Source organism: Leptospira sanjuanensis (assembly GCF_022267325.1).
GTDB classification, from domain to species: Bacteria; Spirochaetota; Leptospiria; order Leptospirales; family Leptospiraceae; genus Leptospira; species Leptospira sanjuanensis.
Genome location: NZ_JAIZBG010000002.1, coordinates 232,844 through 290,514 on the forward strand (window position 1 = coordinate 232,844; position 57,671 = coordinate 290,514).

At 46.4% G+C, this 57,671-nt stretch carries 51 protein-coding genes (2 of these 51 running past the window's edge); 30 read left to right on the forward strand and 21 right to left on the reverse strand.

The window, feature by feature from the left end; genetic code table 11:
- From LFX25_RS19075 to LFX25_RS19105, 7 genes are all read left to right on the forward strand, one after another.
- Positions 1-789 carry the final stretch of a TonB-dependent receptor plug domain-containing protein gene (locus LFX25_RS19075; protein ID WP_238731840.1) on the forward strand. 1,785 nt of this gene lie to the left of the window's left edge, so the window shows 789 of its 2,574 coding nt (coding positions 1,786-2,574); its start codon lies off the left edge, out of view; the stop codon is at positions 787-789.
- Positions 789-1,307, forward strand: coding sequence for a hypothetical protein (locus tag LFX25_RS19080; protein ID WP_238731841.1), 519 nt, complete (start codon positions 789-791; stop codon positions 1,305-1,307). The genes LFX25_RS19075 and LFX25_RS19080 overlap by 1 nt, the downstream gene beginning before the upstream one ends.
- Before the next feature lie 97 nt (positions 1,308-1,404).
- Positions 1,405-2,019, forward strand: coding sequence for a MotA/TolQ/ExbB proton channel family protein (locus LFX25_RS19085; protein ID WP_238731842.1), 615 nt, complete (start codon positions 1,405-1,407; stop codon positions 2,017-2,019).
- 18 nt (positions 2,020-2,037) lie between these two features.
- A complete protein-coding gene (locus LFX25_RS19090; protein ID WP_135570503.1) occupies positions 2,038-2,442 on the forward strand; it encodes an ExbD/TolR family protein in 405 nt (134 codons plus the stop codon).
- A gap of 19 nt (positions 2,443-2,461) precedes the next feature.
- On the forward strand, positions 2,462-3,100 hold the full coding sequence (locus LFX25_RS19095) for an energy transducer TonB (RefSeq protein WP_135570505.1): 639 nt from the start codon (positions 2,462-2,464) through the stop codon (positions 3,098-3,100).
- A gap of 181 nt (positions 3,101-3,281) precedes the next feature.
- Positions 3,282-3,740, forward strand: coding sequence for an LIC_20196 family exoprotein (locus tag LFX25_RS19100; RefSeq protein WP_238731843.1), 459 nt, complete (start codon positions 3,282-3,284; stop codon positions 3,738-3,740).
- A gap of 12 nt (positions 3,741-3,752) precedes the next feature.
- Complete coding sequence (locus LFX25_RS19105; RefSeq protein WP_238731844.1) at positions 3,753-6,152, forward strand: C1 family peptidase; 2,400 nt, start codon at positions 3,753-3,755, stop codon at positions 6,150-6,152.
- Positions 6,153-6,225: 73 nt separating this feature from the next.
- On the opposite strand, the gene LFX25_RS19110 is transcribed toward LFX25_RS19105, so the two are convergent.
- The 3 genes from LFX25_RS19110 to LFX25_RS19120 form a co-directional block, all read right to left on the reverse strand.
- The gene (locus LFX25_RS19110) at positions 6,226-7,578 is read right to left on the reverse strand and encodes an EAL domain-containing protein (protein ID WP_238731845.1); all 1,353 of its coding nucleotides are present in this window, start codon (positions 7,576-7,578) and stop codon (positions 6,226-6,228) included.
- A gap of 103 nt (positions 7,579-7,681) precedes the next feature.
- The gene (locus tag LFX25_RS19115) at positions 7,682-9,100 is read right to left on the reverse strand and encodes a UTP--glucose-1-phosphate uridylyltransferase (RefSeq protein ID WP_238731846.1); all 1,419 of its coding nucleotides are present in this window, start codon (positions 9,098-9,100) and stop codon (positions 7,682-7,684) included.
- A complete protein-coding gene (locus tag LFX25_RS19120) occupies positions 9,088-9,495 on the reverse strand; it encodes a hypothetical protein (RefSeq protein ID WP_238731847.1) in 408 nt (135 codons plus the stop codon). Before LFX25_RS19120 ends, LFX25_RS19115 begins: the two co-directional genes overlap by 13 nt.
- Before the next feature lie 51 nt (positions 9,496-9,546).
- On the opposite strand from LFX25_RS19120, the gene LFX25_RS19125 reads away from it, so the two are divergent.
- A complete protein-coding gene (locus LFX25_RS19125; protein ID WP_238731848.1) occupies positions 9,547-10,545 on the forward strand; it encodes a lipase family protein in 999 nt (332 codons plus the stop codon).
- A 141-nt stretch (positions 10,546-10,686) separates the two neighbouring features.
- On the opposite strand, the gene LFX25_RS19130 is transcribed toward LFX25_RS19125, so the two are convergent.
- Genes LFX25_RS19130 through LFX25_RS19140 form a run of 3 tightly spaced genes read right to left on the reverse strand, consistent with a single transcriptional unit; the run spans position 10,687 to position 14,602 of the window.
- Positions 10,687-11,253: a CsgG/HfaB family protein gene (locus LFX25_RS19130; protein ID WP_238731849.1), complete on the reverse strand. Its 567-nt coding sequence runs from the start codon at positions 11,251-11,253 to the stop codon at positions 10,687-10,689.
- The gene (locus tag LFX25_RS19135; RefSeq protein WP_406600547.1) at positions 11,253-13,379 is read right to left on the reverse strand and encodes a 7TM diverse intracellular signaling domain-containing protein; all 2,127 of its coding nucleotides are present in this window, start codon (positions 13,377-13,379) and stop codon (positions 11,253-11,255) included. Before LFX25_RS19135 ends, LFX25_RS19130 begins: the two co-directional genes overlap by 1 nt.
- On the reverse strand, positions 13,376-14,602 hold the full coding sequence (locus LFX25_RS19140; protein WP_238731850.1) for a TraB/GumN family protein: 1,227 nt from the start codon (positions 14,600-14,602) through the stop codon (positions 13,376-13,378). The genes LFX25_RS19135 and LFX25_RS19140 overlap by 4 nt, the downstream gene beginning before the upstream one ends.
- Positions 14,603-14,794: 192 nt before the next feature.
- Here LFX25_RS19140 and LFX25_RS19145 point away from each other — a divergent pair, with 192 nt between their 5' ends.
- The 4 genes from LFX25_RS19145 (at position 14,795) to LFX25_RS19160 (ending at position 17,708) form a co-directional block, all read left to right on the forward strand.
- Complete coding sequence (locus LFX25_RS19145) at positions 14,795-15,301, forward strand: chemotaxis protein CheD (RefSeq protein ID WP_135780092.1); 507 nt, start codon at positions 14,795-14,797, stop codon at positions 15,299-15,301.
- A 6-nt stretch (positions 15,302-15,307) separates the two neighbouring features.
- Complete coding sequence (locus LFX25_RS19150) at positions 15,308-16,159, forward strand: HDOD domain-containing protein (protein ID WP_238731851.1); 852 nt, start codon at positions 15,308-15,310, stop codon at positions 16,157-16,159.
- Complete coding sequence (locus tag LFX25_RS19155) at positions 16,156-16,695, forward strand: shikimate kinase (protein ID WP_238731852.1); 540 nt, start codon at positions 16,156-16,158, stop codon at positions 16,693-16,695. Before LFX25_RS19150 ends, LFX25_RS19155 begins: the two co-directional genes overlap by 4 nt.
- Before the next feature lie 116 nt (positions 16,696-16,811).
- The gene (locus LFX25_RS19160) at positions 16,812-17,708 is read left to right on the forward strand and encodes a tyrosine-type recombinase/integrase (RefSeq protein WP_238731853.1); all 897 of its coding nucleotides are present in this window, start codon (positions 16,812-16,814) and stop codon (positions 17,706-17,708) included.
- 69 nt (positions 17,709-17,777) lie between these two features.
- On the opposite strand, the gene LFX25_RS19165 is transcribed toward LFX25_RS19160, so the two are convergent.
- From LFX25_RS19165 to LFX25_RS19180, 4 genes are read right to left on the reverse strand one after another with little or no spacing between them, the layout of a single operon-like run.
- Positions 17,778-19,169, reverse strand: a complete 1,392-nt coding sequence (locus LFX25_RS19165; RefSeq protein WP_238731854.1) for an MFS transporter — start codon at positions 19,167-19,169, stop codon at positions 17,778-17,780.
- A gap of 58 nt (positions 19,170-19,227) precedes the next feature.
- Positions 19,228-20,034 carry an SDR family NAD(P)-dependent oxidoreductase gene (locus LFX25_RS19170; RefSeq protein ID WP_238731855.1) on the reverse strand — a complete coding sequence of 269 codons (807 nt, stop codon included), beginning with the start codon at positions 20,032-20,034 and terminating at the stop codon, positions 19,228-19,230.
- 24 nt (positions 20,035-20,058) lie between these two features.
- Positions 20,059-21,162, reverse strand: a complete 1,104-nt coding sequence (locus tag LFX25_RS19175; RefSeq protein WP_238731856.1) for an MBL fold metallo-hydrolase — start codon at positions 21,160-21,162, stop codon at positions 20,059-20,061.
- Positions 21,163-21,222: 60 nt separating this feature from the next.
- Positions 21,223-21,591 carry a hypothetical protein gene (locus LFX25_RS19180; RefSeq protein WP_238731857.1) on the reverse strand — a complete coding sequence of 123 codons (369 nt, stop codon included), beginning with the start codon at positions 21,589-21,591 and terminating at the stop codon, positions 21,223-21,225.
- Between the two features lie 490 nt (positions 21,592-22,081).
- On the opposite strand from LFX25_RS19180, the gene LFX25_RS19185 reads away from it, so the two are divergent.
- A complete protein-coding gene (locus LFX25_RS19185) occupies positions 22,082-23,314 on the forward strand; it encodes a hypothetical protein (RefSeq protein WP_238731858.1) in 1,233 nt (410 codons plus the stop codon).
- Positions 23,315-23,329: 15 nt separating this feature from the next.
- On the opposite strand, the gene LFX25_RS19190 is transcribed toward LFX25_RS19185, so the two are convergent.
- Positions 23,330-25,504, reverse strand: coding sequence for an adenylate/guanylate cyclase domain-containing protein (locus tag LFX25_RS19190; RefSeq protein ID WP_238731859.1), 2,175 nt, complete (start codon positions 25,502-25,504; stop codon positions 23,330-23,332).
- Between the two features lie 180 nt (positions 25,505-25,684).
- Here LFX25_RS19190 and LFX25_RS19195 point away from each other — a divergent pair, with 180 nt between their 5' ends.
- Together LFX25_RS19195 and LFX25_RS19200 are read left to right on the forward strand one after the other, a co-directional pair.
- Positions 25,685-26,164 (forward strand): peroxiredoxin, encoded by a 480-nt coding sequence (locus LFX25_RS19195; protein ID WP_238731860.1) that lies wholly within the window; start codon positions 25,685-25,687, stop codon positions 26,162-26,164.
- Positions 26,165-27,904, forward strand: a complete 1,740-nt coding sequence (locus LFX25_RS19200; protein WP_238731861.1) for a M61 family metallopeptidase — start codon at positions 26,165-26,167, stop codon at positions 27,902-27,904.
- Here LFX25_RS19200 and LFX25_RS19205 read toward each other — a convergent pair.
- Entirely contained in the window at positions 27,880-28,419 is a 540-nt protein-coding gene (locus LFX25_RS19205) for a DUF1564 domain-containing protein (RefSeq protein WP_238731862.1), read from the reverse strand. The genes LFX25_RS19200 and LFX25_RS19205 overlap by 25 nt on opposite strands.
- Before the next feature lie 215 nt (positions 28,420-28,634).
- Positions 28,635-29,390: an SDR family NAD(P)-dependent oxidoreductase gene (locus tag LFX25_RS19210; protein WP_238732080.1), complete on the reverse strand. Its 756-nt coding sequence runs from the start codon at positions 29,388-29,390 to the stop codon at positions 28,635-28,637.
- A 76-nt stretch (positions 29,391-29,466) separates the two neighbouring features.
- Between LFX25_RS19210 and argB the strand changes: the two genes are divergently transcribed.
- Both argB and LFX25_RS19220 read left to right on the forward strand, forming a co-directional pair.
- On the forward strand, positions 29,467-30,339 hold the full coding sequence (gene argB / locus LFX25_RS19215) for an acetylglutamate kinase (RefSeq protein WP_238731863.1): 873 nt from the start codon (positions 29,467-29,469) through the stop codon (positions 30,337-30,339).
- 153 nt (positions 30,340-30,492) lie between these two features.
- The gene (locus tag LFX25_RS19220) at positions 30,493-32,241 is read left to right on the forward strand and encodes a GAF domain-containing SpoIIE family protein phosphatase (RefSeq protein WP_238731864.1); all 1,749 of its coding nucleotides are present in this window, start codon (positions 30,493-30,495) and stop codon (positions 32,239-32,241) included.
- A 196-nt stretch (positions 32,242-32,437) separates the two neighbouring features.
- Here LFX25_RS19220 and LFX25_RS19225 read toward each other — a convergent pair whose 3' ends face one another.
- Positions 32,438-33,733 (reverse strand): ATP-dependent 6-phosphofructokinase, encoded by a 1,296-nt coding sequence (locus LFX25_RS19225; RefSeq protein WP_238731865.1) that lies wholly within the window; start codon positions 33,731-33,733, stop codon positions 32,438-32,440.
- A 107-nt stretch (positions 33,734-33,840) separates the two neighbouring features.
- Between LFX25_RS19225 and LFX25_RS19230 the strand changes: the two genes are divergently transcribed.
- From LFX25_RS19230 to LFX25_RS19240, 3 genes are all read left to right on the forward strand, one after another.
- Complete coding sequence (locus LFX25_RS19230) at positions 33,841-34,785, forward strand: LIC_20087 family outer membrane protein (protein ID WP_238731866.1); 945 nt, start codon at positions 33,841-33,843, stop codon at positions 34,783-34,785.
- Between the two features lie 95 nt (positions 34,786-34,880).
- Positions 34,881-35,069, forward strand: a complete 189-nt coding sequence (locus tag LFX25_RS19235) for a hypothetical protein (RefSeq protein WP_238731867.1) — start codon at positions 34,881-34,883, stop codon at positions 35,067-35,069.
- Positions 35,054-35,341, forward strand: coding sequence for a type II toxin-antitoxin system RelE/ParE family toxin (locus LFX25_RS19240; RefSeq protein WP_238731868.1), 288 nt, complete (start codon positions 35,054-35,056; stop codon positions 35,339-35,341). Before LFX25_RS19235 ends, LFX25_RS19240 begins: the two co-directional genes overlap by 16 nt.
- A 36-nt stretch (positions 35,342-35,377) precedes the next feature.
- Here the strand turns inward: LFX25_RS19240 and LFX25_RS19245 are convergent, their stop codons facing one another.
- The 5 genes from LFX25_RS19245 to LFX25_RS19265 form a co-directional block, all read right to left on the reverse strand.
- The gene (locus LFX25_RS19245; RefSeq protein ID WP_238731869.1) at positions 35,378-35,707 is read right to left on the reverse strand and encodes a hypothetical protein; all 330 of its coding nucleotides are present in this window, start codon (positions 35,705-35,707) and stop codon (positions 35,378-35,380) included.
- 43 nt (positions 35,708-35,750) lie between these two features.
- The gene (gene metH / locus LFX25_RS19250; protein ID WP_238731870.1) at positions 35,751-39,497 is read right to left on the reverse strand and encodes a methionine synthase; all 3,747 of its coding nucleotides are present in this window, start codon (positions 39,495-39,497) and stop codon (positions 35,751-35,753) included.
- Between the two features lie 46 nt (positions 39,498-39,543).
- Complete coding sequence (locus LFX25_RS19255) at positions 39,544-39,843, reverse strand: indolepyruvate ferredoxin oxidoreductase subunit alpha (RefSeq protein ID WP_238731871.1); 300 nt, start codon at positions 39,841-39,843, stop codon at positions 39,544-39,546.
- Between the two features lie 76 nt (positions 39,844-39,919).
- Complete coding sequence (gene ahcY, locus LFX25_RS19260) at positions 39,920-41,230, reverse strand: adenosylhomocysteinase (protein WP_238731872.1); 1,311 nt, start codon at positions 41,228-41,230, stop codon at positions 39,920-39,922.
- A 1-nt stretch (position 41,231) separates the two neighbouring features.
- A complete protein-coding gene (locus LFX25_RS19265) occupies positions 41,232-42,209 on the reverse strand; it encodes an ArsR/SmtB family transcription factor (RefSeq protein WP_238731873.1) in 978 nt (325 codons plus the stop codon).
- Between the two features lie 434 nt (positions 42,210-42,643).
- Between LFX25_RS19265 and LFX25_RS19270 the strand changes: the two genes are divergently transcribed.
- A complete protein-coding gene (locus LFX25_RS19270; RefSeq protein ID WP_238731874.1) occupies positions 42,644-43,240 on the forward strand; it encodes a TetR/AcrR family transcriptional regulator in 597 nt (198 codons plus the stop codon).
- On the forward strand, positions 43,237-43,683 hold the full coding sequence (locus tag LFX25_RS19275) for an acyl-CoA thioesterase (protein WP_238731875.1): 447 nt from the start codon (positions 43,237-43,239) through the stop codon (positions 43,681-43,683). Before LFX25_RS19270 ends, LFX25_RS19275 begins: the two co-directional genes overlap by 4 nt.
- A gap of 108 nt (positions 43,684-43,791) precedes the next feature.
- Here LFX25_RS19275 and LFX25_RS19280 read toward each other — a convergent pair whose 3' ends face one another.
- On the reverse strand, positions 43,792-44,622 hold the full coding sequence (locus LFX25_RS19280) for a TIGR01458 family HAD-type hydrolase (RefSeq protein WP_238731876.1): 831 nt from the start codon (positions 44,620-44,622) through the stop codon (positions 43,792-43,794).
- A 111-nt stretch (positions 44,623-44,733) separates the two neighbouring features.
- Between LFX25_RS19280 and LFX25_RS19285 the strand changes: the two genes are divergently transcribed.
- From LFX25_RS19285 to chrA, 6 genes are all read left to right on the forward strand, one after another.
- Positions 44,734-45,726, forward strand: a complete 993-nt coding sequence (locus LFX25_RS19285) for an LEA type 2 family protein (protein WP_238731877.1) — start codon at positions 44,734-44,736, stop codon at positions 45,724-45,726.
- A gap of 163 nt (positions 45,727-45,889) precedes the next feature.
- Positions 45,890-46,405: an LB099 family protein gene (locus LFX25_RS19290; protein WP_118957181.1), complete on the forward strand. Its 516-nt coding sequence runs from the start codon at positions 45,890-45,892 to the stop codon at positions 46,403-46,405.
- Positions 46,406-46,426: 21 nt separating this feature from the next.
- Positions 46,427-46,993 carry a tetratricopeptide repeat protein gene (locus tag LFX25_RS19295; protein ID WP_238731878.1) on the forward strand — a complete coding sequence of 189 codons (567 nt, stop codon included), beginning with the start codon at positions 46,427-46,429 and terminating at the stop codon, positions 46,991-46,993.
- Positions 46,994-47,067: 74 nt separating this feature from the next.
- Positions 47,068-48,522 carry a polysaccharide deacetylase family protein gene (locus tag LFX25_RS19300; protein ID WP_238731879.1) on the forward strand — a complete coding sequence of 485 codons (1,455 nt, stop codon included), beginning with the start codon at positions 47,068-47,070 and terminating at the stop codon, positions 48,520-48,522.
- A 44-nt stretch (positions 48,523-48,566) separates the two neighbouring features.
- A complete protein-coding gene (locus tag LFX25_RS19305; RefSeq protein WP_238731880.1) occupies positions 48,567-49,313 on the forward strand; it encodes a class I SAM-dependent methyltransferase in 747 nt (248 codons plus the stop codon).
- A complete protein-coding gene (chrA, locus tag LFX25_RS19310) occupies positions 49,310-50,668 on the forward strand; it encodes a chromate efflux transporter (protein WP_238731881.1) in 1,359 nt (452 codons plus the stop codon). The genes LFX25_RS19305 and chrA overlap by 4 nt, the downstream gene beginning before the upstream one ends.
- Here chrA and LFX25_RS19315 read toward each other — a convergent pair.
- Positions 50,659-53,541, reverse strand: a complete 2,883-nt coding sequence (locus LFX25_RS19315) for an adenylate/guanylate cyclase domain-containing protein (protein ID WP_240009195.1) — start codon at positions 53,539-53,541, stop codon at positions 50,659-50,661. The genes chrA and LFX25_RS19315 overlap by 10 nt on opposite strands.
- Before the next feature lie 372 nt (positions 53,542-53,913).
- Between LFX25_RS19315 and LFX25_RS19320 the strand changes: the two genes are divergently transcribed.
- Entirely contained in the window at positions 53,914-55,653 is a 1,740-nt protein-coding gene (locus LFX25_RS19320) for a diguanylate cyclase (RefSeq protein WP_238731883.1), read from the forward strand.
- 128 nt (positions 55,654-55,781) lie between these two features.
- Positions 55,782-57,671, forward strand: the 5' portion of a protein-coding gene (locus tag LFX25_RS19325) for a long-chain fatty acid--CoA ligase (RefSeq protein WP_238731884.1). 48 nt of this gene lie beyond the right edge of the window; only the first 1,890 of its 1,938 coding nucleotides appear in the window; the start codon lies at positions 55,782-55,784; the stop codon falls past the right edge of the window.

Consider the following 57,671-nt stretch of genomic DNA (forward strand, 5'->3'; position numbering starts at 1 on the left):
CTGATCGTGGACGATCCGTACATCACCGATTTTATCGGAAAGAACGCGGATCAGTACGGAAGAGTATTGCAGCCGTACGTCTTGAACAAACCTCTGAATTATTCGAACAACGGAACGGGTCATTCCAGAGGATACGAATTCGTGATCCGTAAAACCGCGGCTCCCGGAACGAGGGATTGGTTCGGATGGATTTCCTACACTTGGTCGCAAACATTCAGAAATTCTAATATTTATAAGCCCGACGGAATCATGGCTCCCGTTGCGACCGGACCTGAACAAAGGCTTCTTGCGCAGACCTATCACAACTCGAAAGAAACCTTATACAACTACGACCGAACTCATATCATCAACATGGTTTTCGGTTGGAGATTCAGTCAGGATTGGCAGTTCGGAGCGAGATGGTCTTATCTGACTTCCATGCCGATCACTCCGATCGTCGGGGACGACGGCGGTAAATTTTCCAATCCGGCCAACAATCAAACGATTTGGATTCCGACCTCCGCGAACAACCCGTATCTCGCGGATTATACGAACACGAAACGTATGGCGGACTATCATCGATTGGACATTCGGATCGACCGATTCTTAAACTACGAATGGGGTTACGTAAATACGTTCTTCGAAGTGATCAACGTGTATATGAGGCAGAACGTCGCCGGACAAGACTTCGACGTTACGCGCCCTTACTCTGCGACCAACCCGAAACCGTCGCAGACGTTCGGAACGCTTACGCTTCCGGGCGGAACGGTCATTCCTTTCTTTAACATCGGGATCGAGGTGAAGTTCTAATGAAACGGAATCCGTTCACTCTTCTTAAAAAAATCGTAAGAAACGTCTTTAACGTTTTTGTAATCGTGTACGTAATCTGGAACTGTAACAACCTTCCGAACGAAGACGACAGTTTCAATCGGGACAATGAGAAGCGAGTGATTCTTCAGTATCTACTTTTACCGCCTACGGACCCGATTCAGTCTTGTATCGCTTCTTTGCAGGCGGCACAGATTTGTCTGAATAAGGCTCCCGACCTTCCTACTCCTCTTTCCGAACTTGCGATCGTGACTTTATTCAGCGGAGGCGACGCGTCCGCCGGAACGTATCAGAATTTTTGCAATAACCTGGTGAATTCCGCGACGTTCGCGAAGTTTACTCCCCGCGCGAAAGCCTGCGTGATGGATTGCAACCGTTCGTATTGGGTGAATAAAAATTCCGCGGGAACCTGCGGAGAAGGCGGGCTTTCTCAGATATCGGGACTTTCCACCGGAACGTTTTCCTGTACAAAGACCTGCGTGAGTATTTCGGGAGAATGAGGAACAAGTTAACAAGTCTCGAAAAAGAACACCGTGAAAATCGAGTGACTTTGATGTCGGTTTTAAAAAATAAAGAATATTTAGAGGATCCAAAATTATGACTATGTATTTAGTTGAATACGGCGAGACGTTCATCTTTATAGTGATGCTCGTAGCAAGTATCGTCGCTCTCGCAGTAGGCACCGAAAGAATTCTTATCTTTCGCAGAAGTCTTAGAAACACGGACGCAATTCTACCCATCTTAACTTCCGAAATCAGAAAGGGAGATTTCAGCGCGGTGAAAACCGTAGCTTCCGAAAATCCGGGAAACATCTACGCGAAGTTTTCCCAGTTTTCCGCGGAACAGTACGAAGTCGGTCACGACGCTCTTTCGGAATTGCAGGAAGGAAGAATCATCGGCGAACGAGTCGAACTCGAAAATCATCTTCCGATTCTGAATACTCTCGGAAACAACGCCCCGTTTATCGGTCTTTTAGGAACGGTTCTCGGTGTGATCAAAGCTTTTTACGGATTGGGAACTCTGGGAAGCACGGGAGCGGAATTTGTGATGAGAAGTATCTCCACCGCACTTCTTGCGACCGCGGCCGGTCTGGGAGTTGCGATTCCCGTGGTAATGGCGAACAACTATTTTACCCGTAAGTTGAAAGTGATTCAGGCAAATTTGGAGATTCTTTCCAGAGAGTTTCTTGCAAGTCTTTCTCGCAAGAAATAGAATAAGGAGAATTCGAATATGGCAGGTTCTGCTCCCTCCGGCGACGGAGAAGAAATAGGCAACATCAATATCACCCCGATGGTGGACGTGATTCTGGTTCTTCTGGTGATCTTTATGGTCACCGCGAACTTTTTGAAAAAAGAATCCATCAACATCAACCTTCCGAAAGTGGAAGCCGCGGACCCGAACGTCGCGCAATCGGTTCAAGTCGCTTTGACCAAGGACGGCAAGATTCTTTTGGAAGGAGCGGATACTTCGATCGAAAAGCTGAAGGCACATCTCGAACGGGATTCCAAGATCAGACCGAACATGCGTCTGACTCTTTCGGCCGATTCTTCCCTTCCGTATGGGAAAATCGCGGAAACGATGGGAGTGATCCGCAAAGCGGGCGTCACAAAAATTGCTCTTTCGGTAAAACGTTAGACGAAACGGGAAAGATAGAATGGTAAGCGTTCCTGAAATCAAACAGAAGATCGTCGAATTCGGATTGTTCCGTTTTTGTCTGATTGCGTCCTTTGCCCTGCATTCTCTAACGATCGGAGCGTATTTCATCGCGACTTACATTCCCGAGGCGGAGATTTCTTCCGATGACTTGGAAGCTCAGGACGTGGAAGTCGATCTGGAAGACATTCCCCCCGAATTGATCGGAGGAACGTCCTCTCCCGCTCCGGTCGAAAAACAGGAATGGGTGGAAGGTTCCAACCAGAACGCGGACGATCCCATCGACGAGGATCTCAATCCGAACGCTCTTTCCGGAAACGGAACCGATAAGGACGGATTCTTATTTTCTTATAACGGGGATAAAACTCCGACTCCGATCATCGATTTTGATCTCAGAGATTTTTTCCCTCCGCAGGCGAAATCGGCCGGGATTGTTTCCAAACAAGTCGTGGTGATCGTACAAATCGACGAACAAGGAAATTTACAGGGCGCCAAGATCGCTTCCGGAAAAGCGGGATTCGGCTTCGACGAAGCGGCTATCAAGATCGTGAAACTGGCTCGTTGGAGTCCGGGATACGTTCAGGGAAGACCGACCAAGATGTCGCATCGGGTTCCGATTTCCTTCAATCTCGAAGATTGAATTTCTCCTTCGATCTTCGAAAGTTCGTTTTATAAAGTTCCCGTTCGCGAAATTTTTTCGATTCTTTGGAAAGAAACGAAATACGCATCCGCTTTTAAAAATTAAAAAATTTCTTGCGGTGTCCATTTGAAGGCCGATACTTCACCCTTGGTCGAAAAGAATCGGCCAGATGGAGACAAAGATGAATCTAAAAGCGTTTGCTTGGATCGGTTTACTTATAATCACATTGCCGCTTTGGTCGGTACCCACTCCTCCCACGCTCGAAACTCAGGTTAAGAATTCTGATTATATCGCGTTGACTCGGATCACGAACGTCCGCGAGAAAAAAATTTCCGAAACTTCGATTTCGGTGACCGCCACCGTTGAAATTTTAAAACCTTGGAAAGGCGCCGAAAAACTTCCGGTTAAATTCGAAATCGGTTTTATGATCTTCCCCGAACTTTTGGGAAAATGGCTGAAGGCCGCTCCTCCGGAAGGAGATTACATCCTATTCTTAAATCAGAAAACCGTAAAAGACAGCAAGGGCATCGAGTCCTCCTTGATCGCTCTCTACGAACCGCATCCTTTCGCGTTTAAGGAATATTCCAGAGAGACCGAGGACAAAATCCGGGAAACGATTCAGGCTCAAAAAGGGGAGTAAGAGGAAACGTATATGAGAATTTTAAAATATACTATTTTATCTTCCGTTCTTTTGTTCACGGCGTATTCTTCCGTTGTCGCTCAACCTTCTGTGCGCGGTCTCGGAATGAAACAGGAATCCGCCGAACTTCTTTCTTCTTTGAAGGAAACGAATCCGTACGGAATCTCTCACAGAGGTCTTGCTTCCAGCGTAGACTTGTCCTCTTCCATGCCTCCGGTCGGAAATCAAGGCGAACAAGGTAGCTGTGTCGCTTGGTCCACGGCTTACGCGACGAAAAGTTTCCAGGAATACATCGAAAGAAAAAGTTCCCAGAATTGGTCTTTGCGGACAAACGGCGGAACTCCGGACTACAGCAAAGTTTTTTCTCCCGCGTTTATCTACAATCAGATCAACGGAGGAAGGGACAACGGATCTCTCATCTCCGACGCGATGCGCGTGATGGTGGAAATGGGCGCGGCTCCTTGGGAAACCATGCCTTACAATCCCGCCGATTATAGGGCCCGTCCCCCGCAAGCCGCCATCGAAGCCGCCGCAAAATACAAGGCGAAAGAATTCTTACGCGTGAAGACGACCGATATGAGCGAGATCAAAGCGCAATTGGCGGAAGGAAAGCCGGTGGTTGCAGGAATTTTGGTATATGAGAATTTCTTCAATATCAAAGGAAATCAAATCTACAAAGACGGACTCGGTAAAACCTACGGAGGTCATGCGATCGCTCTTGTCGGTTACGACGATTCTAAAAACGCGGTGAAGTTCATCAACTCTTGGGGAACGGATTGGGGCGATCAAGGATACGGTTATATCGATTATCGCTGGTTTACTCGAATCTGCCAAGGCGCGTTTGTGATGATCGATCAAGTCGAAGCGGTAAGCGATCAAGGCAAACCCGATTCCAATACGCCGGAACCGACGAGCGTTGCGAGCGATTCCAATCCGGTTGCACCCGCGTCGATCACCGCTTCCCAGGGAAGTTTTACCGATAAGGTTTTGATCAACTGGGAAATCGTTCCCGGCGCGATCGGTTATGAGATTCACAGAAAGGGTCCGGGAGATTCGGGTTTTGCAAAGATCGGTTTGTCCGGAACGAACAGCTTCAATGACGACGGAGTTCAACCGAATCTCGCGTATCGATATAAGATTCTTACGCTGACGGATTCTTCCTCTTCCGATTTGTCTCAAGGAGAAGTGGTAGGTTTCGCGAAAACGGAAGAATTAAAACCTCCTCCGAAAGTTCTCGGAGTGAAAGCGACGCAAGGACAATACGATAATAAGATCGAACTTACCTGGGAACCGGGCGACGCTTCTTCCGAATATCAGATTTTTAAATGGAATAAAACTCAGAAACGGTATAACCCGATCGGAAATTCCAAGATCAACAATTACGTGGATAATTCCGCCGCGCGAAAAGGTGTCGTCGAAATCTACGTCGTTTCCGCAAAACTCGGCGGCAAAACGGGAGAACCTTCGGACGCTGCGAGCGGATTTACCGCGCAACCGAAAACTCCTCCCGCAAAACCTCTGGGGTTGACCGCGAGTCGAGGTTCGTATCAGAATAAGATCGAGTTGAAATGGCGAAAGGTTTCCGGGGCTTCGAAGTATTACATCTTTCGATACGTGAAGTCCGGTTGGATCGGAGGCGGCGCTTGGGAAAAAATTTCCGAAACCGGAGCGGAAGAATTCATCGATGAGAATCTTCCCGCACGGTACGCGTATTACTCCGTAACCGCGGTGAACTTGGAAGGAAAGAACGGCCCGTTCTCCAGTTTCGCATATGGATTCACGGATCCGAACAAACAAAGAGGAGTAAAACTACCTTCTCCGGAAAACCTCAAAGGGGTTCTGGACGCAAAGGCAGGGAAGATCAGCCTCACTTGGGATAAAACCAAGGACGCATCCGAATATTATGTTTTTCGCAAGAAGCGAGGGGATTCCAAATGGACCTTTTTGGCTTCTGCGGGAAATAAGAATTCGTATGTAGCCGACATTCCCGAAAAAGAAGTTCTCTTTTTGTATTCCGTTACTTCCAAGACCGATCTCGGCGGAGAAAGCGGGAACTCGTTGCCGGTTTCCGCCGTACTTTCTACCGCCGTGACCGCTCCTAAGAAAAGAACCTTCGGCGGAGATTCCACACTGGAAAAGTTCAAAGGACCTTGGACGGCGATGGCGTGGGACGGAAGCAACGGCGTGAGTCAGGTTCTTCTGGAGATCGAAAGCTCGGATAACGTCAATTATACGGTTAAGTTCAACAAGAAGAAGATCTTCGAAGGAAAATACGTGGAGGAATCCCCGATCATCGATAAGGACGGAAAGTTCAAGATCGAAATCGAAAAAACCGGAGACGCACTTTCCGTTACGATGAAGGATCCGAGCATCGTAAATCAAAAATCGAATCTTTCATTCTTGAAAGAATGATTTAGGAAAACTGCAACATTCGAAACACGATCGAATCCCGCCCGTCGACGATCGACCGGCGGGATTCCCGACTTTAAGGCATGAGTTCGAGTTCTTTGGCGAGCTTGAAGATGTTTCCTTTTTCCTTTAATTTTAGAAGCAGTTCTTCTGAATTCAAAATCTTGTTCACGACCGCTTCGGGAAGATTCTGCATGTCCTTAAAGATTTCCTTATATTCTTCGATGGAAATTTTCGTACAGAAAAGATTGGCTTGAAAGTAATATACTTGGTGCGTGATGAGAAAGTTGAGCGAATCGATATCTTCGAGGGCCTCCGCCGTGATGATCGCTTCCCGGTTGTCCGAAAGTCTTCTGCAATAATCGATAAACGCAAGGTTGTCCAAGAATTTAGTAAGATCCTGATCGGCTTTGAACTTGAAACTGATCGGATCGAGTTTGAATTCCTTGATCATTTCCCCCAAATCCAAAACGATCTGGTGGCTCTGACTTTTGACTCCGAAATCGTCCGCCGCAAAACTGATTCCGAAATTCCAGAACCGCTTGCAGACGCTTTTCAGAGTGATATTTTCTTCTTCATACGGCTTTTCGATCAGTTCCATTCTCACGAGAGCCGGATTCAAGTTTTGATTGAGAAGAAGGTTGTGAAAGCGCGTGACCTTTTCGTCCGTATCGAATGTATCGATCAAAGTCTGAGGAGAAATGTTGAACTTCAGAAGACCGGGCGCTCCGTTGCAGCACATGGTCAGCTTTTCCAAAATCAAAAGTTCGATCCGGTTCAAATCCTGATCGTGAGGAATATCGCGGATCAGGTCCGCATAACCCGCGTAAGCTTCTCCGCCCACGAATACTTCTCCGCCCTTCATGGAATACATGTGCGTCTTGTGATTGTAGTGGATGATCGGCTGAATGACCGCGTCCGCTTTTTCACCGGCAAAGTAATCGTTGACCCGGTTGAGATAGGTCCAACTCCAACGAATGAGATTGTCTTTTAAATTCTTGAGAGAAGAAACTTCCAGTTCGTGAAAGATCTCGTCCACGTAGGAGATATAATTGCACTGCGTTCTTGCGATCCCGAAATCGAAGTTCATCGATCCGCTTTTGATCGAAACCTCGCGGAAACGCCCGAGCACCGAATCGAAGTTTAAAAACCCGTTGGAGCCCGTCGTATGAATCGGAGCCACTCCGATCAGTAGATTCTTCTTATCCCCGTAACAATAATAGGAATAATGATTTTCCGCGCCCGGATGCAACTCGGAGATTTTGGTGGGAACTAGTTGAAGAAAATCGAGAAAGGATAAGGACTTTATATCTTGAAACCGGAGAAGAACGATGGGTTTCCCGCGGTTTTCATTGATGAATACGTTTTTAAATTGTTCGATCTCCCCCTCGTCAAAGGAGCGGATCTTCGGACTTTTAGAAGTTGTCATTTTAGCCTTTGTATTCAAAAGATCCGTTGGAATGCGGATTTGAAATCCGTCCATCAAGAAGGTTCTAATAAAAAGATCCGATGGACGATTTTCTTTGTAAAGCCTAAAAGGAATATTTTCCGGACTCTAAGATTCCTGAATTCAATTCCGAGATCTTACGAGGCGAGGAGCCGTTATTCTCAATCGTTACGTCACCCACAATCGTGATTTTTCGATCAAACAGCACTTCTCCTTTGACTTGAAGCGAAGTGCAGCGCACTAAAGAAGGAATTTCCGGAAAGAGACGGTTAAAATCCTGAATCTTCTTATAAAATTTGTCATCCAATGAAATCAAAACTTCGCCTAATGCCGATTTTTTTCTCTCTTCCGACATGGTGATGGAATAATCGTCGCGCAAATGATATGCGTCCGATCTGCGGACCAAATAGTCTTCGCACTTTTTCACCGGAGCGAATCGATCCCGCGGAATGATGATTCCTTTTACGCGATTGAAATTGCGGATTGCGGAACCCATCGCCGTTTCGAGTTGCAGAACTTCTTTTCCCTCCACGGTTTTCGGATTTACGATCAAAGAAAGTTCGAAGTTTCCCTGAAGAATTCTTTCTTTCAGAGCGACAAGATCGATCCAAAGATTGTTCGTCGAAAAGGTTCTGAATTTGCCGAGCCCTTCGAATTCGTGCATGTGATTTGCAGGAACCTGAGCCGTTTCGAGCAACTGATAGTTTTCCGGTTTTCCGTTTACGATTCTTCGATAGATCGCCCCGCCCTTTTTGTCCGCGAGAGTTTTCGGAGTCATCTCCATGCAGAATTCCAGCTTTTCCTTTAACATATAGGAAAGAATTCCGGGATGAACCGTAGCACCTAAGTTATCCCCGTTGGATACGAATGCGATTTTGTAGCCGTTTTCTATCAGGGTATCAAGCAGTCCCGTTTCCAAAAGGGAAATCCAAATGTCTCCGTGGCCGGGAGGGCACCATTCGTCATCGGGGTTTTGGCACCGAATCGGTGTTAAGTCCTCTTTCAGAATCCGCGGGACCTTGTGTTGCAGAAAGGAAGTCGCGAATTTTTGCGAGAATCCGATCCGTTTCAGTTCCGCCTGACTTTCCTTTTGCGTGTTGAAGCTGTCCATCAGGATCAACGGGACGGACACGTTATACTTGCTTTGAATGACCTGCGATTGTTTCGCGAAAATTTCCAGAAACGACATTCCGTCTTTGAGAGGAATGAGGGATTTGGGACCGGAAAGCCCCATCGACGTTCCGAGTCCACCGTTCAATTTGATGACGACCAAGTTCTTGAGAATTTCCGGATCGGGAGAATGTTCCGTTTCGATTTGTTCGAGGGTGATTTCGTCCTTTGCGGGGTCCAGATCGCCTACTTCTTCCCAACGAACCATGCCGGTTTCCCCGTTTCGAACCTGGTCCGTCTTTTTTAAAAAGTCCTGAATGAAGGTCTGCGACATCCCTTCGGAAGACATTTTATTTCGGATCAATTCCTCCGATTTCGTTTTCATCGAATCCATCGCACCACCGATTTGCTGTTGTATTGTTCGTCGAACTCGGTGAACTCGATCGAGAATTTCTCGGACGGGTTCGAAGGTTCGTAGAAGAGTTTCACCTTTACTTCTCTTCCTTTACCCGGAATTTCTTTGGCAACTTCTTCGTTTTCCGTGTAAAGAGGAAGAAAGACGAGATACGTATAAATATAAACGGTTCGTTCGGGAGTTTTTTTATAAACGAGAACGCCCTTTCCCGTTAGATCCCGTTTCAAAAGTCTCGCGTAAGGAACGGGAAAGTTTTTTCCCCAGGCTTCCTTGAAATTTTTCTCCATCCCGGAGTGCGTCGGTATATTTGAATAGACAGCGGAAGGGAGGATGAAAAAAATCCAAAGGGAAAGAATCAGCTTCTTTGTTTTCATGAAAGACTCTGACAGTCTTGTCTTTTCACCCCATAACTTCAAGCCATTCTCATGAAAAAAATCAGATCCGCTTTTAGAACGTTTTTCTACTTCCTTTCGGAAATTTTAGAATTTATCGTTTCTGTAATCTCTTCGTTGTTTCCGACCGGCACGGACCCGAATCTCGCACGAGGGGATATCTACATCGTAACCGGATATCTTTCGGGGGCTTTGTTTTATTCCAAGCTGCGCCGCGCTCTGGAAGCGAAGGGTTATCAACCGAGAATTTTAAGAATTCCCCCTTTTTTCTGGAGCACCAAAAAAGCGGTCGAGATTCTTGCGAAGCAGATGGATCAGATTCCGCCCAAATCCGTTTTGATCGCTCATAACACCGGCGGTCTTTTGACGTTGCTCCTTCCCGATCGGAGTCGTCAAAAGATCCGAGGTTTGATTACTTTGGGAACTCCGTTCCGTGGAAGTCATTTGTTTACGATTCTTCCGGGTACGGGTCTTCGATACGGTTCTCCGTATTTGAAGGAATTGTTTAAGACGTTTTTATTTATGGATCGTTTTCATCCTCTTGCGCCTTTGAAGGAATTTATTTTTTTACCGGCTTCTTCTTCCATTTACGGAGAAGAACGGGATCTGTGGTTTGACATTCCGGGCAATTACAATCAAGTTCGAAAGGCGGAAAATATCCGAACGATCTTGGAATATCTCGTCTTTCATTATCCGAGCGCGGCTTCGATCGAGGCGGAAAAGAACGCGGTTTTGAACGAGGCGAAAAAGAAGGTCGTTTTATCGTCGTCGCGTACGGTTTCTTCACTCAAAGAGAAACAAAGTTCTTCTCCGACTTTGCAAGGGAAGAATTCTTCCGCGAAGTCGAAAAACGTTTCGCAATCCAAAGGGAAGCCGACCGTAAAACCGGCGTCCAAGTCGTCTAACAAGACCAAGGCGACTTCTAAGTCGAAGGATTCCAAGCCGACAAACTCCGCTAAAACGAAACGAGTCGTTTCGGCGGCAAAGAACAAAACCAAAACCAAAACCGCACCGAAAAAGAAGAAACGTTAGACGAAATTTCCTGAAGGGAAATTAAAGCAAGTTTATTGTCGTTTTGAACGCATCCGAGAAATTAGAAAATTAAAAAAGTGCGGAAAAGAAAGCTTTACAATTGTTTTCATTGATCGAGTCGGAATCGATCTCACCGACCGGTTAGTGTTCGCGGATCATTCGATATTGATTGTAAAGAGTATCGTCCGAATCGAAAACGGCTTCGGATAAGGCGAGGATTTCTCCCGATTGAAGGGATACAACGCGAAGCTGAAGCAAAAACGTCTGATCGTTGAACTGAACCGTTCCTAAAAGCAAAAGATCCACTCCCGATAACTTCCCGATTTCCAAACTTTTGTCCGAGAGCACCAGCCCCGATTTTTGAAAACTTTGCTCGTCGATGAGTCGGCCCAGTTGCGATTTTTCCACGAGAATCAGCTTTCCAGGCTCTGACATCTGCGGTAGAAGCTGAGAAGAAATCGTGCTTCCGAGCAGGGTCGGCGCTCCGTTTTCGTTTAATAAAGGTAAGATCGCGAGTTTGAGGGCGTTCTTTTTATCAGGGAAAGAAGCCGCGCGGTTGGTTTGGATTTGTTTTTTCAAAGCGGAAGAAGTTTCTTCCAAAACGGTATTCAACGGTTTTGCCGTGTTGTGTCTCGCGGATCTTCCGTTGCCCGCACAAGCGAAGATCAAAAACGAACTTAGGAATATGATAAAAATAGAATGTTTCATCAGAAGTATTTGACCAAGGTCACCCTGTTTCCCGTTGAATTGAACTTAACTACGTCGAACGTGGAAAGGGCGTAGGCGACTCCTCTTGTTTGAAGGGGAGTGTTATCGTCCGTCTTTGCAAGAGCGTTTCGGACGATTCTCGCGTGATTGAATCCCTTCCCTTCGTCCGTGATTCTGTAACCTACTTTCTGTCTGGAAAGAAAATATTCCACGAGAATTTTTTTGTCCCGATAATACGGATCGTTTTGACGCGCAAGAATGAACTGAAAGTAATTTCCGTTTTTCAAGGACTTTGCCTTGTCTTCGTTCGAAATATTCAGATTTCCGTGTTCGATCGCGTTGATGAGCATTTCCCGAAGACTGGTGCGGATCGAAAGGGTCACGGTCGGGTCCGTAAAGCGCACAAGATTGAACGTCAATCTTTGACTCAACAACTCCGCGTTTTGAAGATAGTTGTTCATGGAAAATACGATTCGTTCCTCGTCCAAAAATCTTCCCATAAGATCCTGATCGGGTTCAAAGGCCCGTCCCAAAATCTCCCTTCCCGATTCGTGTTCGAGAATTTGAAGACGAACCTGCAATTCCTTCGGTTCCTTGAGGTATTTCTGCAGGAAGTCCGCGCGGAAATACACAGGTTTTCCGCTGGAAGACAATTCTTCCATTCGTTCCATCACATACAATTTTTTGAATGCGTCTTCGAGTCCGCCGGTGTTGTACATCAGTTCGAGAAAATTTTTCCCGAGAACGTCCTGCGGCTTGAACCCTAAGAAGGTGGAAATGGATTTGTTGCTTCCCGTAATGATCCCGTTCGCGTCGAGATCGAAGAGAAAATCCTCTTCTCCTTCGTAGAGATTTTTATATTGAACCGCGGATTGTTCGTGTCTTTGTTTGAGCAGATTCAGATTGGCGGCCTGCGTTTCCAGATTCAACGAAAGTTGTTTGATCCGATCGGCGAGACCTAAGGAAAGAAGCACGACTTCGATCGCGGAACCGATCTGCAATCCCCACTGCGTGAAAAAATTATCCGGAAAAATTCCGAACGCCTTCATCGCGTATAAAAAACTTCCTAGGATCAGAACGGACCAAGCAGTTAAGAAGAATCGGGCGGGACGATGTCCCTTCCAGGCGCACTGAAGACTGTTGACCAAAAGCAGAATCAAAACGATCAACAATACGAGAATGCTCGAAATCACGCTGAAGGTATAACTGAAAAACGTAAGCGAGCCGACGCAGCCGAAGGCGCAGATTCCCATGATCGGATAATAGAATTTGTTCGTGATCGGAGTGATTTTCGAGGATTCCAAAAAGGATTTTCCGAAAAGACAAGCCGCCAAAAACGCGGAGAACATAAAGAACGGAAGGCTCACGTTCCCCCATTCGGGGTTGTTCGGCCAGAGAAACTGAAAGGATAAACCGTTCAGGGTCAACTGGAAAAGAATATCAAAAAAAATGAATATACTGTAAAAGAGATAACTTTTGTCGCGAGTAGTCAACAGAAGAAAGAGATTGTATACGAACATGACCAACATCGTTCCGTAATAAAAACCGAGGGTCGTATACTCTTTGGCGGTTTGTTCCAGAAATTCGGTTCTTGAATACGCGAACAAAGGAACCACGATCGAACTCTTGGATTGGATGCGGACGTAATAGTCGTTTTTGGAAAGCGGAGGTTCGCTGAGTTGAAACGGAAAATTCCGGTGTTCTGCGAGCCTGGACGAAAAAGGAAGTTCGTCTCCGGAAATGACCAATGGCAAAGAACCGTTTCGTTCCGAATACAACTGAAGAGAATCGATCAAACTGTATGTGAAAACCAGAACCCAGTTTCGTGTGCCCTTCTCCCGATTGGCGACGGGAACACGGATCCAAATCGCTGCTTCGGAATAACCGAGGCTGTTGTTGAACAAGGGAATGGATTTTCCGGATCGAAAGATTTTCTGAATTTCAGGAAGAGAAAGTTTTCCCGAATGATCCTCGTAATACGTGAGATACGGTTGAAGATCCAAGCCTTCCATGATTACGCTCGGTTCGAATTCGGAAGAGGAGGTTTGTGCGGGAAGGGAAAAAACCCCGGAAACAAACAAAGTCCATCCGAGAAAGACTTTGAAGATCCGGAGTTTGCAGATCACAGAAGACCCTTGAGGACGCGGAATAAGTCTGCGGTGACGATAAAGGTTCCGATGCTGCTTCCGATCTGAGGAAGCATAAACACGAGAAAAATGCGGATCACGTTATTCTTCCAATAACCTTTCCAGTGTTCGGAATCCTGCGCGATTCTTTCGAAGTCTTCCACCAAAGGTTTGCGGAGCCAGGATTCGGATAAGGCCGCAACCCAACCCGGTTTAATCACGGGATTGAAGTTTCCGATCGGAGCGGCTAAAAACGCAAGAACGATCGAAAGAGGATGGGCGAGCGAGATAAGAGCGCCTAACGCGGCCAAGCCTCCTTTCACTAAAATCCAACGAAGAACGAATTCCTGACCTTGTTGTCTTCCTCCGAAATAAAAAACGGTTAGAATCAAACCGAGAAAAATTCCGGGAACCAAAAGCCCCTTCCAACGATCCAAAGCGGTTTTTTGAGGAAGATGGTCGAGATGTGCAATTTCCTTCTCGTCCTGGACGTGGTTCATGATTCCCTGTAAATGCCCCGCGCCAACGACCGCAAAAACCTTTTTCCCGTCTTTGGCGGCGTCGCGGATTCTTTGCGCCAAGTAAGAATCGCGTTCGTCGATGATTACGTTCTTAATGGATTCGTAACGTTTCGGAAGCTGAGAAAACAGATCTTTGAGGACGTCTTCGGATTTCATCTCTTCGATTTTTTCTTCCGAAATATCTTCCTTTACGAAGAGAGAAGTCAAAAGCGCGGAAAGAAGAAACATACGATTGAAAAGCCCGATGTTCCACCAAGCGCGTTTGAGAGTCGTGGAAACTTCGCGGTCGATCGGAACGATCTTCGCGCCGATCTTCTCCCCTTCGGAAATCGCCATTCTCATCTCGTCTCCGGGACGGATGGAACCCTTGCCGAGTTTCTTTTGAAACGCGGAAAGAATCAGACTCGAAAGAAGAAGATACATTTTTCTTTCTTTAAAAACTTTGAATATATCCAGTTTCTTCCAGTGTTCGCTGTCCTTTACGGAACGCATTCTGGAGTTGCAGAGTTCTACGCAGACCGTGTCCGGTTTTTCTTCCCGGATGATTCTTTGTACTTCGTCGATGCTTTTTTGGCTGATATGCGCCGTCCCGAGAATCGTCACGGGAACCTTGCCGAGTTTAAACGTTTCGATCGGTTCCGAGCTGGGAACGTTTTTTTTACGCTCGGGTTTTGTCTTTTCTTTGAGTGATGATTTTGCCATTCCAAATGCAGTGTATGAAACCGAGATCCGAGAGTAAAATGAAATTCTCCCTTTTTTGAAATCGATTTCCGAAGTGGGATTCTCTTCTTTCGGAACGTCTCAAAAAAGTATTGAAGAATTGAAGACGATCCAATAATGTCTCGTTACTTCTTAGAGAACTAGATCTATTTATCACCGGGAATTCTGGACACAATGTTGGCAAAAGGAACGAAAGTAGTCAATGTAGGCATCGCCGATCTGCAAGGGGCGCAATCTCCCGAAATTTTGAGAACCACTTTGGGTTCCTGTATCGGCGTGGTTTTTTACGCTCCGGATAAAAAGATCGGAGCGATGGCGCACTTCATGCTTTCCAAAGATCCGGGCGGAAAAGACTCTCAGAAAAATCCTTATAAATACGCAGAGACCGCCATTCCACTTTTGATTAAGAAGATGAGCGAGATGGGTTGTAATCCCGGCGATTATTCCGTACGTTTATTCGGCGGAGCTTCGATGTTCAAGGGAGTTCAATCCAGCTTTCTGCAAAACATCGGCGAACAGAACATTCTTACCGCAAGAGCCATTTTAGAGCAAAATAAAATCCCTTTGATCGTGGAAGACGTCGGAGGCAACGACGGTAGAACCATCAGCTTGTATTTGGACGACGGCCGTGTCCTTTTAAAAAAGGGCGGGTTTGAAAAGTACCTCTACAAGGTCAGGTAAGAAAAGATGAAAGAAAAAATAGACCAACTCTTTTTAAACGACGCTCAGCTCCCGAGAATTTCATCCGTGGTCACGAAAGTGATGCAGATGGTTCAAAAACAGGACGTGGCGATTCCCGATCTCGCAAAAGAAATTTCGAACGATCCTGGTTTGACGACCGAAGTGATCAAACTTTCCAACTCCGCATACTATCGCGCCGCGAAACCGATCAAAACCGTTCAGGAATCCCTGATGACATTGGGAATCAAAACGGTAAAAGACATCATTCTTCTTACCGCCGCGAGAGGAATCATGAAGAAGGATCTGAAAGGATATCAGGTCGAAGCGGATGACAACTGGATTCATTCTCTCACCGTTGCGGAACTTTCCAAACGAATCTGCGAACAAAAGAAACTCAAAGTCGGTTCCGATCTCGCTTTTACCGGCGGACTTCTGCATAACATCGGTAAGGTGATTCTCGCGGATTTTTTCCCTGCGGTGATCGTAAATCTTAGGGAAGAATTAAAGGCTCATTCTTCTTCTTTTGAAGAACTGGAACGCAAACATTTCGGATATTCCCACGAAGAAGCCGGAGCGAAACTGTTAGCAAAATGGAATTTTCCGAAAGAATTGATTCACGTAGCGGAACATTACAGCAAGCCGGAAAACGAAACCGAATTTCCCGAATTGGTTTCGGTGATTCATGTCGCTCATGCGATCACCATTACTGCCGGTGTCGGAATCGACATCGCGGGATTGTCGAATCCGATTTCCAATAAAGCTTTGCAGATTTTAGGAATTACGGATTCTGACTTGCAGATGTATTATACGGTTCTTCCCGAAATACAGAAACATATCCGTGAGTTAATCCAGGCTTGAAAAAAAACCTCGCTTTGATCGGCCCCAGGGGGGTCGGAAAATCCAAAGTCTCCCGTAAACTTTCCAAACTGACCGGGATGCCTGTCGTTTCCACGGATATGATCGCCGTGTATGAAATCGGAGGAATTTCCATTCCCGACTTCATTCAAAAGAATGATGGAGACTGGAGAGCGTTTCGGGACTTAGAGTTTCGAATATTAGAAAAATTAAAAACTTCCAACGGAATCATCCTGGATTGTGGCGGCGGAATATTATTTGATTTGGATACAAAAGGAAATGAAATCCTCAGCATCCGCAAAATTGAACTTTTAAAATCGATTGCAGTCGTTTTCGGACTTTCTCGATCCACGGAAACTCTCGTGGAAAAGATTCAAAACGATCCGACCCGCCCTCCTTTAAGCGCCGTTACATCCTACCGCAACATTTTGGAAACTCGGCTTCCCCACTACAAAAGCGTTTCCGACTATTACTTAGAAATCGATGATTTGAAAGTCGAAGAGGTTTGTTCCAGAATTCTGCAGAAAATCGAATATTGAATTGACACATTTTAGAAATATTTGGTTCCCTTTTTTCAAAGCTTTTAGAAAAACAATAATAAAACCGTATAAAGGCAACTAACGAGCCCTAAAAACGGGATGAGCAGGGAAGAAAGATGTCAGAATTGGACGTTCCAAAAAAGAACAAACACTCGATCGAAAGACTTACCAAGATTATCCGGCAGAGAAACTACAAGAAAGCTACGGCTTATACTTACCTAAAATACAATTTAGACTTTCTGCATTTTGCGGATAAGCCCGCGGAAAAGATCACTCTCAAGGACTTGAACCGTTATATGGATCACTTAAGGAAGAGAAAGGTCTCTTCCTCCACGATTCAAATCAACGTCAGCTCCTTAAAAATGTTCTTTGAAGACGTGATGAAGATGGATCTGTTCCGCGATTTTCAAAGACCCGTGCGGGAATACAATAATCCGAACGCGATCACTTTTAAAGAGATGCAGAATATTCTAAGAACCGCATCTATCAACGCGAAACACGAATTGATGTGCGGTTTGGTTTATTTCGGAGGCCTTCGTGTGGGGGAATTGATCTCTCTTCGATGGACGCATCTGGATTTAAAACGAAGATCGATTCAGATCAAATCTCCGATTCTTTCCCAATCGAGAACCGTGGAGATTCCGGCGGAGCTAGGAATGTTGATTAAAAAATACGAGAAGGAAGTTTTTACCGTAGCGAACGCCTATCTGTTTCCGGGAAAGACTTCCGGATCGCATACGACTTCGCGTAACGTGGAACGAATCATTTCGGAAATCGGAAGAAGTTCGGGGATTTCCAGTCCGGTCACGGTTTTTACGTTAAGACACAGTCGAGCCTTGCATCTGATCGCGGACGGTTCTTCTCTGAATCACGTAAAGGATTTTCTCGGTCACAAAACCTTGGCGAGTACCGAATCGTATATTCCGGTTAAGAAAAATCTTCGCGCTTCCGTACGGGAAAAATCGAGACAGGACGCTCTGCGAAACATCCGTAAGAAATTTAGAACAGGCTGAGCAAATAACGATTCAAAAAAGAATGAATCGAATCTCCGTTTCCAAATAAAAAAATTAGAGTGAGTTCCCCTACGAACGATTCGATCGATCGATTGTTTGCAAAGCCCTTTTTCTCAATAGAAGCGATTGGATCCGTTCATGTCTTTCTTTCGTAAGAGGCATGAATAAAAAGAGAAAGGATCCGATAAGAAAAAAACTTCCTACAACCGGTCCGAATAGAATCGAAAGCCGAAATCCGAGTTCCGGAATCTGTTCGATCGATCCTTCTTGATATCCGATCGCGCCGAGTAAAATCCCTCCGAGACCGAGTCCCAGCGCCCTTGCGATTTTTGTGGCCATCTTCCAAAGACCGAAAAACCAACCTTCCCGTTTTTCTCCGGTTTTGAGTTCGTCGTAGTCTACGATGTCCGCAACGAGAGAATCGAAAAGCAATACGGCACCCGCAAAAAATCCTCCGAATACGGCGGCGAACAGGATCGGAAAAATCCCTCTTTCCGGGAAGAGAGGATAAACGACCACAGTCATCGATCCTAAGAGAAACACACCCCAGAACGCGGGAGTTTTTTTCCCGAACTTTCCCGCGAGAAACACCCAAAGCAGGATCGAAAGGATCAGACAAAATACGAACGGAAGCAGGATCGCCAAACCGATTTCCGTTTCGGTCAAACGAATTCTATATTTGTAATATAGATTTACGATCGAAGAGTTAAACGTCCTCCCGAAGGTGGCGGTGATAAAGGCGAGTAACAACGGGAGAAAATAACGATTTTTGAATACGCTTGTGATTTGACGGGACCAGGAAAGACTTCTCCGTTTCGAAACCGAATTTTGATTCGGCATCGGGTCGTTCCGATCCCTTCCCCGCGTCGCTATAAACGTCAGGACCGCCGTCGCCGTCAAAATACAGGCGATCGTGATCGAGGTATAGCTCCTCGTGATCAACAGTCTTTCCGTCTCAGTCGAGGTCGGGAAGACGGCGGAATAAACGGAAGGCAAAATCAGAACGAGAATAAATCCGATGTTGCTGAAGAAAAATCTCCAACCGAAAATTCTTGTTCTTTCTCGGGGTTCGAAAGACATTTCTCCGCCGAGAGCGATATGCGGTACAGCAAGAATCGTCATCGACGTGTTTACGAGCAGATAGATTCCCAATAAAAAGAAAAACTTCTCCGTTTGCGTATCCAATGCGGGAGGGGAAAACATGAAAAAAACGGAAAGTCCTAAAAGAATCCCTCCGATCAAAATATACGGTCTCCGTTTACCGAATCTGGATCGACTGTGATCGGAGATATATCCCATCAGCGGATCGGAAACCGCGTCCCATAGAACCGCTACGGCCAGGGCGATGCCGGCTAACGCGGGTTTGAGTCCGATCGCGGTTACGAAAAATTCGAGTAAATAGATTTGAGCGAGAACTTCAACGGCTGTGATTCCGATCTCGGCGGTCGCATATCCCGCCATAACTCGGACGGGAATGGGTTTTGAATTTGGGCGCATCATCGCAATTGCGAACGAAAGTCTATCCTTTGACGTAAGTCGATTGTTTCTTTAAACCTTTGCGTTTGAGCATCGGACCGAGAATTCCCGCCGTTGCAGGAAAAGCGTTTCCGATCTTGGCAAGAATTCCTCTGCTTCCCGGTATCAAAACTTCCAGCGGCTTTTTGGTCAGAACTTTTCCGAGGATAATTCCGGTCACTTGTTCCGCGGTTAGTACCTTATCTCCGGAGAATGTCATGGAAGCTTGTTCGTAATCCTTTTGCAGGTCGAGCATCGGAGTTTTGATCGCGTCGGGGCAAACAACGGTCACGAATACGTTCTTTTCTTTTAGTTCCTGTGCGATCGCGAGTGAAAATCCGCGGACCGCAAACTTGGAAGTGGAATACAAGGAGATTCCCGAGATAGGCGCGACTCCCGCAAGAGAAGCGATGTTTACGATATGCCCGGCGCCCGAGGCCACCATTCTTGTCGCGGCCTCTCTTGTTCCGTACATAACGCCCTTTGCATTGATGTCCATGTGACGATCGATATGAGCCGCAGGAACCTCGTAGATATAACCGGGAAGAAGATAACCGGCAACGTTTAAAAGCGCGTCGATCTTCCCCCATTTTTTATACGCGAGATCCATGACCTTCTTCCAATCGTTCGGCGACGTTACGTCGAGTTTGGAAACAAGGACTCGGTTCTTTTCGTTTTTCCAAGGAGAAGCGAATTTTTTGAGTTCTTTTTCATTGATGTCCGTGATCAAGATCGAATGTCCAGCGGCAAAGGCCTCTTTCGCCAACTCTTTTCCGAGTCCGCCCACACAACCGGTAATCATTAAAATCATAATATTCTATTTCCTTACTATAGATTAAACGACCGGAGAACCGAAAGAAAGTCTTCCGAAACTGAACGTAGGCGCGGTTCCGGGAAAAAGCCAATAGCTCGTCATTTCCGAGGAAGGCATCACGTTGTAGAAATTTGGATTCCGAGAGGACTTTCCCGCCATTTCCTTTTCCTGAACCATGGAGATATATTGTTCCAAGCCGATTTCGAGAGTGTTTCCGTTCAAAATCACTTCCATTCCGGTCGCCTTTGCGTATTTACGAACGCCCGGAATTCTCGAATGCAAAGGAGAATAACTGTCCGCGCTCACTCCGTTTTCGCTCGAAACGAAAATTCCTTCGGGAGTATGAGCCACCAAAGAATGATTTCCCGCGGTATGACCCGGAGTTCGGATGAGCGCAACCCCTTGTCCGAGTTCTACGTCTCCGTCCAAAACGACGATACGATCGCTCGCGACTCCGCCCGTTCCGTTCGGACAATACCAATCCGATTGAGGAGGAAGAAGTCCTTGTACGGAATCCCATTCCTGTTTCATGACAAGAAGTTTCGCGTTCGGGAAATATCCTTTTTCTCCGTTTGCTCCGAGCCATTTGCGGATGTCCTGCGTATGAAGATGATCATACGAAATATAATCCACCTTTTCCGGAGAAATCCCCGCGTCTTCGAGACATTCTTCCACCGTGTTTAAGATCGGTGCGATGATCTTTTTGCCGATGGATTGAAAGGGACCGAAACTTTCTGCGAGCCGTTTAAAGAACGGGGTTTCCGCATTCCCGTCCAAGTCGGAAGGAGAAAACAAAAGCGTTTTGATTCCTTCCGAAGTTTTGTATTGAACGATGAACAATCGATTGAGGATGTGCATGTACGGAGTCGGAAGGCTGTACGCGTTCAAGAGCGCATAACGCGTCGGATATGGAACCCGCACGAGATCGTAGGATCTGTAAAAGACAACCTGCGAACCGGATAACATCTTCTCCCGAAATTTCCGGGAACGTTTTCGAACGTCTTCCAGGCGATCCACAGGATGCGGAAGGTCTCTGGAACCGACAAAGTCCGGAATGGGCTTGATCGAAGAATCCTTTTTCGTTTTGGAAGCGGACGTCGTTTTGTTTGCGGTTGCCTTTGCCATCTTCAATTTCCTCGATTGATCAGTATGATAAGATTCGAATCCTCGCCGATACAAACGATCTTAGAACGGTTTGTAGAGAACGATGTACGAAACGACGAGCCCGAGCAACGGGAAGCCGAACCAGAACACTTTTCCTAGAGAAGGTTTTTTGTAAACCGCGGTCAAAAGTCCGCCGTATGCGAGCCAGATCGCGAACTTTGCGATCACCCAACCCGGCCAAGGCCAAAGAATTCCGAGCCTTGCAAGCATTCCGAATCCGCCTAACAGGATGAAGAACATTCCGATTCCGTGCGTGATTGCCACGATTTTACGATTGGTGAATTCTTTATTTCCTCCGTTGAGAACGTGAAGCGTCACCCCGCCGAGCGCGGTAAAAAGGAGAAGAATTCCGAAGATGTGAACCATTTTATAGACTGTGTAAGAAATCATAAACCAGCGTTTCCTTATTGATCGTCGTATGTTCTCCGATCGAGAACCGCCTGACTAGGCGACCGAGGGCGCAATGTGCCGCTCACGGCAGTCCAATCTTCCGGGGAGAATGGACTTTGGCAACGATTGTTTGTCGAAAGTAGCTGTTCTACGAAGACTTCTTTCTAAAAACATAGGATCTGCAAATGGGTCTCCTCAAATGACAAGAGTCGGCTAAATGGTAATTATAAAATAAAAATCTCGGTTTTTACAAAAGAGCCGCAGTTTTTAAATTAAATTTCTCTTGCATTACTTTCGTTTGTGATTTCTATGGCTATAGAATATCACAAACGAGATATTTTTCAAAGTGAAGATTGATTATTAACAAACGTAACGAATTGAAGAATTTTTTGCTACAAAGTTTCACTGTATTTAGAATCGTCAAGAATTCCTTGATAGACTTTATCGTGAAAAATATCCGCGATTGTGAGCATACTTTTGGGAGATTCGCATGAATTTAAAAGGGAATTTGATTTTATTATGTTTATTTGCGCTAAGCGTTACGGAGATAGCCGCGCAAAATCAGGGAGATGCACCATCACCGGCTCCGTCTTCATCGAAAGAAAGAAACGTTGAAATGTTCTTTAGAGTGACCGATAATAATATCGACTCAGCAACGGCAAAGAATGCAATTCTAACGCAGAATTCTTTGATGTTGAACAAGGCATTCGGTGGAACGAGTTTCATGTCCTTTCCAAGTGCTCAAAATTTTAAGGGCAAGGGTTTCGATTGGGGAATGGGAATTCAGAACGGGATCTATAAAAGTAATATTTTAGTTTCGTACGCTGGTCTAAAAACGGACGGTTTCCAAAATTTTGAATATGAGAAATCAACGTTAGCTCTTGGATCCGGATCAACCGCTAGCCGGATGACTACGACTTTGTTCGACGACTATATTTATGATAACAATAAATTGAGAACCGCTCGGATTGGCTATGTCGGTGAGATTCTTCCATGGCATGCCAATGCGAATAAATTCCTCTCAAATATCGGTTTTAGATTCGGGTTGGAATTGAATGGAAATTCTACTCAGCTTAATTCTACTTATAACATTTATTCTTCCAGTTTTTCCTCGACAGCGAGTTCGGGCGCTACTACAACCTCTCAATTGAGCTCGATAGACTTTTTAACACAAAGAAAAATCGATTATTACGAAGCGTTTGTCAACGGAGTGATCGGATTAAGTTATACTCTTGAACTTAAGGAAAAGCATAGATTCTTTTTTAGCGTTGAACACTTTGAAAGCGTAGCAAATAGCGGGAAATACTCCGAAGAGGTAAAAGCGTTCGTCAACCTGGGCTCTGCATTCGGTTCTTCATCATCAAGCTCTGCAAGTCCTTTGTTAATTCCGTTTACGACAAAAGTAAAGGGCGGCGCTACAACGGAACTCGTCGGAAATCGATTTCAATTCGGGTATACGTATCAGTTTACTGAATTATTTGGTTTAAATCTTTCTTACGGATATTGGGACGCAACGCATACGGTTACCGATTCGAAAGTGAAAGAGACGGCAAATCCGCTCACGTTAATCGGTTCGATGTTTTCGAGCTCGTCTTCTTCGAGTTCGTCAATGAGTTCCGCATTGCTGGGCTTTTATTTTTCGGGAGCGCCTGCGCTCGGACCGTTGCCATCAACTCGTGACGTAAGATCCCAAATTTCGATCGCAGCAACGCTTCGATATTGAGGATAAGAATACGGTTTACTTTTCGAGAAGATGTTGAACTCCGATCCAGTTGCCGGTCGGAGGGGACGCGATGTATTCCTGACAACGCTTGCGGTACAGAATCGAAACGATGTCTTCCGGAAAAACTTTGAGCGCTTGTTCGAAATTGATCAGCGCTTCCTGAAAGTCCGCGACCTTATACAGAATGATTCCTCTCGTAAGCAAAGGAAGGGTCGTGTCTTTCAGTTTACGGATATGAGGCGCGTCGGCTTCGTAAACTTCGTAGATGATGATCGGATCGGTTTTGCCTTTGACGACCACCGAATCGATTTCACGGATCGCAAGACCGTCCGCGATCGTCATCGAAGAGAGCGTGTTCTTTGTGATGAGAATATCCGCGCGATACAGGTTCGTTAAACTTTCCAAACGGGACGCAACGTTGACCGTATCTCCGATCACGGTCGTGTCGAGACGGGAACGGCTTCCCACGGTACCGAGCATCAAGTTCCCCGTGTTGATTCCGATTCCGATCTTCAACCCGCGAAAGTGAGAATCCTTCGCTTCCGCGTTAATCGCCTGCACCTTCTTTTTCATTTCGATCGCAGCGAGAATTGCCTTGTCCGCGGAAGTTTTTCCCTGCAGACTCGGATGCATCGCTTCTCCTTCTCCCGAAAAAAGCGCGAGAATTCCGTCGCCCATAAACTTATCCACAAAACCTTCGTGTTTCTGAATCACCGGTTCCATGCTTGCGAGATAGTCGTTGATAAAACGAAAGTTTTCCTCGGGTGTCATCTGCTCGGAGATCGTGGTGAACGAACGGATGTCCGTGAATAAAACGCTCATTTCTTTTAAAACCGAGTCGCCTAAATTAACTTCCACGGCGGAATCTTTTCCGAGAACGTTCAAAAATTGCACCGGAACAAAACGAAAAAACGCGTTCTTTTGTCTGGCGAGTTCCAACTTCTGTTGACTGAGTTCGATGTTTAAGTCTTCCGATTGACGATACAAGGAAATGAATCGGTTTGCAAGAATCGTCGTCAGCGCGACGACGAACAGAAAATAGGCGAACTGAGTAAAACGGATTCCCGATTGAAAAAAGACCGAATCGATCACGTCGTAGACGGCGATAAAGACCACGGTGAACATGCTCGTCGCCAGAAGAATCGCGTCCTTCTTTCTTAAATAAACCGCCTTGCTCATAAAATAGAGAAGATAAACGAGCGTGGGTAGAATCGAAATCTGCCAAAGACGAAGACTGGTCATCGTATAACGGAATGGTTCCACAAGAGTTGCGATCGCGATCAAAAGACTCAGGACAAGAATTCCGAACAAAACTTTGGAAAACTTCGCTCTTCCGTAAAAATAATCCTGCATAAACAGAAGAAACATCGGCGCCAAAAGGGAAACCGAAGCATATTCAATTCTTGTAATCCAAGTCGTATCGTGAATGACGTCGAAGGCGAGATTGGATCGGGAAAGGGAATATAAGGCCATCGAAACGCTGAAGATTCCAAAGTAAAGATTGTAACGATCCTCCCTTCGTTTCGCGTAGATCAGAAGGTGATACAAACCGAAAAAGATATAAATCGTATTGAGACAAAGATTGACGAGAGTTGAAATCTCGCCGGAAAGTTTTTGTTCGGTCGTGATCGAATAATCTCCGTCGATGTAAAAACCGAGATCCACGTTCTTAGAAAGCGCGGAAGCCGGAACGTCGCCGATCAAACGGAACGTCAGAAGATTCTCCCCCGATTTCAAAAGACTGGAATCCAAAGGAAGACGAAGGCTGCGGATGGTTCTTCGAACCAGCATCTCTTTGCCGGAAGAATCCAGATGAATTTCCCGATCGAGAGAATGGCCGTTCAAATAGATTTCCCAGTTTTCTCCGATGGATTCGAGATATAAGAAAATAGGTTTGTAGATTTTCGTTTTCTGAAAATCTTCCTCGATTTGAAACCGAGTCTGCAAAGTGAATTCTTTCAAACCCGTTCCGATCGGAGTTTCGAAAATTTCGTTGAGAACGATCGGAAACGCAGTGATCGTTTTCACTTTCGGAGAAGAAGCGTCGATTCCTTTGAGATATTCTTTTTGAAAGTTGTCGATCGCGATCCAATTCCCTTTTCTCAGATCGATCGGTTTCCAAGCCTCTTGCGATTCGGAAAAGAGTACGGATGGAATAAGAGCGCAAAAGAAGAATAGAATCGTTTTCAAAGTAGATGGTTTCCGTTTGGGAGAAGAATTGGTTCTCTTGAGAGAAGTATATGGATTAGAAGTTTAGATTGTCTAATTTTCAACATTTTTATTCCAAACGTCGTCCAAATCTTAGAATTCGTTTTGAAAAGCGGTTGCATCCCGGTTCCAATCTTTATTCTTGCTACGGAGGAAATTCGAATGTCAGATTCAGTTTTGGGGGCCAATGTTCCCTCGGTCAGTTTGGAAAGTACGGAAGGAAAGAACGTGAAACTTCCGGACGACATCGCGGGTTCATGGACTTTATTGTATTTTTATCCGAAAGACGATACCCCCGGTTGCACCAAACAAGCCTGCAGTTATCGAGACAATATGGGAGAATTCAAAAAGATCGGAGCGAAGGTCTACGGAGTGAGCTTGGACAATTTGGATTCTCACGGAAACTTTATCCAAAAGTATTCCTTAAACTTTCCGCTTTTATCCGATCCCGATCATAAATTGAGCGAAGCTCTCGGCGTATACGGAGATCAGGAATGGAGAGGCAAGGTGTTCAAGGGACTTTCCAGAGATTCGTTTTTGATTTCTCCGGAGGGAAAGATCCAAAAGGTTTGGAGAAAAGTTGACCCGACGACCACGGTGGAAGAAACTCTCCAGGAGATTTCCAAAGCCAGCGGTAAATGATTGTCTAAACTTCGTTTTGTAATTCAAGAGTATCAGCTTACGGGACACTATCTCCAAGTGGAATTGGAGATGGAGTCTTCCAAAAAAGAAACGATTCTATCCCTACCCGTTTGGTCTCCCGGATCGTATATGGTTCGGGATTATTCCAGACATATCCACAAGCTCGAAGCGTTTGCAAGCGGTAAGAACGGCAAAAAGTTAGAAGTCGTCGAAATCGGTTTGGATTCGTGGAGCGTTCGTTCCGAGGGAGAAGCCTTTCGTGTTCGATACGTGGTCTACGGATACGACTATTCCGTCCGTTCGAACTATTTCACCACGGAATATTGTTTGCTTCATCCGCCCGCCTTGTTTTTGTACCCCCGCGACGAGGAAATTTCCGAAATTACATTAGAAATCTCGAATGCGCTTCCGTTTGAATATTGTCATTCCGGTTTGAGCGGAAAGGGTCGCAAACGTTCTTCCGCTTCGCTGGACGAATTTTTGGACGCGCCTGTTCTTTTGTCGAACCGACCTTCGATTCCGTTTCGCAGCGGAGAATGCGATCATGAGATCGTACTTGAGGGAGAACTTCCGAAATCCGTTCGAAAAAACCTTATCCCCGATCTTCAAAAGATCACGGAGGAACAGATCCGTTCTCTCGGAGGATCGCCAAACACGAGTTATCTGTTTGTCCTGATTCTTTCCGAAGGCGCCTACGGAGGTTTGGAACATCTCAATTCTTCCGTGAACATGTATGATCCGCTGAAGGCGTTGTCGAAGGACGGATATCTAAAACTTCTCGAACTTTTATCCCACGAATACTTTCATCTTTGGAACGTGAAACGGATTCGCCCGATCGCGCTCGGTCCGTTCGATTATCAGAAACCTAATTTAACCCGCGAACTTTGGATCGCGGAGGGAATCACTTCCTTTTATGACGCGTATTTTTTGGTGCGAACCAAACATCTGAACCCGGAATCGTATCTGGCAAAGGTAATGGAAGACCTTCAGAGTTTGGAAAAGTCCGAGGGAGAAGCTTGGATGAGTTTGGAGGATTCTTCGTACACGGCTTGGACGAAATTCTACAACCGTCCGAACGATCCGAACGCGAACAACACGGGGATTTCGTATTACGTTAAGGGAGGAATTCTCGCGCTTGCGATGGATCTGCATCTTCTGTCGGAAACGGGAGGCAAACATTCTTTGCTGGATGTGATGAACGAAGTATATCAAACGTATTACGTCGGAAAGAAACGCGGTTTTACGAAAATCGAATTCTTCGAGTCCGCAAAAAAACGGACCGGAGTGGATCTGAAATTGGAATTCGGAAATTATCTGGATAAGGCGATTGCGATCCCGATCGAGAATTACTTTCACAAAATCGGTGTTAAACGGTCGGATTCGAACCCCGGAGTGGAACTCGGCTTTTCCACGCGGGAAGAACGGGGAAATCTCGTGATCGGCAAAGTTGATTGGAAGATTTTGGACGCTTCCGTCGATCTAAGTCAAGGAGACGAATGGATCGCGCTGAATGGAACTCGGATTCATTCCGGAAATCGAAAGGATCTTTTGAAGCAGTTTAAGGCCGGAGATAAGATCGAACTTTTGATCGCGCGGCGAGGTAAGATTCTCAAGCGAAAGTTGAAACTCTCGAAACGATTTCAAACGAGTCAGTTTAAGTTCGACGAACTCGCGAACGACGAACAAAAAAAATTGCGCGGACTGTTCTTCGGAAGTCAGGAAGGGAACCAATCTCGGTAATCTAACGTGTGGAAATACGTGTCCGGTCCGCATTCGAGTTTGCGGATTGCCCGGTTGTCAAGTAAGTCGAGGTGGAGGATGTAACTGTAATACCTGTGAAATGTGGGAACTCCCTCATTCATCGGATTCACGATAGAATCTCCGACTCCCAGTTCCTCCAGCCACAAAAGATAATTAAACAGAAAACAGCGGGACACGCCGTGCGCTTGAGCCAACGTTCCTAAAAAAGTCCAGCTACCGGTGCTAATCCGAGCATTCACACGCACCATTTTCTTTTTACCCTGACAAGGTTGATAAAGAGTTCGCCTCGCATCTTTTCCGATGCGCTTTGCAGCGGACATATATTTCCCATACCGTCTCAAAAGCTCGGGAATTCGTTTCGGAAGTTTCTTCGCGTCCCGCTCTGAAAAGCGTCGCAAGGTTTGTTCCGGAATTAAAAGAGTGACCGTAATCGAATACCCATCTTGAAGTCGCGAACGGATTTCATGATCCGTATTTAAAAGCATGGTTCCCATATATCGGATACGGTTCCGCAAAAAACCGATGGAGACTGGTCGGCGCGGGTTTTTTAAGGAAACGCCGTTTTTTTACGAAGAGCCTGATCCCAAAACGGGAAAAAAATTGTAATAGTTCCCACAAATACTCCTTGGCTTTTCAAAGACGGTCTCGCCGTTTGAAAAAAGCAGGAGTTCCCACACGTTCCCGGTTTTGGGACGGGCATTAAAGTCTGCTAAACAGCCGTAATTCCTCCGTCCACCGCCCAATTCGCTCCGTTGATATACGAAGATTCTTCGCTTAACAAAAACGAAACGACTCGCGCCACTTCCGAAGGAGAAGCGATTTTTTTGGAAGGTGTCATCTCTAAAATCTTTCGTCGATGATCGGAAACCTGATCTTCCTGAATGCCCATCGACGTTTCCATATAACCCGGACTGATCGCGTTTGCGGTGATGCCGAATCCGCCCCATTCGTCCGCCAAGGACTTTGCAAAACCGATCAACGCGTGTTTGGAAGAGGAATACGCGACCGAATTCGCCGACCCGATCAAGGATAAGGAAGAAGCGATGAATAGCAATCTTCCAAGTTGCAGATTTTTGAATATAGGTAAAAGAACCTTCGTGATTCGGAACGCGGAACGAATGTTGATCGAAAAAATCCGATCCCATTCTTCCGGACTTACTTTCGTAAGATCGTGATACGGACCTCCGTAGCCGGCGCAGTGGATCAACGCATACGGAACTTCATCCTCGGAAGCGATACGATTCTTCCATTCCGCCAAAGAAGAATCCAAGCGTTCGTCCTTTGTCAGATCCGTTTCGCAGAAGAATTCTCCCGAAAGAAGCGCAACGGGAGGACGAACGTCCAAATTAAAAACGGAATATCCTTCCGTGGTAAGAGACGCGGCGATTGCTCTTCCGAGACCACCGCTTCCGCCGGTGAGAATCACGTTCTTTCTTTGTTTCGATTTTGGATCGTTTCGAGTCACTCTTCTAACTCCGTTGGTTTCTTCTATCCCGTATTTCTGGATGACAGAGAGCGGCACAAGGAATCTTTTGTTTCTCATGGAAAAACTTTTGGAAAGAGTCAATCATATCCTCGAAGCCCTCCCTTATATCACCAAATACGCGGGCAAGACGGTCGTGATCAAATACGGCGGAGCCGCAATGGCAAAGGCTGATTTGAAAGAATCTTTCGCAAAGGATATCGTTCTTTTAAAATACGTGGGAATTCATCCCGTAATCGTTCACGGAGGCGGACCTGAAATCAACCGTCTCTTGGAAAATCTTAAGATTCCTACCGAGTTCGTTCACGGACATCGGGTCACGGACGCGCAGACGATGGACGTCGTCGAAATGGTTCTCACCGGAAAGGTGAATAAACAGATCGTTTCCATGATCAACGCACAAGGCGGAAAGGCGGTGGGAATTTCCGGCAAGGACGGCAATCTCGCAAAGGCGATCAAAACTCCGATCGAGATCGAACTTGAAGGAAAGGAAAAAGAACTCTTCGACGTGGGGCTTGTCGGAAAAATCGAATCCGTAAATCCGGAAATTCTCCACAACCTTCAGAAGGAAGGATTCATTCCCGTTATATCCCCGGTCGCCGAATCGGCGACCGGGGACAGTCTCAACATCAACGCGGATACGTTCGCGGGAGAAATCGCGGGCGCTCTCAAAGCGGAGAAGTTGATTCTTCTTACGGACACCGAAGGAATTCTCATCGACGGAAAACTGGCCACGGGTCTCAATCGAGGCAAAGTAAAGGATTATATTCGAAAGGGGGAAATTTCCGGCGGAATGATTCCAAAGGTGGAATGTTGTCTCACCGCAATCGATCAAGGTGTGCGAAGAACTCATATCATCGACGGAAGAGTTCCTCATTCGATCCTGATCGAAATTTTTACGGACCAAGGAATCGGCTCGTTGATCGAATAAAATTCCGCCTTTCAGAAAAATAAACCTTTTGGTTAGGTTCGTTTTTTTGAAAAATTTCCGCGCGTCGATTGTTACCGAAACTCCTTGACAGAGAACACTTTCTTGTGTCCAATGATTGAATTCTTCTTTTAGAACGGTCCGTTAACCCCCCTTATGAGTGAAAGGCAACTATCCTTATCCCTAATTTCCGATATTACGGCGAGAATCAATTCGACCGACGACCTGGAAGAACTTCTCGGTATCATCATAGAAACAACAAAGGACGTTCTCAACACGGAAGGATGTTCTCTTCTTCTTTATGACCGCGACGAGGATTGTCTCGTGTTCAACGTCGCCAAGGGAACCAAGGGAGAATCTTTGACCGAGCTCAAGGTTCCCCGCGGGAAAGGAATCGCCGGTATGGTTTTGGAAACCCTCGAACCGGTCATCGTCAACGACGCCGCCAACGATCCTCGCATTTATAGAAACATCGACGAAACCGTCGGATTCGTGACCAACAACCTCATCTGCGTTCCTATGAGTACTCAGGGAGAAATCCAAGGTGTGCTCGAAGCGGTCAATTCCCTGGGAAGGGAAGAATTCACGAGCAAGGACATTAAGGTTCTGCAATATCTTTCGGATCTCGCGGCGATCGCGATTCGGAATCGAAGACTCATTCGCGACCTCAAAAGCCGAGCCAACGAATTGGATTGTCTGTTTCAACTCAGTCAGGCGATTTCGAACATCGAGGCGATGGATCAGTTTCTCAACCTCACCGTAAACTCGATTTCGGAAGTGATGGGAGCGGAACGTGTTTCGCTCATCTTCTTCAATCCGAAAACCGGAAAATACGAACTCAAAAAAAGCATCGGCTTTAGTCTCGAAGACGAGGAACACTTCATCAACGAAAAGGAAGGAATCATCAAACATATCATCGAAACCGGAGCGCCGATTCTCGTTCAAAATACGTCCGGCTTCATGGAAGAATGGGTTCGTCCCGAACGATACAAAACGAAATCCTTTATCTCCGTTCCGATCCGACAAGACGGAAAGATCATCGGAATTCTAAACTCCGCGGATAAAAAATCGGGGAACAGTTTTAATAACGCGGATCAAAACGTTCTGAGTACGATCTCGAATCAGATCGCGGAAGCGTACAATTCCCTTCTTTCCAAGGATCAAAAGGAAAAACTCAATTCAATCCGAAGAGATATGCAGATCGCTTCTCAGATTCAGGTGAATTCTTTACCGAACATTCCGAAAAAGATACAGGGACTCGAACTCGAAACGAGTTATATCGCGTCCAAGGAAATCGGCGGAGACTTTTACGATCTCATTTATCACAACCCCGACGAGGTGAGCGTGCTGATTGCGGACGTTTCCGGAAAAGGAATCGCCGCCGCGCTCTTTATGGAATTCTCCAAGACGATCATCGCGGGAGAAGTCTCCCGGAATTCTTCGACGAGCATCAGTTTGATGAGCGCGAATCGGATCATCCAAGAAAAGTCCGGTTATTTTATGTTCGTCACCGTTATGCTCGCTCGGATCAATATGGCCAAACGAAGAATCCGGTATTCGAGCGCGGGCCACAACGAACAGCTTCTCTACAAGGCCAAAGAAAAGAAGGTCACGAGTCTTTCCGGAAAAGGAATGCCTCTCGGGATCAAGGAATCGGAAATCGACGAACACGAAATCGATTATTCTCCCGGAGATCTATTGATTCTTTATACGGACGGAGTGAGCGAAGCGATGAACGAATCGAACGAGATGTACGGTTTGGAAAATCTGACCAAGCTCATCGAGCGAAACGGAGAAATGCCTCTCAGCGCTTTGAAGGAACTCATCATCGATACCACCGATGCGTTCCGCGGAGAAGCCGATCCGCACGACGACTACACTCTTTTTATGGTGCGTCTTCCGTAACGCTGCGATCCGTAGAGAGCGGCGTTTCCGCGGAAAATTTCGGGCGTCTCCTTCCGATCTGCGATCGGAAGGACCGTGCTTGCTCCGGGTTTCGTCGCGTAGCGACTCATCCTTCGCCTTGTTTCAACGGAAAAGATTCAATTTTTTGAATATGGCTCAGGACGCTCGCGCCCTCCGCATCACTGACGCGTTTACGTCACTTCGCTTCCATGTGAGCCGGTTGTCCGGTGGAAGCCAAAAGCGATCTCCAAAGAGTGCTCTTATCCGGTTGCAACACCTTTCTTTCCTGAATCGCCACCGCGATGGGAAGGTGCGTAAAAACGTTGTTCCACATTCCTACGACCATATCCGTTTTGCCCGCCATCGCAGCGTGAACCGCATTCTGAGCGAGAAAGCCGCAGAACACCGAATCTTCCGCGTTAGCCGGAATCGATCGTATGATGTAACTCGGATCGATGTATTTGATGTTTACGGGGATATTCTCCTTTTTGAAAAATTCCCCCATCGTATCCTTGAGAAACAATCCGATGTCTTTCAGCTTTAAGTTTCCGGAAGGATCTCGTTCTCCGGTAACGTCAAAAAATTTTTGACCGGCGCCTTCCGCCGCGATGATGACCGCGTGTCCTTTTTTCAGGATTCTTTTTTTGAGATCGTCCAGAAACGCACCGTTTCCAAAAAGATCGAAGTTCACTTCGGGGATCAGGCAGTAGTTTACGTTCCGGGACGCAAGAGCCGCGTTGACCGCGATGAATCCGGAATGACGTCCCATTAACTTGACAAGGCCGATTCCGTTCGGCGCGCCTTTCGCTTCCACGTGCGCGCATTCCACCGCTTCCATGGCCTTGGAAAACGCCGTGGAAAAGCCGAACGTTTTCTGAACGTAGTTGATGTCGTTGTCGATGGTTTTCGGAATTCCGATCACGGAGATTTCTTCTCCGCGTTTGGCGATCTCGTCCACGATTTCGCGCGCACCGCGTAGGGTTCCGTCTCCGCCGATACAAAAGAGCATTTTGACCCCGTACAAGCTCAGATAATCCACCATATCCACCGCGGATTGATTTCCACGGGAAGAAGCGAGCATGGAACCGCCTTCTTCCACGATATGCGCCACCTTCTCCGGAGTGAGTTCGATCGGTTTGTGGGAATATTTTTTCACGAGACCCTGATACCCGTACTGAAAACCGAGGATGCGCGAAACACCGTAACGATAGTAAAGTTCCATCACGATCCCCCGGATCACGTCGTTGATTCCGGGACAAAGTCCTCCGCAGGTTACGATTCCCGCCGTCACTTCCTTTGGGTGGAAAAATATTTTTTCCCGAGGACCGGCTTGTTCGAAAAAATCGGGATCGTTTTGTATGTAGGAATTCCAATCTTCATCGGATTGAAACACCGTTCTGAATAAAAGCCTGGAAGAATCGCTAGTATAGTATTCATAATCCGCGGGACTGGGAATTTTACATTCGCCGAAATTTTTGATTCGTGTATCCATGTTTCCTCGCGCAGATATTCCGGGAATTCGGGGAAAAATCACCTCATTTTGCAATTTTCTACTGACAGTTCTGTTCTATTTCTATAGTCTTACAGACAGAACGGTTTATGAACAAAAAGAGATCCTTTATTCTTTCCTTATTTTTGTTTCTGTTCGGAGTCTCCGTTTTTTCGGTGGAAGATCCGACGTTCAGCCCGTTTTCACCCTACCACCTTTCCCGCGATTTCGATCTCAATCGTCAAAAATATCTGCAGGTGGTCGCCATTCCCTATAAGGACCCGATGGAACTCAAACTCGGACCGGAATACGAAACCGCACCCGAAAAAAAATCTCCCGCGCCAACGTTCATCGTAACTCCGGGTCTCTCCTTTTCGGGAATGTTTCAGCCGTTTTTATTTTCCGTCGTTCCGCACGGCAGCATTCAATTCTTACCCGTGTCCGAAACGGTTTTCGTAAACGAGCCTTCTTCTAAAACGGGCAAATTTGTATCCGGCGCCTTCTCTGAAAAGAGAACGATGGATCGAATCACCGATTCCAGAAACCAAATCCAAGGTTTCGGTTTGCAGACGTTCGGTTCCAATCCGCTTCAAAACGGAAGCAGTTCGGGTGTGATGTTTTTATACATGAAACGTCATGCGGGATTGGAGATGGATTTTAACGCGAGAATGATCGGAAACCAAGCCGGACTTGCCGTGCTGGAATCCGCCAAGTCCACGATCGCATTCAATTATTCCGTATTTCCGGAAATCGGAGAAAGTTCCAAGATGAACTTCTTCCTTCAATTCTCCAGCATCAAACGCTTTCAAGACCGCAACCTCGGATACGGAGGAACGGGCGATCCGGGAAGCAACAACATGCGCGGTTTAAAATCGTATGAATACTATTTGAATCCGGGGATTTCCTTTTCTTCCAGAAACTTAAGCTTGGAAGGAATGGTACGCGTTCCCGTTCCCACCGCGGCGCAACTCGCGGGAGAACAACATCAGTGGATGCAGGACGTGCAGGGAATTTTGGGAATCAAATACAGCTTTTCCGAAACCTCTTCTAAATAAGAAAATCGAAAGCGTTCTGTCTCACGTTCAATCGCATAGATTAGGATGATCGAATTCTATTTGACAATCTCAATTTTAAGACGTAAATATCAATCATGTCCTCAACGAAGCAACAGGCCATCAACCTGATCGAAAACTTACCTGATGATTCATCATTTGATGATATCATGGAAGAACTTTTCTTTTCGAAGAAAGTTCAAGAGGGCTTGTCGGATTTGGATAACGGTAAAATAGTTTCTCACGAAAAAGTCGTAGAAGAAATTGCTAAATGGCGAAAGAGATAATCTGGTCTCGGAAAGCTCAATCCGATTTGCATGATATCTACGATTATATCACTATAGATTCTGAAATTTACGCGTTTAATGTAGTCAATCGGATCATAGAAACTGTAGAAAAAATACCGTTGTTCCCGTTTTTAGGACGAATGGTTCCGGAATTTAATATTGAAAGTTTGCGGGAACGATTTTCGGGCAATTATCGAATCGTTTATAGAATTAACGATTCAGAAAATATTGAAATAGTTACGATTCACCATTCTTCTAGGTCGTTAAAATGATCTCTTTTTGAATCGACGATTGTTTACTTTGTAGGGTTACTCGATGATTCCCTGTTTTTTGAGGGAGAAGGCAAGATCCATCTTGCTGATCAGATGTTTTGCTCTTCCAAAACGAATCATACGTTCCGGCGTCGAATTCTGTTTGTTCGAAAAAATCTCTAAACAAGTTTCGATCACCGGGCAAGAATGGTCCGTACATCCGATTTCGGTTAACGTAAGAATTTCGCTGCCCGTAAGACCGAGCGGTTCTTTCAGCCATGAAATCAGCGTGGGATGAAAGGAGAATTCTTCGGACGCGTTCCTAGTCTCCGAATAAACGGGACCGTGATTGTGTACGGAAGAATGATTGGGGACCGCCGGTTTCATAGCTTCTAGTTAGACGAAAAAAATCGGATTCTTTCCAAGATTCCTATTTCGCAACGGAAACCGCGAGAGGATCGTACGCGAGGTTCGGCGCAAGCCAACGTTCCACCTCTTCCACTCTCATCCCTTTTCTTTCCGCGTATTCCTCGATCTGATCGCGATTGATCTTTGCGACGGCAAAATACTTGGACTCCGGATGTGCGAAATACAATCCGCTGACCGAACTTGCGGGCCACATCGCGAAATGTTCCGTAAGCGTGATTCCCGTGTTTTTCTCCGCTTGTAATAAATCGAATAGAACCCGTTTTTCGGTATGATCGGGAGAAGCGGGGTATCCCGCCGCCGGGCGAATTCCTCTGTATCGCTCGCGGATCAAATCCTCCGGAGAAAGATTCTCGTTCTTATCGTATCCCCAGTATTCTTTCCGGACTTTATAGTGCATGTATTCCGCAAATGCTTCCGCAAATCGATCGCCTAACGCCTTCGCCATGATCGAATTGTAGTCGTCTTGGTGGTTTTCGAAATCTTTCGCGAATTCCTCGACTCCGTGTCCCGCGGTCACCGCAAATCCTCCGATATAGTCGATTCTTCCCGATTCTTTCGGAGCGATATAATCCGCCAAACAGTAGTTAGGTTCCGTAGCGTCCTCTTTCTGAATCTGCTGACGCAGAGTATGGAATACGGTGAGAAGTTTGGAACGTTTTTCGTCTTCGTAGACTTCGATATCGTCTCCGACAGCGTTCGCGGGGAAGATTCCGATCACTCCCTTGGTTTTAAAAAGTTTTCCGTCCACGATCTTCTTCATGAGTTTTTGAGCGTCCGCGAAAAGTTCTCTCGCTTGTTTTCCGGTCGTTTCGCTTTCTAGAATCGCGGGGTATCTTCCTTTCAGTTCCCATGCGGTAAAGAACGGAGTCCAGTCGATAAAAGGGATCAACGTTTCCAAAGAAACTTCTTCGTCAAAGACGCGAACTCCTGTGAACGCGGGTCTGTCGATCGGAGTCGTCGCCCAATCGATGGGATGGCGATTTTCTCTGGCTTGTTCCAAAGAAATCAACTTTCTTTCGGCTCTGGTATTGAAGTAATTCTCCCGTGCCGCTTTTTGATCTTCTTTTACTTTTTGCGTATAAGCTTCGTTCAAGTCCGGATGGAGAAGCTGGTTGACCACGTTCACGACGCGAGAAGCATCCACAACGTGAACAACCGGTTGATCGTATGCAGGCGCGATCTTAACGGCCGTATGCGCGGAGCTCGTGGTTGCGCCTCCGATCAACAGAGGAACTTCGAATCCGGTGCGTTTCATTTCGGACGCTACGTGGACCATTTCGTCGAGAGACGGAGTGATAAGTCCCGAAAGACCGATGATGCTTACGTTATGCTTCTTTGCCTCTTCGAGAATCTTATCGGAAGGAACCATCACACCGAGATCGATGACCTCGTAGTTGTTGCAGGCAAGAACGACGCCCACAATGTTCTTGCCGATATCGTGAACGTCTCCTTTGACCGTAGCGATCAAAAACTTAGGACGCGCTGTAGCCTCCGACGATTGGTTCTTTTCCTCTTCCATAAAAGGAAGCAGATAAGCTACGGATTTTTTCATCACGCGCGCGCTTTTTACGACCTGAGGCAGAAACATCTTTCCCGCGCCGAACAATTCGCCCACGATCTTCATCCCGTCCATCAACGGACCTTCGATGACGGTTAACGGACGCCCGTATTTCACGCGCGCTTCTTCCGTATCTTGATCGATGTATTCCACGATCCCTTTGACGAGAGCGTGGGAAAGTCGCTCCTCGACGGAGGTCCCTTCTCTCCAAGCCTCTTCTTTTTTCTCGGACTTGTCTGCGCCTCCCGCTTTGATGCTTTCGGCAAATTCAACAAGACGCTCGGTCGCGTCCGGTCTTCTATTCAAGATTACGTCTTCGACATATTCCAATAGATCCTTGGGGATCTCTTCGTAGACCGCCAGCATTCCCGCGTTTACGATCGCCATGTCCATTCCCGCTTGAATCGCATAGTATAAGAATACAGAGTGCATCGCTTCCCGTACGGGATTGTTTCCGCGAAACGAAAAGGACACGTTGGACAAACCGCCCGATACTTTTGCGCCGGGACAGACTTTTTTGATCTCGCGGACGGCTTCGATAAAATCCATCGCGTAGTTGTTGTGTTCTTCGATTCCCGTTGCGACCGTAAGAATATTCGGATCGAAGATGATGTCAGTCGGACTGAAGTTCGCCTTTGTAACGAGAAGATCATAGGCGCGTTTGCAGATACGGACCTTATCGTCTTTGGTTGCCGCCTGGCCTTGTTCGTCGAACGCCATCACGATCGCGGAAGCTCCGTATCTTCGGATCTTTCTTGCGTATTCCAGAAACTTCTCCTCTCCTTCCTTGAGGGAGATCGAGTTTACGATCGGCTTCCCTTGAATGCACTTCAACCCTTCTTCGAGCACGCTCCACTTGGAAGAATCGATCATAAACGGAACTTTCGCGATATCCGGTTCGCCCGCGATGAGATTCAAGAAATGTCTCATCGAAGCCTCTCCGTCTAACAACGCTTCGTCGAAGTTGATATCGATGATGTTCGCGCCCGCTTCCACCTGTTGTAACGCGACGGAAACCGCCTCTTCGAAGTTTCCTTCGATGATGAGTTTTTTGAATTTCGGAGATCCGGTTACGTTCGTTCTTTCGCCTACGAGTAAAAATCCTTTGTCCGGAGTGATATTCAACGGTTCGAGACCGGACAATCGGGTGACTTCGGGAATCTGCGGAAGAATTCTCGGCTTCTTCCCGTGAACCGCTTTTGCGGCCGCCCCGATATGTTCGGGCGTCGTTCCGCAACAGCCGCCCGCGATATTCAGCCAGCCGGAACTTGCAAATTCTTGAATGTATTTTCCGAATTCTTCCGGAGTTTGATCGTAACCGCCGAATGCGTTCGGCAATCCAGCGTTCGGATAACAGCTGATGTAACAGGAGGAAACTCTCGCGAGTTCTTCGATATATGGACGCATTTCGTCGGCGCCGAGCGCGCAGTTGATTCCGACCGAAAGAGGATTACAATGCGCGATCGAGTTGTAGAACGCTTCGACCGTTTGACCGGAAAGGGTTCTACCCGAAGCGTCCGTGATCGTTACGGACAAACAGACCGGAATTCGAACTTGCAAATCTTCGAATACTTGTTCGATCGCAAATATCGCGGCCTTCAAGTTGAGAGTGTCGATGTTCGTTTCGGGAAGAAGAAGATCGACTCCCGCTTCCACAAGAGCGCGCGTTTGTTCGTAAAAAGTAGCGACGAGATCGTCGAATGTCACCGCGCGAAACGCGGGATTATTCACATCCGGAGAAAGTGTCGCGGTCTTTGTAGTCGGTCCGATCGCCCCCGCCAAGAAACAAGGTTGGTTGGGATTCGTCTTTTGAAATTTCGCGATCGCATTGCGCGCGCAAACAACCGCGGCCTTATTCAAGTCCGCCACCAAAAACTCGGTTTTATAGTCGCCTTGCGAGATTTGATTCGAGCTGAACGTGTTCGTTTCGAGAATGTTTGCGCCCGCTTCCAAAAACTTCAAGTGAATCGCTTCGATCACGTCCGGTCTCGTCAAACAAAGAAGTTCGTTGTTTCCCTTCAACGGATGCGAGTGGTTCTTGAGAATTTCTCCCCTAAAGTCGTCTTCTTGAAGGGAAAATCTTTGGATCATCGTTCCCATCGCGCCGTCGATTACGAGAATTTGTTTTTCGAGAAGGGAGAGCAGTTCCTTGGAGGAGGGATTCGTATAGTTCTGAACTTTATAAGTCATGAGCAAACTTCTTTGATAATTTTAAAAAATAGTATAACGTAAAATTCTAATATTCCGGATTGATACATCCCTCTTTTTTCAAAGGAACTTTCACATCCGTAATCACGGGAGAATGTTTCGATTGTACCGCATTCTCCGCGATCCATCCGTGCCACACGGAAGGAACTTCGTAGTCCGGGTAGATCGCTTCCACCGGACATTCCGGCCTGCATTTGTTGCAATCGATGCAGACGGAAGGGTCGATGTAAAGACAATCGCTTCCTTCCCGAAAGGCCTCCACGGGACAAACCGCGGCACAGTATGTGTATTTACAATGCCTGCAGGGTTCCGCGACTACATAGGCCATTTGATTCGGAAAGACCGATTCTTCCGATACGAAAACCCGGGTCGGTAAACCCGGGATTCCGCGTCGAAACGTCGGCTTAGTATCTGTAGTGCTCCGGTTTGAAAGGTCCGTCGACCGGAACTCCCAAATAGTCGGCTTGTTTTTGGTTCAGTTTTGTTAAACGAACTCCCAACTGTTCGAGGTGAAGAGCGGCAACTTTCTCGTCCAAATGTTTCGGAAGAGTGTAGACTCCCAACTCGTATTTGTTGTTATAAAGTTCGATCTGAGCCAATACCTGATTCGTGAAAGAACAAGACATCACGAAAGAAGGGTGACCGGTTGCACAACCGAGGTTTACAAGACGTCCTTCCGCGAGAACGATGATGGATTTACCGTCCGGGAAAGTGTATTTATCGACCTGAGGTTTGATTTCCTTTTTGGTTACGCCTTTTTCGCCGTTCAGTCTGGACATTTGGATTTCTGTGTCGAAGTGTCCGATGTTACAGAGAATCGCTCCGTCTTTCATCGCTTTCATGTGTTCGAGAGTGATGATGTCGTCGTTACCGGTTGCGGTTACAACGATGTCCACTTGTTCGATGATGTCCTCCACACGAAGAACTTGATAACCTTCCATAGAAGCTTGAAGAGCGCAGATCGGATCGATTTCGGTTACGATCACTCGCGCGCCGAAGTTACGAAGAGAAGCTGCGGATCCTTTACCAACGTCCCCAAAACCGCAAACGAGAGCCACTTTACCGGCGAGCATCACGTCGGTCGCTCTTTTGATTCCGTCCGCAAGAGACTCGCGGCAACCGTAGAGGTTGTCGAACTTGGATTTCGTAACGGAGTCGTTTACGTTAAACGCGGGAACCTTCAATTCTCCTTTCTTAAGAAGTTTGTAAAGACTCTTAACTCCCGTGGTGGTCTCTTCGGAGATACCGCGGATTTCGCTTAACAATTGAGGATATTTCTCGTGGATGTAAGCGGTGAGATCTCCCCCGTCGTCGAGGATCATGTTCGGTCCTTTTTCTCCGAAGAAAATTGTCTGCTCGATACACCACCAGTATTCTTCTTCCGTTTCACCTTTCCATGCGAAAACGGGAATACCCGCTTTTGCGATCGCAGCCGCTGCGTGATCTTGGGTGGAGAAGATATTGCAAGACGACCAGCGAACCTCCGCTCCCAATTCCGTCAGGGTTTCGATCAGAACGGCGGTCTGAATCGTCATGTGAAGAGAACCAGCGATTCTCGCACCTGCCAAAGGTTTTTTACCTTTGTATTCTTGTCTTAAAGCCATAAGACCCGGCATTTCTTTTTCGGCCAGAATGATCTCTTGTCTTCCCCACTCTGCCTGGGAGAGATCTTTTACTTTATAGCTTAAGCCTTTTTCCTGTGTTGTTGCGGACATTCTAGTCCTCCTTTTTCGTTGCTTGAATGATCAAAATTTTGAAAACGTTACCCGTATCGAATTCTTCGTGCGCCATAATGGTGAAGCCCGAAAGTTCCAGCCAATCCTGAAGAAGAGAATAATCGAAGCCCAACCAAAGATCGGAGAAATTATCCCGCATGAATTCCTGATTGTGTTTTTTCAAATCCACAAGACAGAACACGCCGCCGGGCTTTAGAATTTTATAAATTTCGCGAATAACCGCCGGAGGATTGGAAAGGTGATGAAGCACCATCGAAGCGACCACGGCGTCCGCTTCCTGAGTCGCAGAAGAAGCCACATTCTCCAGTTGAGAATGAATTAGAGATACGTGTGAATTTCCGGCGAACGCGACCTGCGCTTCTTCCACCATTTTCGGGGAAGAATCCACTCCGATAACTTGATCGGATTTGGTAAGAAGATACGGAATCAAACCGCCCGGTCCGCAACCTAGATCGTAAATCACGGAAGACGCGTTAGGCAGATAGGAAAGAATTTTTTTGCGATACAAGGCGGGATCGAGTACATCCTTCTGAATGGATTCCCAATCCTGCGCTACATTATTGAAATAGAATGTGTTTTTTTGATCCCTTCTGGAAAGGATTTCCGAAATCTGAAGTTGATCCGGAGTTCGAAACGGAAGATCGTCCTTATAGGAAAGAAGAAGTTCGGTGACTTCCGAGGCGAAATCAGGTTCTTTTTTTTCTTCCGGAATCCGGTAATAAACCCAGGAACCTTCCCGTTCCGGAATTAGAAAACCTGCGTCGGTTAAGATTTTGAGATGTCGGGAGACGCGTGACTGGCCCATTCTCAAAACTTCCGTGATTTCTTGTACGTTCAATGGAGATAGCGATAGGATATGGAGAATTCGGACTCTCGTTTCGTCCGAGAGCGCTTTGAGCGCGGAGAGAATCTGTTTCGGGCTGCTTCCCGAAAAAACTCTGGCTTCTAAAGTCTCCATTTAGGAGAGGATATCAAGATATCTTGATATCTGCAAGACTTTTTATGAGGTTGCCGGATCTTTTTTGAGTTTTGGGGGAGTTCCCACACAGTTTGAGGGACAAAGTAGGCCTTCTTCTCGAAATGGACCGGGACTTCTTTGTAAAAAACGAGGAGATCAGCCGTCCTTCTGGATTTCGTATGAGTTCCCACAAAATTGGAAGTACAGACAAATTCTCCTCTTCGAGTTTTGAAGGAGTTCCCACAAAATTCGAAAAACGGACGAATCCTCCAGAAATGAAAAATCTCTCTCCCGGTCATTTCAGCCTAAATCCCCTTTCATTTGAATTTTCGAACGAATTCGCAATTTTCGCTTGCATTTAATATGACCAGTCGCTTTAATTATTTCAAACAACCTAGACTCGAAATCAACATTCGAAAAACTACAGAAACCGCATGAAACTCTCCGCAGCAGATTCCGCAATCAAACGAAAGACGATCCTCGAAGCGGGAATTCGTCTCATCCGACAAAACGGTCCGGATGGAATCGGAATTCAAGAAATCGCAGACGAAGCCGAAATCCCCAAGGGTTCCTTTTACAATTATTTCTCTTCCAAAGATCGATTTTTAATCGAAGCCTTGGAAGATTATACACAAAACGCAATCTCCTGGAACGATCAAACCCTGCAAAAGGCGGGTCGCGGAAGGTCCGCCCTCTTCTCTCTTTACCAAGAAAAAGTGAAGCTCGAAAAACATTTCTTAAAGGACGGGCTTTCCTGTTTGATCAATGTTTTATCCCAACATTCTTCCGGAAAAAAGCCGGAACTGAGAAAGGAACTCGCTCGTTCTTTGGAAGCGATCGCAAATGCGATCCTCGATTCTTTGCAAGTTTCTGCGGACGACTCGACCGCGGACAAAATTCTCCTGCTGATCCGAACCGTGGAAGCGTCCTGGAGAGGAGCGATGCTTTTGGCAAGGGCCACAGGAGATGAATCGTATCTCGAAAACTTCTTAAGTGTTCATCGAAATCTCGTTTTAGGAAAGGAACTATGAAATCGGAAACTTCTTCGCCGATCAAAAAAGATCATGAAACTCAAATCGTGGTTCGTTGGGACGAACTCGATCCGAACAATCACGTGAACAATAAAAACTTCCAAGGATATTTGGACGAAGCTCGCATGAGAGCCATGCGCGATTGGGGTTTTTCGATGGAGAAGCTGCGTAACGAAGGGTTCGGTCCGATCATTCTTTCGATTCAACTTGAGTTTAAACGGGAAATCGCGTATCCCGAAACCATCAGGATCGAATCGGATTTGTTTTTAAAGTCTCCTACCCGCGCGGTCTTCAAGCAGAGAATCATTTGCGGCAGTAATCAAGCGCTTTCCTGCAACGCAAGTACGGATTGGGTGATTCTAAATTTAAACTCGAAACGTCCCGCCAAATTTTTGGAAGCGATCGGGCTTCCGCAATCTACGTTAGAATTTTTTAAAATTTAGAATCGATTTAAACGAATTTCAAATCGAAGTTGATCTAGCATTCGTTAAACGAACAAATCCAAAAAACGTTCGGTTGTACGCATACGTTACGCGTTCTTTTGCGAGTATTCACTCATATTCGGAACCTTCCCCGGCTTGATTTTGGAAAAAAGGAATCAAAGAACCTATGTTTTCCCAAATTTCATCGGGTCGTATGTTTGAATTTTTTAATATTCCATTTCTATACTTCCCGGTTTGAACGAGGATTCCTCCGATTCCGCAGGCTTGTGCTCCGCCCACATCCGAATCGAGATCGTCTCCGACGAGGATCGTGGAGGACGGATCCGCGGAAAGAATTTTCAGAGCCGCGTTGAAAAAAGCGGGTGAAGGTTTTCCGATGACCTCCGCTTTCACTCCGGTTGCGTATTCCAATCCCGCCACGAACGCTCCTATATCCAACTGCAATCCTTCTTCCGTTTGCCAATACTTTCCTTTGTGAAGCGCGATCAAGCGCGCGCCACTCTTCACCTTTTGAAAGAGATCGTTGAGAAGCGCATAACTCCATTCTTTCCCGATATCTCCGATCAAAACGGCTTCGGGATGTTTCGTTTCTTGAGGAATTCCTTCCAGATCGTTGCGCGCTTCCTCGTTCATGACGAAAAAGGTTTTTGGATTTCCTGTTTCTAGAATGTATTCCCGCGCCGCGCTCGGCGCGTTGAGTATTCTTTCCTCTCCGATGGGAAGTCCGATCCGTTGTAAGAAAAAAGCCAAAGCCTTTCTCGATTTCGTCGTCGTGTTCGTAAGAAATAAGTGCGGAATCCGATTCGTTTGCAGATACGAAACTGCGTCCTTCGCTCCGGGAAGGAGAACGTTGCCCGTATGCAATACCCCGTCCAGATCCACCAGAACGGCTTGTACGGGCGTTTTGAGAGTATTTCGTAGATCCCTGTTTTCCTGCATAGAATGCGATTCTAACGCATTTTTCCGAATTTGCGATTCTCTCTTTTGAAAATCTTTGTTTCCAATTCTTTTCCGCTTCCCTATATCAGTATTACAAATTTGGAGGATTCCTTGAAATCAAAAATAACCCTTCTCCCGTTCTTCTTTCTTTTGCCGATTCTCGCGGGTTGTGCGGAATTGCAGACCTTGAAAGGAAAGATCAAAACTCCCGAAATCTCCTTTGAAAAGGTGGAGATCGCGGAAATCACTTTGGAAGACATCAAACTCGTGATTCAATCCGAAGTTCGAAACCCATATCCGATTTCTCTTCCCGCTTCCGGTCTCGAATTGGATGTGAAGATCGAAGGAACGCAGTTCAGTAAGGTGAAACTCGCACTCGATTCCATCCAAGGTTCTTCCAAAAAAAATCTTCCGATCGAAGTGAAGTTGAAATACGCGGACCTCGCCGCCTTGTATAAGAAAGTTCCCGGTAAAAAAGAACTTCTGGTCCGAGTGGAAGGCGAAGCGTCTCTTCCGATTCCTTCCAAATATGCCGCATTAGCGGGGGCAGACGCGTTGAAGTTTCCGTTTCAAGACGAACGATTGATCCCCGCCGTTCTTCCCAACATCGAAATCAAAAACTTTAAGATCATCAAACCGGACGTTGCAAAGATTACGGAATCTGCAAATAGTGCCGAACTCGCGAAGAAGGCGGTTTCATTTTTGGACGCTCTTCTTTCTCCAAAAGCGAAGAAGTCTCCCGGCTCCGCTTTAAACGCCGGATTGGAAGCGTTGGATATTTCCATCGATACCGAGTTCGATCTCGTATTGAACAACAAGGCGGCTTCCGATCTTCGCTTTCAGGATCTGAACTTCGAACTCTTTCTGGAAAACGATAAGTTCTTAACGGGTTCTCCGGTGAATATCGCCAACAACGGTAAGGAATCGATTCTTACGATTCGTACAAGCTTTCCTTTGAAGTCCGTATCCAATTCAATAGCAAACGCGGTTACGAAACGGAGTTCTTCTTTTCGTTTAATGGGAAAAGCCGCAGTTGTATGTCCGGGAGTTTCAAGTGATTCGATCGGCTTCGGATTTATAAAAGAGGGTAACTTTCGCTGGTAAGTATTGAATTACATCGGATGTATTTGAAACGATTACAAATACATTCGAGAAATTCTTTTTTGTTTCATAAAAATGTTTTCAAGTTAACCATATTATGATAAGAATAGTTCCTGAGTTTGGAGAATTTCAATTCTCCGAATAGGATAAATGAGCGTAAAACAATATGGAAATCTACGAAAAAGAAAAACGGAAACTATTAGCAGCATCGACACCGGAGCAGTACATCGAGTTATCGATTAAATCGAAACTGACTGGACCAAAAAAATCCAGCATCACTTCGGAATGGTTAACATCCACCGGTTACACGATCGATGACATCAAGTATGCAAGAAACCGACACCCCTTCTGGAGAAAGAAGAGGAACCAAGGTTCTTACGAACGCAACAGCAAACGTCTGGAACAACACAACTACTACCGAACCGATCAAAAGATCGTTTGGGATAAGGATAAGCTTGCAAAGTTCTTCGACCTCAACTCGAAAGGTTTAACCGATCACGAGTTGGCGAGAAGTTTCAAAACTTCCATCCCGGCGGTAAATCATATTCGCAGAAAGTTTCGATTTGCGTCGCAGCTTCTCGAACTCGAGAGACAAAAACCGGCTAAGGGCGGAATTCTGAAACTCTGCTCTCACAGCGAATCGGTCTTAAAGAGATTGATCAAGGAGAAGGAAGGAAAATAAACTCCTAACGGAGGTTTTCCGATGCTCCCTTTTCATCTTGGGCTTCAACTCGGCTCGATTTTTATTTTTTGTCTCAGCATTACCCAGTTTTCTTCCTGTTCATCCGAACAGGAGAAAACTCCGGAGCGGCTTCCTCCGCAAAAAATCACTCCGAATCCTTTCCAACAGGGGAATTCCAAACTCAAAAACGGAGAATTCCTGGACGCAATCGAGTTCTATTCCAGGGATTTGGATATAAATCCGAATAATCCAGCTTCGCTTAACAACAGAGGAATCGCCAAAAGCAAGTCCGGTGACGAAGCGGGCGCGATTTCCGATTATACGCAAGCCATAGAACGCCAGGAAAACTATGCGATCGCTTACAACAACCGCGGTTTTGCAAAGATCAAACTTTCCGATTACCCGGGCGCGATTCGGGATTTTTCAACGGCGCTTCGCCTGAAACCGAATTACGCAAACGCATGGAACAATCGCGCCGTGGCTTACTGGGCGATCAAGGATCGGCAAAACGCCTGCGAAGATTGGAACAAGGCCGAGGCGATCGGTCACGGGGAAGCCGCAAAGTCTTATCTTAAATTCTGCAATTAGAATTCTCCGTGAATCGCTTGCCGAGGAAGGTGCTTGAAAAACACTAACCGGAGAATCTTTACCCGGACTCCGGAATGCAAACTACAAAAATTATTTCCAAAAAAACACTTACTCGATTTTCTTCCCAGCTGACCTTTGCCGTTCTTTCGTTTACGGCGTCTTCCATTCTGATCGCGTCTCCCGTGGACGACTTCCTCAATCCGGAGAAAAAAAGAAAGACCTCCGCTTCTTCTCCTAAAAAAGAAATACCCGCTAAGACCGACGCGGCTTCTTCCGGAAACGAAGACGCAATTCCCGAAACCGTTTCCAAAAAGAATCGGAAGGAAAAAACGGAATCCACCGAAACTTTAGCAGGCGATTCCGATGCGGAAGGAAAGACTTCGCGTAAAAAATCAAAGAATTCTAATGTAAAAAATAAGAAAGAGGAGAAGTCGAAGGAACAAAACGTTTCGACTTCTAAAAAGAAAAAATACGAGGACGCGCTTCCTACCGTTAAGGACGATACCCCTTCCACTCCTTCTTATTCCACACAAGGAGTGGAATCGGTTTCCGGCGGCGGAGTTCCGGTTCTTTGTTATCATCACTTGGCTGCCGAAGGCGGTCCTATGGGAGGTTATAACCTTCATCCGAATCTTTTGGAAGAACAGTTTAAGTTCTTGAAAGCCGCGGGTTATAAAACCGTTCGACTGGATCAGTTCTACGCGTATATCAACGGAAAAAAACCTTCGGACTTTCCGGACAAACCGATTCTTCTTACCTTCGACGACGGTTCCAAAACGCATCTCGAAGTTCTCGTCCCTTTGTTGAAGAAATACGGATTTACCGCTTCGGTCTTTATTTATCCTTCCATCATTTCTTCGGGGAAGAAGTATTACATGACCTGGGAACAACTGAACAGCGCTCTCGACAGCGGAGTGTTGGATTTGGGTTCCCATACATTATATCATCCTAAATTACCTACGATGAGCAGAACCTTGATCCGCAAACAACTCTTGGAATCCAAAGAGATTTTGGAAAAGAAAACCGGAAGAAAGGTGGTGGATCTTGCGTATCCGTTCGGGCTTTTCGATCCGAGAGTGATCGAAGAAGCGAAGGCCATCGGTTATAGAATGGCGTTTACCGTAAATCCGGGGAAGAACGTTCCGGGCGTTCCGGTTTACAACGTGCATCGATCCTTGGTTCCTTGGGGACAATCCCAATCCGCGTTCAATTCGATCCTCACTATGGCCCCTCCCCCTAAAATTTCGATTTCGATTTTGGACGGCGCTTGGGTGAAGACCGGTCAGGAATTTAAGATTCATTTGGAAGGAGTTCAACCCGAATCCGTAAGTATCAAGATCAAAAGCAAGAACGTGATTGCGGACAGTCAGGCTCCGGATTATACGGTGCGGATTCCGGATTTTGCGCGGAAATCCACTTTTCTTCCGTTGATGGTCCAGGCCAAAACGAAGGATGGAAAGCAGATTCAATATCAATATCTTTTTATCAATCAGAAAGAGTTTAAAAAACACCCGGACGGAAGCTTCTAAATTCCTACTTGAGTTTTGAAGATGATCTCTGTAAGCATGGAAGTATGAGTTTCAGAGATCATTTTTCGTCCCACTCCGCAACTTATTCCGAATACCGACCCGGTTATCCGAAAGAATTATTCGTTTATCTCAAAAGTCTCGTACCAAACGGAACGACCGTTTGGGATTGTGGAACCGGAACGGGACAAGCCGCGGTTTCGTTGGGAGAAGTTTTCGACAAGGTAATCGCGACCGATCCGAGCGCCAATCAGATCGCGAGCGGCGAGCCTCATAAAAACGTGGAATACCGGGTCTGTAAAGCGGAAGAATCCACACTCGAAAATCATGAAGTAGATTTAATCACGGTCGCGCAGGCGTTTCACTGGTTCGATTTCGAGCCGTTTTACAAAGAAGCCGCGCGGGTCGGAAAGAAAAACGGGATTCTCGCGATTTGGGGATACGGACTGCACCGAATCACGCCCGAAATCGACGCGCTCGTAGACAAACTTTACGGCCAGATCGTGGGTTCGTATTGGCCTCCCGAAAGAAGATACGTGGAAGAAAAATACGAATCGATCCCTTTTCCGTTCGAGGAAATGATTCCGCCTCCCTTCAGCATGAAGGAAGAATGGACCGTAAAACAGGTGTTAGGTTATTTGAGAACTTGGTCCAGCGTTCAGAAATACATTCAAAAAAACGAATCCGATCCGGTGTCTCTTGTGGAAACGGAAATCGCCAAGGCTTGGGGCGGCGTTTCGACCAGACTTGTGGAGTGGCCTTTGTTCTTTAAGATCGGAAGGCTTCCGGGTTGATCCCTTCTTTCGGAGAGGCCGTTCGTTTCTGGTTTCGCCTCGGTTGGTTGAGTTTCGGCGGTCCCGCCGGACAAATCAGCCTGATGCACAAAACTCTTGTCGAGGAAAAACAATGGATTTCGGAGGATAAGTTTTCCCACGCTCTCAACTATTGTATGTTGCTTCCCGGTCCGGAAGCTCAACAACTTGCGACCTATCTCGGTTGGATGATGCACGGGACCAAAGGAGGAATTTTTGCGGGTCTTTTGTTTATTCTTCCTTCGATTTTGATCTTTATCGGCATTAGTATATTCTATTATACGTATGGTTCCGTTTCATACGCAATTTCGTTTTTAAACGGAATCAAACCCGCGATCCTTGCGATCATCATTTTGACCTTTGGAAAGATGGTTCGGAAAAATTTGCAGTCGAACGGACAGAAACTTTGTTTCGTTTTGACCGCCGCTGCGATTTTATTTTTCGGCGTATCGTATCCGATTCTTCTTTTGTTTGCGGGCGTTTTGGGAACGATTGCGTTTTCTAGCCGAAAACGCGGTTCGGATAAAAACGTCGATGCGCTGGATGCGAATCTTCCGAACGCGGCCGACGATTCTTCTATCCAAGGGATCGATTTACAAACGGCCTTTGACGATAAACGAATTTATACTTCGGAGATTCTAAAAAACTTAAGTCGAGCCGCCAGCATCGGATTGATTCTTTGGATTTTACCGGTTCTCGGAATTTTATTCTTTCTCAAAACCGAATTTGCGTTTTGGAAAGAATTGATCGTATTCTTCACGAAGACCGCCTTTGTGACGTTCGGCGGAGCATACGCGATTCTCCCTACGGTTGCGGATTTCGCGACGAGACAAGCGGGGTTGATTCGCACAAACGAAATGATCGACGGACTTGCCTTCGGAGAAAGCACACCCGGACCCCTTGTGATGGTATTGACGTTTATCGGATTTTTAGCGGGGGCGCATCGATTTGGTACGATCGGTGCGGGAGTGTTCGGACTTTTGCTTACCGCATATTACACGTTTCTTCCTTCGTTTCTTTTGATCTTAGGCGGAGCTGCCCTTGTCGAAAAAACCAAGGAATCCGAATTCTTTCGGATCGTATTGAGTTATGTTACCGCGTGCGTCTGCGGAGTCATCTTTTATTTGGCGGTTTTTTTCGCGCATTCGATCCTTTTTAAGACGGGAACAGACTGGGGATCCTGGTTTCACAATCCCCTCCCGCAGACGAATTGGTTGCCCTTGCTCTGGACGATATTCGGCGTATTCTTCTTAATTCGTAAAAAAGAATATTCTATTTTTTGGATATTCTTCAGCGGGGTTGTCTTTTTGGCCGCGGAAACGTTCCTTCATTTATGAGTTCTCGTATAAACTCCGTCCCAGGCTTTTTCGGGCGGATTGTGTTTGTATTCCTCGCAGCGATCGATGAGAAGAACCGCGGCCTTATCCTTGCTTCCTCTTGTGATCTGCGAACTTTCTAGAAGTTCCTGCGCGAGAGACCATTCCCGATTGAGATACGCTTCGAATCCTTTCGTAAATTCGAGCACGGACGCTTCGAGTCTTTCGGACACGTTATCCGGTTTTCCGATCAATTCGTAAAGGCGGACCGGTTCGTTCTTTCCTTTGACGCGAACCACGTCGAGAAGCCTCGTAAAAAACTCGTCTTTGATTTCGTGCTGCACCGATTCGCTCACGAGAATGCTGACTCCGTAGTCTTTTCCTGCGGCTTCCAATCGCGCGGCGAGATTGACCATGTCGCCCATCATCGTATACGCCGAAATCGAATCCGTTCCCATAAAGCCCACTTTCGCAAGACCCGTATTGAGGCCGATTCTGATCTGCATCTCCTGTGCCTCGGGGATATAAGCCTTTTTGGCCTTCCAATCCTGCCGAAGAGCTTCCAGAGTTTCGATCATCTCGACGGAAGCGCGCGCCGCTTTGAGACAGTGTTTGTCCACTTCCACGGGCGCGTTGAAGATTCCCACGATCGCGTCTCCGATGTATTTATCCAAAACACCTTCGTGTTTTTTAAGGATCAGCGTCATCGCGGAAAGATATTCGTTTAACAAAGACGCTAATTCGACGGAAGTTAATTTTTCGCTAATATTCGAAAAGCCGGCCACGTCCGAAAAGAAGGCCGTAATACGTTTTTCGCTGCCTCGTTTGAGAGCCGCGAGATCGACCATCGCTTCGCTGACGACAACGGGATCGATCATCGTCCCGAGAATATTCTTGATCTTCTCGCGTTCCTTCAAGCCCGTCACCATCGAGTTCAAGGCCACGGTCAAGGTTCCCAATTCGTCCTTGCCGCCTTGTTCGAACTGAACTTCCAGATTCCCCTGGCCGACTTCTCTCGCGTGAAAGATGATACGTTTGATTTTTTGAACGACGAAACCGGAAATCAAGATCGCAAGAACGATCGCCGCGGAACAGATAAGCATCGCCATTCCGATCGCGGAATTCTTGTTCTTCTGAATCATTTCCAATCCTTCCGTCCGATCGACGAGGGTTCTGGAAATACCGGAAAGATTTGCGGAAAGAATCAAAGAGCTGACCTCGTCGCCCGAATCGGCAAGAAGCGGTTTGGAATCGAGGTTCCAAAGAATTTCCTCCGCTTCTCCCCTCGAATTCGCGATGATTCCGTGCGGGACCAATTTTTTCAGTTGAGGAGTCGGTGTTTCGCTTTTACCGGAATAAATCCATTCGCGAATCGCTTCCCATCGTTCTTTCGAAAGATCCTGCTCTTTCGGATTGCGGAGATAATCCTGATAATCGCCCGAGGTTTGACTAAACCGTAAAACGATGAGATCTTCCAATCCCGCGTTCCTAAGCTCGCCTAACGCGTCGATAAGAACGTCGGCTTCACTTTGGATGGGATAGGATTTCGCCGCGGGATTCGGATGTTTGCTTTTAAGGATCTTGAGCTTCTGGGCGGCTTCCACTAAGTCCTTCTTATCTTCCGAATGCTCGTCGCGGAACCTTTCAAACGCCGCGTTCCGATCCTGAATCAGTTTCGCATAACGCGCATAAAGATCGTTGAACGATTTGTCCTTAAACGGAGGAATCGGCGGTTTTTTCTCCTTCAACTCCTGAATTCTTTTTCTCAAAGGAATTACGAGGTCGCGGATCTGCGTCGCGAATGCGGCGTCCTGTTGCAGATAATGCACCGCGAAGTCGTGCAATTCTTCCCGAAGACGGGTCGCTCTTTCGGTGGAATTTTGATTTCTAAAAATCGGAGAATAAAGGGTCTGCAGTTCCATCTTCCCGATCGTATAAGAGTTTCGATCCGTATCCTGCGTAAAATCCAAGGAAAGAATTTTCGCGATCGAATCCTTTAAGTTCGCATCGATATCGTGCAGAAAGATGTTCGAGTTGATCGAAACGTCCGGCTTGAAGATCTTCGTATCGAAGGAAGGAGTGAGGTTTTCCTTGATCTGATTGGAAATCACGGGAAAGGTTTGAATCCGATATTGCGACATGTTCAAACCGAGTTCTTCGATCTTTCTATGTTGTTTGGGAAGCGCGATTTCCAAGATGGAATGATCCAGACTCGATCTTGTCTTCTCGATTCCGTTTTTAAGATTGTCCATTCCGCGTTCAAGATCCTGTTTTTCGCGCTCGGTGGTTTTCTCCTGAGAATGCAGTTCGTCCCACCTTTGTTTTTGTTCGTTCAGATCCGCTTCCAAAACGGCGATCTGATGCGCCATGTTTTTGAGTTTGGAATACGTCGCGTCCGAAACCGCAAGACCGTTCGGATCCTTTAACAACGATTTGGTTCTCTTTTCGAGTTCTTCGATATCGGCTTTGGAAAGATAAACGGAATAATACGTGTCCTTGATCGAGGACTTTTTCTCTTTGCCCAAAACTCCGAAGAGTTTGGTTTTGAATCCGAAAAAACTGACTTCCTTCGCTTGTTGAGTGACGACTTTCGTTCTGTATTTGCGCAACGCCTGACTTTGACGTTTGACTCGTTCCCGGAAGGATTCCACCCGAATCAAACTGCTGGAGATGTTTTCCAGTTCGAGAACAAGGCCGCCGATGTAATGTCTTGAAATCGCGGCTTCTTTTTCGTAGCTTTGGGTAAGAATCGCGGTTTGTTGATGAACGTCGATCGCGGAAAGAATCATCACGGTCAAAGCTATCAAAGCGCCGGTAAACAGCGCGAGCTTGGCTCGGATTCCCAGATAAAAAAGATTTTTTATATCGACGAGAAACGCGAAACGTTTTCTCAATTTTTCCGGGAAAGACTTTCCTTCGGATGTTTCTGTTTGGGTCGGATCGCTAGCCACAATGGTATCCTTTTTTCTCGGTCTATTCTCACCAATTTGGAAAACACCCGATACGCGAGTCACGAATTTAATCATTCAGTATAATGAATTTTACGAGTCCGGCAAATCCGAATTTTCAGGCAATAAATTCTTTTTAAAGCCGTTTTAAAAGTCCGAAAAAGAGGGATTCTTTTTTGCATTTTTTACGGAGAATTCGGATTCCCGTCGAGGCGAAGAATCTGCATTTCTTTCGTCTATGAAATCTAAATTCTCCCGATGAATGAACAAATTTCGAAAGTCTTTGACAAATCCAGAATACGACCCAATTTGTTCCGGATGCGAAATTCCTTTCGAAAGAAAATCTGGTATGTTTGTTTCTACGTTTTTCTTTCGGCGCAATCGTTATTTGCGATCGATCCGGTCACGGTCATCCGATCAGACTTTCCCGGAAAGCTCCCGCTTCTGAAATCGGTGTATTTCGTACGCGACCCGGATTCCCGTTATCTTCCCGAACAGTTTTTTTCCGACCTTCAAAACATTCCCGTACAGGAAGTGAAGAACAGTACCTTCGGTTTCGGATACGATCCCGTTCCCTATTGGCTGGTGTTCGACGTGGAAACTCAGGAAACGATCGATCAGGAATTTACGTTAGCGTTTCATTACCCTCATTTGGATCAGGTGGATCTTTATTACCGAGCGTCGAACGGCGCCAAGGCGGAGTTTAAGACGGGAGACACTCTTCCGTTCTTGTCCAGACCGATCGAAAACAGACTTTTTTTATTTCCGCTTCCCCTGGGAACCAAAGGCAAGACGAGAATTCTCGTTCGTGTTTTTACGGAAGGCGCTTTGAGTCTTTCGATGACCCTTTACGAAAACAAAGCCAGAATCCGAGACACGAAAGTCGAACTCGCGAAAGATTCCGCGTTTTTCGGAGCGCTGGCAGTGATGGCTTTTTTCAACTTCTTCCTTTACGTGGGGATTAGGGAGCGATATTTATTATATTATTCTTTTCTAATTCTATCGGTCCTGATTCATCAGATTATTCTTCCGGGTTACGCCTTCGAATGGTTCTTTCAGAATCAGCCGGTCTTCATCAATCAATTCCACTTGGAAGCCGTTGCGATGATGATGATCTTTATGGCCTTGTTTCTTTCCTCGTATTTGGAAATGAAAAAAAACTCGGCCCTGCTCAACCTATTTCTAAAAGGATCTCTTTGGGTCGGAGTCGCGCTCGGGTTTCTGATTCCCATCGTACCGGGACGGTATTTGATCCCGTTCACTTCTTTGTTTCCATTGTTGCAGATGACAGTGATCTTTCTGATTTCGTTTATTCGAGCTTTAAGAGGAGATCGGAAGGCGATCATCTTTTTAACGGCTTGGTTCTTTACTCTTTCGGGAGGAATCATCTTCGCGCTGAGCCGATTCGGATTCTTTCTCAAGGACGCACCGGCGATTCCTTTTTTACAAACCGGAATCATTCTGAGCGTATTGTTTTTATCCCTTGCGCTTTCGGAACGAATGAGGACGATTCGGAAAGAAAAAGAAGAAATCGAGGAATATGCGGGAAAACTCGAAGAACTTTCCTACATGGATCCGTTGACGAGAGTCTTCAACCGAAGATATTTCGACGAACAGATCCGCATGGCTTGGAGCCGGGCAACCAGACATCATTCTCCGCTTTCGCTTTTGATGATCGACGTGGACTTTTTTAAACAGTTCAACGATACGTACGGTCACGTCGAAGGGGACCGCGCACTCGTCCGCGTTACTAGGGAAATCCGCGCGAGCCTCAGAAGATCGCACGATATGGTTACTCGATACGGAGGGGAAGAATTCGCCGTCATTCTTCCCGACACGCCGATCGAAGGTGCGGTCGTTGTCGCATTAAATATTTTGGAAAAGGTCGAAGCTTTGGAGATCGCTCATATCAAAAGCGCTTTTGCCAAGATAACGGTTTCGATCGGAATCGCCTGTAGTACCGAATCGGAGATCGGGACGGTGCAGGATTTGATTTCGATTTCCGATCAGAACCTCTACCAAGCCAAAAGTTCGGGAAGAAATCGCATTCAACACTGATCTTTTGTTCCTATTTTTTCATTCTTTGCATGGAATCGAACGAAATCCCATCGTATAATTTAGGATTTTATCGATAATAAAAAATTTTCTCGACTAAGAAAACGGTTTTTGTAGAATCCTTCCCTGCTATGAAAACCAGTACGATCCCTAAAATTCCATCCAGAACACTATACCACGTGATGAAAGCGTCCGCGGAAACATTCGCGGATTCCACCGCTCAATACTACAAACCGGATGGAAAGAATTATCAACCGAACAGCTTTAAGAATTTATATGAAACCGTTCAACAAATCGGCTGCGGTCTGATCTCTTTAGGACTCGAACACGGAACACCGATCGGTTTGATCGCGGATTCAGGCGCACGCTGGATTTGGTGCAGCATGGGAATCACCAACATCGGTTGTGTGGACGTTCCCCGCGGAACCGATTCCACCGCGGAAGACTTACGTTATATTCTGGGTCACGCGGAATGTTCGATCGCGTTTTTGGAAAACGAAACCGCATTAAAAAAAATCCTGAGCCAAAAAGCGGACTTCCCTCATCTGAAAAAGGTGATTCTGTTCGATCAAAAGGGAACGATCGACAACGCGGAACCGTTCGAAATCATTTTGTTAAACGACTTGATTCAAAAGGGAAAAACTTGGATCCAGTCGAAAGGAAAGGACGAGTTCCATAAACGCGGTTCCGCGGTCCGCGAGGACGACTTAGCGACCATCGTCTACACTTCCGGAACCACGGGAAAACCGAAAGGAGTGATGCTGACTCATAAGAATATCGTATTCAATGTGGACGGCGCGCTTCAAGGAGACGATCTCCAAATTTATCCGACGGACAGAAGCATGGCGTATCTTCCTCCTTGGCATATCGCCGAACGTCTGGTGGAAACCGTTTGCATCCGCGCGGGCGGAGCGGAAGCGTTCACTTCGATTTCCACGCTGAGTCAGGATCTCGCGGATATTAAACCGACATTGCTTCTTTCCGTGCCGAGGGTATGGGAAAGTCTTTACAACAAAATCCACGATAAGGTAAGAAGCGCTTCTCCCGTACAACAGGCGTTATTCGGAGCATTCAAGGAAATCGCGGTCACCTACTACAAACACGTATCGAGACTGCAAGGTTTGGAATATTCTCTCGTGGAACAATCCACCTTCGCATCTCTTTGGCAAAAATTCATTTCTTTATGGATCGTGCTTCTTCTCTGGCTTCCGAATCAGATCGCGCAGCTCGCATTCAAAAAAATCAAAAAGGGATTGGGGGGAGAATTGCGTTTCGCGCTTTCCGGAGCCGGAGCCTTGCCTCAATACATCGATACGTTCTTCAACGCGATCGGAATTCCCATCTTGGAAGGTTACGGGATGACCGAATTATCCGGAATCTCCACAAGAAGAATTTTCGGCGAGATCACCGTGGGAACACTGGGACGTTGTATCCCCGGAGTACAGATCAAGTTGGTGGACGAAAAAGGAAACGAGATCACAAAGCCGGGCGTCAAAGGAGTCGCGTGGCATAAGGGCGATCACGTGATGAAAGGATATTACAAGGAACCGGAAAAGACGAAGGAGATTTTGAGTTCGGACGGATGGTTGAACTCGGGGGATCTTTTGGCATGGACGACTTCGGGAGAATTGAAATATTCCGGAAGAGCCAAGGATACGATCGTACTTTTGGGCGGAGAGAATTTGGAACCAGAGCCGATCGAGTTCGCGCTCGTCCGCAGTCAATTCATCCTGCAAGCGATGGTGGTCGGACACGATCAGAAAACGCTCGGGGCGTTGATCGTTCCGAACGAAGAGGCTTTGGAGAAATACCTGAAGGATCTGCGTTCTAAAATGTTAAGCGAAGTGAAAAATCTGAACGGCGACGCGGACGTGATATCTCTGTTCAAGAACGAGATCAAAAATCTCGTTTCCAACGAGAACGGATTCAAAAATTTCGAAAAGGTATCCAGCTTCCGGATTTTGGACAAGAAGTTCGAGCCGGGCGACGAGCTCACGCAAACGATGAAAATCAAACGAAAC

Coding starts and splice junctions, on each gene's coding strand:
- LFX25_RS19080 (WP_238731841.1), top strand. CDS start 789: ATGAAACGGAATCCGTTCACTCTTCTTAAAAAAATCGTAAGAAACGTC.
- LFX25_RS19085 (WP_238731842.1), top strand. CDS start 1,405: ATGACTATGTATTTAGTTGAATACGGCGAGACGTTCATCTTTATAGTG.
- LFX25_RS19090 (WP_135570503.1), top strand. CDS start 2,038: ATGGCAGGTTCTGCTCCCTCCGGCGACGGAGAAGAAATAGGCAACATC.
- LFX25_RS19095 (WP_135570505.1), top strand. CDS start 2,462: ATGGTAAGCGTTCCTGAAATCAAACAGAAGATCGTCGAATTCGGATTG.
- LFX25_RS19100 (WP_238731843.1), top strand. CDS start 3,282: ATGAATCTAAAAGCGTTTGCTTGGATCGGTTTACTTATAATCACATTG.
- LFX25_RS19105 (WP_238731844.1), top strand. CDS start 3,753: ATGAGAATTTTAAAATATACTATTTTATCTTCCGTTCTTTTGTTCACG.
- LFX25_RS19110 (WP_238731845.1), bottom strand. CDS start 7,578: ATGACAACTTCTAAAAGTCCGAAGATCCGCTCCTTTGACGAGGGGGAG.
- LFX25_RS19115 (WP_238731846.1), bottom strand. CDS start 9,100: ATGGATTCGATGAAAACGAAATCGGAGGAATTGATCCGAAATAAAATG.
- LFX25_RS19120 (WP_238731847.1), bottom strand. CDS start 9,495: ATGAAAACAAAGAAGCTGATTCTTTCCCTTTGGATTTTTTTCATCCTC.
- LFX25_RS19125 (WP_238731848.1), top strand. CDS start 9,547: ATGAAAAAAATCAGATCCGCTTTTAGAACGTTTTTCTACTTCCTTTCG.
- LFX25_RS19130 (WP_238731849.1), bottom strand. CDS start 11,253: ATGAAACATTCTATTTTTATCATATTCCTAAGTTCGTTTTTGATCTTC.
- LFX25_RS19140 (WP_238731850.1), bottom strand. CDS start 14,602: ATGGCAAAATCATCACTCAAAGAAAAGACAAAACCCGAGCGTAAAAAA.
- LFX25_RS19145 (WP_135780092.1), top strand. CDS start 14,795: ATGTTGGCAAAAGGAACGAAAGTAGTCAATGTAGGCATCGCCGATCTG.
- LFX25_RS19150 (WP_238731851.1), top strand. CDS start 15,308: ATGAAAGAAAAAATAGACCAACTCTTTTTAAACGACGCTCAGCTCCCG.
- LFX25_RS19160 (WP_238731853.1), top strand. CDS start 16,812: ATGTCAGAATTGGACGTTCCAAAAAAGAACAAACACTCGATCGAAAGA.
- LFX25_RS19165 (WP_238731854.1), bottom strand. CDS start 19,169: ATGGCGGGATATGCGACCGCCGAGATCGGAATCACAGCCGTTGAAGTT.
- LFX25_RS19170 (WP_238731855.1), bottom strand. CDS start 20,034: ATGATTTTAATGATTACCGGTTGTGTGGGCGGACTCGGAAAAGAGTTG.
- LFX25_RS19175 (WP_238731856.1), bottom strand. CDS start 21,162: ATGGCAAAGGCAACCGCAAACAAAACGACGTCCGCTTCCAAAACGAAA.
- LFX25_RS19180 (WP_238731857.1), bottom strand. CDS start 21,591: ATGATTTCTTACACAGTCTATAAAATGGTTCACATCTTCGGAATTCTT.
- LFX25_RS19185 (WP_238731858.1), top strand. CDS start 22,082: ATGAATTTAAAAGGGAATTTGATTTTATTATGTTTATTTGCGCTAAGC.
- LFX25_RS19195 (WP_238731860.1), top strand. CDS start 25,685: ATGTCAGATTCAGTTTTGGGGGCCAATGTTCCCTCGGTCAGTTTGGAA.
- LFX25_RS19205 (WP_238731862.1), bottom strand. CDS start 28,419: ATGGGAACCATGCTTTTAAATACGGATCATGAAATCCGTTCGCGACTT.
- argB (WP_238731863.1), top strand. CDS start 29,467: ATGGAAAAACTTTTGGAAAGAGTCAATCATATCCTCGAAGCCCTCCCT.
- LFX25_RS19220 (WP_238731864.1), top strand. CDS start 30,493: ATGAGTGAAAGGCAACTATCCTTATCCCTAATTTCCGATATTACGGCG.
- LFX25_RS19225 (WP_238731865.1), bottom strand. CDS start 33,733: ATGGATACACGAATCAAAAATTTCGGCGAATGTAAAATTCCCAGTCCC.
- LFX25_RS19230 (WP_238731866.1), top strand. CDS start 33,841: ATGAACAAAAAGAGATCCTTTATTCTTTCCTTATTTTTGTTTCTGTTC.
- LFX25_RS19235 (WP_238731867.1), top strand. CDS start 34,881: ATGTCCTCAACGAAGCAACAGGCCATCAACCTGATCGAAAACTTACCT.
- LFX25_RS19240 (WP_238731868.1), top strand. CDS start 35,054: ATGGCGAAAGAGATAATCTGGTCTCGGAAAGCTCAATCCGATTTGCAT.
- LFX25_RS19245 (WP_238731869.1), bottom strand. CDS start 35,707: ATGAAACCGGCGGTCCCCAATCATTCTTCCGTACACAATCACGGTCCC.
- metH (WP_238731870.1), bottom strand. CDS start 39,497: ATGACTTATAAAGTTCAGAACTATACGAATCCCTCCTCCAAGGAACTG.
- LFX25_RS19255 (WP_238731871.1), bottom strand. CDS start 39,843: ATGGCCTATGTAGTCGCGGAACCCTGCAGGCATTGTAAATACACATAC.
- ahcY (WP_238731872.1), bottom strand. CDS start 41,230: ATGTCCGCAACAACACAGGAAAAAGGCTTAAGCTATAAAGTAAAAGAT.
- LFX25_RS19265 (WP_238731873.1), bottom strand. CDS start 42,209: ATGGAGACTTTAGAAGCCAGAGTTTTTTCGGGAAGCAGCCCGAAACAG.
- LFX25_RS19270 (WP_238731874.1), top strand. CDS start 42,644: ATGAAACTCTCCGCAGCAGATTCCGCAATCAAACGAAAGACGATCCTC.
- LFX25_RS19275 (WP_238731875.1), top strand. CDS start 43,237: ATGAAATCGGAAACTTCTTCGCCGATCAAAAAAGATCATGAAACTCAA.
- LFX25_RS19280 (WP_238731876.1), bottom strand. CDS start 44,622: ATGCAGGAAAACAGGGATCTACGAAATACTCTCAAAACGCCCGTACAA.
- LFX25_RS19290 (WP_118957181.1), top strand. CDS start 45,890: ATGGAAATCTACGAAAAAGAAAAACGGAAACTATTAGCAGCATCGACA.
- LFX25_RS19295 (WP_238731878.1), top strand. CDS start 46,427: ATGCTCCCTTTTCATCTTGGGCTTCAACTCGGCTCGATTTTTATTTTT.
- LFX25_RS19300 (WP_238731879.1), top strand. CDS start 47,068: ATGCAAACTACAAAAATTATTTCCAAAAAAACACTTACTCGATTTTCT.
- LFX25_RS19305 (WP_238731880.1), top strand. CDS start 48,567: ATGAGTTTCAGAGATCATTTTTCGTCCCACTCCGCAACTTATTCCGAA.
- LFX25_RS19320 (WP_238731883.1), top strand. CDS start 53,914: ATGCGAAATTCCTTTCGAAAGAAAATCTGGTATGTTTGTTTCTACGTT.